Annotated in this window: 54 protein-coding genes and 2 pseudogenes (2 of these 56 running past the window's edge); 22 read left to right on the forward strand and 34 right to left on the reverse strand. The window is 55.5% G+C overall.

Features of this window, described 5'->3' with window-relative positions; all coding sequences use genetic code 11:
• Positions 1-50: the final stretch of a PfkB family carbohydrate kinase gene (locus H7K52_RS05240; RefSeq protein WP_182629787.1), read on the forward strand. It extends 811 nt beyond the left edge of the window; the window shows 50 of its 861 coding nt (coding positions 812-861); its start codon lies off the left edge, out of view; it ends in the stop codon at positions 48-50.
• A gap of 40 nt (positions 51-90) precedes the next feature.
• Here the strand turns inward: H7K52_RS05240 and H7K52_RS05245 are convergent, their stop codons facing one another.
• Positions 91-1122 (reverse strand): NADP-dependent oxidoreductase, encoded by a 1032-nt coding sequence (locus H7K52_RS05245; RefSeq protein WP_003853584.1) that lies wholly within the window; start codon positions 1120-1122, stop codon positions 91-93.
• Positions 1123-1441: 319 nt separating this feature from the next.
• Here H7K52_RS05245 and H7K52_RS05250 point away from each other — a divergent pair, with 319 nt between their 5' ends.
• Together H7K52_RS05250 and H7K52_RS05255 are read left to right on the forward strand one after the other, a co-directional pair.
• Positions 1442-1840 (forward strand): VOC family protein, encoded by a 399-nt coding sequence (locus tag H7K52_RS05250; protein WP_182629788.1) that lies wholly within the window; start codon positions 1442-1444, stop codon positions 1838-1840.
• Positions 1841-1966: 126 nt separating this feature from the next.
• Complete coding sequence (locus H7K52_RS05255) at positions 1967-2485, forward strand: glutamate racemase (RefSeq protein WP_140915613.1); 519 nt, start codon at positions 1967-1969, stop codon at positions 2483-2485.
• Here H7K52_RS05255 and H7K52_RS05260 read toward each other — a convergent pair.
• Complete coding sequence (locus H7K52_RS05260; protein ID WP_182629874.1) at positions 2478-3227, reverse strand: DeoR/GlpR family DNA-binding transcription regulator; 750 nt, start codon at positions 3225-3227, stop codon at positions 2478-2480. The two genes, H7K52_RS05255 and H7K52_RS05260, sit on opposite strands and share 8 nt — an antisense overlap.
• An 83-nt stretch (positions 3228-3310) precedes the next feature.
• Between H7K52_RS05260 and H7K52_RS05265 the strand changes: the two genes are divergently transcribed.
• Positions 3311-3895 carry an NUDIX domain-containing protein gene (locus tag H7K52_RS05265; protein ID WP_182629789.1) on the forward strand — a complete coding sequence of 195 codons (585 nt, stop codon included), beginning with the start codon at positions 3311-3313 and terminating at the stop codon, positions 3893-3895.
• 42 nt (positions 3896-3937) lie between these two features.
• Here the strand turns inward: H7K52_RS05265 and H7K52_RS05270 are convergent, their stop codons facing one another.
• Positions 3938-5038 (reverse strand): NADH:flavin oxidoreductase/NADH oxidase, encoded by a 1101-nt coding sequence (locus H7K52_RS05270; RefSeq protein ID WP_003853594.1) that lies wholly within the window; start codon positions 5036-5038, stop codon positions 3938-3940.
• A 245-nt stretch (positions 5039-5283) separates the two neighbouring features.
• Positions 5284-5568 (reverse strand): annotated as a pseudogene (locus H7K52_RS05275) (SDR family oxidoreductase); the annotation flags it as partial.
• Between H7K52_RS05275 and H7K52_RS05280 the strand changes: the two are divergent.
• A pseudogene (locus H7K52_RS05280) lies at positions 5553-6344 on the forward strand (LysR substrate-binding domain-containing protein); the annotation flags it as partial. The pseudogenes H7K52_RS05275 and H7K52_RS05280 overlap by 16 nt on opposite strands.
• A gap of 16 nt (positions 6345-6360) precedes the next feature.
• Here the strand turns inward: H7K52_RS05280 and uraH are convergent.
• Positions 6361-6783 carry a hydroxyisourate hydrolase gene (gene uraH, locus H7K52_RS05285; protein WP_003853600.1) on the reverse strand — a complete coding sequence of 141 codons (423 nt, stop codon included), beginning with the start codon at positions 6781-6783 and terminating at the stop codon, positions 6361-6363.
• Between the two features lie 490 nt (positions 6784-7273).
• On the opposite strand from uraH, the gene H7K52_RS05290 reads away from it, so the two are divergent.
• On the forward strand, positions 7274-8293 hold the full coding sequence (locus H7K52_RS05290; protein ID WP_078804402.1) for an alpha/beta hydrolase: 1020 nt from the start codon (positions 7274-7276) through the stop codon (positions 8291-8293).
• Positions 8294-8683: 390 nt separating this feature from the next.
• Here H7K52_RS05290 and H7K52_RS05295 read toward each other — a convergent pair whose 3' ends face one another.
• A complete protein-coding gene (locus H7K52_RS05295; protein WP_039660233.1) occupies positions 8684-10009 on the reverse strand; it encodes a type II toxin-antitoxin system HipA family toxin in 1326 nt (441 codons plus the stop codon).
• A 4-nt stretch (positions 10010-10013) separates the two neighbouring features.
• The gene (locus H7K52_RS05300; RefSeq protein WP_003853607.1) at positions 10014-10310 is read right to left on the reverse strand and encodes a helix-turn-helix transcriptional regulator; all 297 of its coding nucleotides are present in this window, start codon (positions 10308-10310) and stop codon (positions 10014-10016) included.
• A 307-nt stretch (positions 10311-10617) separates the two neighbouring features.
• On the opposite strand from H7K52_RS05300, the gene H7K52_RS05305 reads away from it, so the two are divergent.
• Positions 10618-10953, forward strand: coding sequence for a gamma-glutamylcyclotransferase family protein (locus H7K52_RS05305; protein WP_008925196.1), 336 nt, complete (start codon positions 10618-10620; stop codon positions 10951-10953).
• 339 nt (positions 10954-11292) lie between these two features.
• Here the strand turns inward: H7K52_RS05305 and H7K52_RS05310 are convergent, their stop codons facing one another.
• The 5 genes from H7K52_RS05310 to hipB form a co-directional block, all read right to left on the reverse strand.
• Complete coding sequence (locus H7K52_RS05310; RefSeq protein WP_008925197.1) at positions 11293-13338, reverse strand: FUSC family protein; 2046 nt, start codon at positions 13336-13338, stop codon at positions 11293-11295.
• A 114-nt stretch (positions 13339-13452) separates the two neighbouring features.
• A complete protein-coding gene (locus H7K52_RS05315) occupies positions 13453-14835 on the reverse strand; it encodes a M24 family metallopeptidase (RefSeq protein ID WP_182629791.1) in 1383 nt (460 codons plus the stop codon).
• Positions 14836-15137: 302 nt separating this feature from the next.
• Positions 15138-15344: a type II toxin-antitoxin system MqsA family antitoxin gene (locus H7K52_RS05320; protein WP_003853616.1), complete on the reverse strand. Its 207-nt coding sequence runs from the start codon at positions 15342-15344 to the stop codon at positions 15138-15140.
• A 101-nt stretch (positions 15345-15445) separates the two neighbouring features.
• Entirely contained in the window at positions 15446-16756 is a 1311-nt protein-coding gene (locus tag H7K52_RS05325) for a type II toxin-antitoxin system HipA family toxin (protein WP_003853618.1), read from the reverse strand.
• The gene (hipB, locus tag H7K52_RS05330) at positions 16756-17004 is read right to left on the reverse strand and encodes a type II toxin-antitoxin system antitoxin HipB (RefSeq protein WP_008925200.1); all 249 of its coding nucleotides are present in this window, start codon (positions 17002-17004) and stop codon (positions 16756-16758) included. Before hipB ends, H7K52_RS05325 begins: the two co-directional genes overlap by 1 nt.
• Before the next feature lie 176 nt (positions 17005-17180).
• Between hipB and H7K52_RS05335 the strand changes: the two genes are divergently transcribed.
• The gene (locus tag H7K52_RS05335; RefSeq protein ID WP_182629792.1) at positions 17181-17618 is read left to right on the forward strand and encodes a GNAT family N-acetyltransferase; all 438 of its coding nucleotides are present in this window, start codon (positions 17181-17183) and stop codon (positions 17616-17618) included.
• A 29-nt stretch (positions 17619-17647) separates the two neighbouring features.
• On the opposite strand, the gene H7K52_RS05340 is transcribed toward H7K52_RS05335, so the two are convergent.
• The 4 genes from H7K52_RS05340 to H7K52_RS05355 form a co-directional block, all read right to left on the reverse strand.
• On the reverse strand, positions 17648-18442 hold the full coding sequence (locus tag H7K52_RS05340; RefSeq protein ID WP_039660226.1) for an inositol monophosphatase family protein: 795 nt from the start codon (positions 18440-18442) through the stop codon (positions 17648-17650).
• A 23-nt stretch (positions 18443-18465) separates the two neighbouring features.
• Positions 18466-19527 (reverse strand): ABC transporter ATP-binding protein, encoded by a 1062-nt coding sequence (locus H7K52_RS05345; RefSeq protein ID WP_003853623.1) that lies wholly within the window; start codon positions 19525-19527, stop codon positions 18466-18468.
• Entirely contained in the window at positions 19524-21749 is a 2226-nt protein-coding gene (locus tag H7K52_RS05350) for an ABC transporter permease (RefSeq protein WP_182629793.1), read from the reverse strand. Before H7K52_RS05350 ends, H7K52_RS05345 begins: the two co-directional genes overlap by 4 nt.
• A gap of 88 nt (positions 21750-21837) precedes the next feature.
• Positions 21838-22860: an ABC transporter substrate-binding protein gene (locus H7K52_RS05355; RefSeq protein ID WP_008925204.1), complete on the reverse strand. Its 1023-nt coding sequence runs from the start codon at positions 22858-22860 to the stop codon at positions 21838-21840.
• A 223-nt stretch (positions 22861-23083) separates the two neighbouring features.
• Between H7K52_RS05355 and H7K52_RS05360 the strand changes: the two genes are divergently transcribed.
• Complete coding sequence (locus H7K52_RS05360) at positions 23084-24118, forward strand: LacI family DNA-binding transcriptional regulator (RefSeq protein WP_182629794.1); 1035 nt, start codon at positions 23084-23086, stop codon at positions 24116-24118.
• Between the two features lie 263 nt (positions 24119-24381).
• Entirely contained in the window at positions 24382-25275 is an 894-nt protein-coding gene (locus H7K52_RS05365) for an SDR family oxidoreductase (RefSeq protein WP_003853629.1), read from the forward strand.
• 143 nt (positions 25276-25418) lie between these two features.
• On the opposite strand, the gene H7K52_RS05370 is transcribed toward H7K52_RS05365, so the two are convergent.
• The 5 genes from H7K52_RS05370 to H7K52_RS05390 form a co-directional block, all read right to left on the reverse strand.
• Positions 25419-25889 carry an RES family NAD+ phosphorylase gene (locus tag H7K52_RS05370; protein ID WP_008925206.1) on the reverse strand — a complete coding sequence of 157 codons (471 nt, stop codon included), beginning with the start codon at positions 25887-25889 and terminating at the stop codon, positions 25419-25421.
• The gene (gene parS / locus H7K52_RS05375) at positions 25889-26341 is read right to left on the reverse strand and encodes a type II RES/Xre toxin-antitoxin system antitoxin (protein ID WP_003853631.1); all 453 of its coding nucleotides are present in this window, start codon (positions 26339-26341) and stop codon (positions 25889-25891) included. The genes H7K52_RS05370 and parS overlap by 1 nt, the downstream gene beginning before the upstream one ends.
• Before the next feature lie 89 nt (positions 26342-26430).
• Positions 26431-27582 carry a class C beta-lactamase gene (gene ampC / locus H7K52_RS05380; protein ID WP_182629795.1) on the reverse strand — a complete coding sequence of 384 codons (1152 nt, stop codon included), beginning with the start codon at positions 27580-27582 and terminating at the stop codon, positions 26431-26433.
• A 31-nt stretch (positions 27583-27613) separates the two neighbouring features.
• On the reverse strand, positions 27614-27859 hold the full coding sequence (locus H7K52_RS05385; RefSeq protein ID WP_003853633.1) for a hypothetical protein: 246 nt from the start codon (positions 27857-27859) through the stop codon (positions 27614-27616).
• A 91-nt stretch (positions 27860-27950) separates the two neighbouring features.
• On the reverse strand, positions 27951-29108 hold the full coding sequence (locus H7K52_RS05390; RefSeq protein WP_003853636.1) for a glycosyltransferase family 4 protein: 1158 nt from the start codon (positions 29106-29108) through the stop codon (positions 27951-27953).
• Positions 29109-29727: 619 nt separating this feature from the next.
• Here H7K52_RS05390 and hpxO point away from each other — a divergent pair.
• Complete coding sequence (gene hpxO, locus H7K52_RS05395; protein ID WP_008925208.1) at positions 29728-30885, forward strand: FAD-dependent urate hydroxylase HpxO; 1158 nt, start codon at positions 29728-29730, stop codon at positions 30883-30885.
• A 41-nt stretch (positions 30886-30926) separates the two neighbouring features.
• On the opposite strand, the gene dcp is transcribed toward hpxO, so the two are convergent.
• From dcp to guaD, 5 genes are all read right to left on the reverse strand, one after another.
• Positions 30927-32972: a peptidyl-dipeptidase Dcp gene (gene dcp / locus H7K52_RS05400; protein WP_039660219.1), complete on the reverse strand. Its 2046-nt coding sequence runs from the start codon at positions 32970-32972 to the stop codon at positions 30927-30929.
• 62 nt (positions 32973-33034) lie between these two features.
• Entirely contained in the window at positions 33035-33811 is a 777-nt protein-coding gene (xdhC, locus tag H7K52_RS05405) for a xanthine dehydrogenase accessory protein XdhC (RefSeq protein WP_110411395.1), read from the reverse strand.
• Complete coding sequence (gene xdhB, locus H7K52_RS05410) at positions 33798-36164, reverse strand: xanthine dehydrogenase molybdopterin binding subunit (RefSeq protein WP_110411394.1); 2367 nt, start codon at positions 36162-36164, stop codon at positions 33798-33800. The genes xdhC and xdhB overlap by 14 nt, the downstream gene beginning before the upstream one ends.
• Positions 36154-37596, reverse strand: a complete 1443-nt coding sequence (gene xdhA / locus H7K52_RS05415; RefSeq protein ID WP_182629796.1) for a xanthine dehydrogenase small subunit — start codon at positions 37594-37596, stop codon at positions 36154-36156. The genes xdhB and xdhA overlap by 11 nt, the downstream gene beginning before the upstream one ends.
• Positions 37593-38921: a guanine deaminase gene (guaD, locus tag H7K52_RS05420; RefSeq protein ID WP_182629797.1), complete on the reverse strand. Its 1329-nt coding sequence runs from the start codon at positions 38919-38921 to the stop codon at positions 37593-37595. The genes xdhA and guaD overlap by 4 nt, the downstream gene beginning before the upstream one ends.
• A 401-nt stretch (positions 38922-39322) precedes the next feature.
• On the opposite strand from guaD, the gene ydfG reads away from it, so the two are divergent.
• Positions 39323-40069 (forward strand): bifunctional NADP-dependent 3-hydroxy acid dehydrogenase/3-hydroxypropionate dehydrogenase YdfG, encoded by a 747-nt coding sequence (gene ydfG, locus H7K52_RS05425; protein WP_182629798.1) that lies wholly within the window; start codon positions 39323-39325, stop codon positions 40067-40069.
• Between the two features lie 31 nt (positions 40070-40100).
• On the opposite strand, the gene H7K52_RS05430 is transcribed toward ydfG, so the two are convergent.
• Positions 40101-40427, reverse strand: a complete 327-nt coding sequence (locus H7K52_RS05430; RefSeq protein WP_033743086.1) for a YnfA family protein — start codon at positions 40425-40427, stop codon at positions 40101-40103.
• Positions 40428-40700: 273 nt separating this feature from the next.
• On the opposite strand from H7K52_RS05430, the gene H7K52_RS05435 reads away from it, so the two are divergent.
• Positions 40701-41024, forward strand: coding sequence for a DUF1283 family protein (locus tag H7K52_RS05435; protein WP_003853649.1), 324 nt, complete (start codon positions 40701-40703; stop codon positions 41022-41024).
• 45 nt (positions 41025-41069) lie between these two features.
• Positions 41070-41366 (forward strand): DUF1161 domain-containing protein, encoded by a 297-nt coding sequence (locus H7K52_RS05440; RefSeq protein WP_078804413.1) that lies wholly within the window; start codon positions 41070-41072, stop codon positions 41364-41366.
• A gap of 39 nt (positions 41367-41405) precedes the next feature.
• Here H7K52_RS05440 and H7K52_RS05445 read toward each other — a convergent pair whose 3' ends face one another.
• Complete coding sequence (locus H7K52_RS05445; protein ID WP_140915605.1) at positions 41406-42872, reverse strand: MDR family MFS transporter; 1467 nt, start codon at positions 42870-42872, stop codon at positions 41406-41408.
• Between the two features lie 392 nt (positions 42873-43264).
• On the opposite strand from H7K52_RS05445, the gene H7K52_RS05450 reads away from it, so the two are divergent.
• From H7K52_RS05450 to osmV, 4 genes are read left to right on the forward strand one after another with little or no spacing between them, the layout of a single operon-like run.
• Positions 43265-43981, forward strand: coding sequence for an ABC transporter permease (locus H7K52_RS05450; RefSeq protein ID WP_003853657.1), 717 nt, complete (start codon positions 43265-43267; stop codon positions 43979-43981).
• Between the two features lie 17 nt (positions 43982-43998).
• Positions 43999-44910 carry a glycine betaine ABC transporter substrate-binding protein gene (locus H7K52_RS05455; protein WP_078804415.1) on the forward strand — a complete coding sequence of 304 codons (912 nt, stop codon included), beginning with the start codon at positions 43999-44001 and terminating at the stop codon, positions 44908-44910.
• A gap of 9 nt (positions 44911-44919) precedes the next feature.
• Complete coding sequence (gene osmW, locus H7K52_RS05460; RefSeq protein ID WP_003853661.1) at positions 44920-45567, forward strand: osmoprotectant ABC transporter permease OsmW; 648 nt, start codon at positions 44920-44922, stop codon at positions 45565-45567.
• Positions 45567-46703, forward strand: coding sequence for an osmoprotectant ABC transporter ATP-binding protein OsmV (gene osmV / locus H7K52_RS05465; protein WP_003853663.1), 1137 nt, complete (start codon positions 45567-45569; stop codon positions 46701-46703). The genes osmW and osmV overlap by 1 nt, the downstream gene beginning before the upstream one ends.
• Positions 46704-46986: 283 nt before the next feature.
• Here osmV and H7K52_RS05470 read toward each other — a convergent pair whose 3' ends face one another.
• The 4 genes from H7K52_RS05470 to H7K52_RS05485 all read right to left on the reverse strand — a co-directional run bounded on the left by H7K52_RS05470 (position 46987) and on the right by H7K52_RS05485 (position 51597).
• Complete coding sequence (locus H7K52_RS05470) at positions 46987-48363, reverse strand: nucleobase:cation symporter-2 family protein (RefSeq protein ID WP_182629799.1); 1377 nt, start codon at positions 48361-48363, stop codon at positions 46987-46989.
• 180 nt (positions 48364-48543) lie between these two features.
• The gene (bioD, locus tag H7K52_RS05475; RefSeq protein ID WP_008925219.1) at positions 48544-49242 is read right to left on the reverse strand and encodes a dethiobiotin synthase; all 699 of its coding nucleotides are present in this window, start codon (positions 49240-49242) and stop codon (positions 48544-48546) included.
• Positions 49243-49355: 113 nt separating this feature from the next.
• Entirely contained in the window at positions 49356-50573 is a 1218-nt protein-coding gene (mlc, locus tag H7K52_RS05480; RefSeq protein ID WP_003853668.1) for a sugar metabolism global transcriptional regulator Mlc, read from the reverse strand.
• A gap of 130 nt (positions 50574-50703) precedes the next feature.
• Complete coding sequence (locus H7K52_RS05485) at positions 50704-51597, reverse strand: LysR family transcriptional regulator (RefSeq protein WP_182629800.1); 894 nt, start codon at positions 51595-51597, stop codon at positions 50704-50706.
• Positions 51598-51692: 95 nt separating this feature from the next.
• On the opposite strand from H7K52_RS05485, the gene H7K52_RS05490 reads away from it, so the two are divergent.
• The 3 genes from H7K52_RS05490 to H7K52_RS05500 all read left to right on the forward strand — a co-directional run bounded on the left by H7K52_RS05490 (position 51693) and on the right by H7K52_RS05500 (position 54832).
• On the forward strand, positions 51693-52943 hold the full coding sequence (locus H7K52_RS05490) for an MFS transporter (RefSeq protein ID WP_182629801.1): 1251 nt from the start codon (positions 51693-51695) through the stop codon (positions 52941-52943).
• Between the two features lie 157 nt (positions 52944-53100).
• Positions 53101-53361 carry a hypothetical protein gene (locus tag H7K52_RS05495; RefSeq protein WP_182629802.1) on the forward strand — a complete coding sequence of 87 codons (261 nt, stop codon included), beginning with the start codon at positions 53101-53103 and terminating at the stop codon, positions 53359-53361.
• Positions 53362-53647: 286 nt separating this feature from the next.
• Positions 53648-54832: a sugar transporter gene (locus H7K52_RS05500; RefSeq protein WP_003853676.1), complete on the forward strand. Its 1185-nt coding sequence runs from the start codon at positions 53648-53650 to the stop codon at positions 54830-54832.
• A 77-nt stretch (positions 54833-54909) separates the two neighbouring features.
• Here H7K52_RS05500 and bhsA (H7K52_RS05505) read toward each other — a convergent pair whose 3' ends face one another.
• Both bhsA (H7K52_RS05505) and bhsA (H7K52_RS05510) read right to left on the reverse strand, forming a co-directional pair.
• On the reverse strand, positions 54910-55167 hold the full coding sequence (bhsA, locus tag H7K52_RS05505; RefSeq protein ID WP_003853679.1) for a multiple stress resistance protein BhsA: 258 nt from the start codon (positions 55165-55167) through the stop codon (positions 54910-54912).
• Positions 55168-55204: 37 nt separating this feature from the next.
• Complete coding sequence (bhsA, locus tag H7K52_RS05510) at positions 55205-55462, reverse strand: multiple stress resistance protein BhsA (RefSeq protein ID WP_003853680.1); 258 nt, start codon at positions 55460-55462, stop codon at positions 55205-55207.
• Between the two features lie 308 nt (positions 55463-55770).
• Here bhsA (H7K52_RS05510) and H7K52_RS05515 point away from each other — a divergent pair, with 308 nt between their 5' ends.
• A protein-coding gene (locus tag H7K52_RS05515) for a TetR/AcrR family transcriptional regulator (RefSeq protein ID WP_182629803.1) crosses the window boundary here: on the forward strand, positions 55771-56145 show its 5' portion. Its footprint extends 276 nt past the window's final position; 375 of the gene's 651 nt are visible here — the first part of the coding sequence; its start codon is at positions 55771-55773; its stop codon lies beyond the right edge, outside the window.

The following is a 56145-nucleotide window of genomic DNA, read 5'->3' on the forward strand; positions in this document are numbered from 1 at the left end:
GTGACGCTAATCGTGCGGCTGCCGAACACGTTTCACGGCAGCCGCATTGATAAATGCGTGCCACGTCACTGACGTGGCACGCTAACGCGATTACTCGCTGACCTTCACCACGGTTTTACCGAAGTTTTTGCCATTCAGCATGTCGATAAACGCCTGTGGTGCATTCTCTAATCCCTCAATCATATGCTCGCGATAGTGGATTTTTTTGCTCTCCACCAGCGGGCTCATTGCTTTGAGGAACTCAGGATAACGGTCACCGTAATCCTGGAAGATGATAAAGCCCTGCATACGGATACGACGCTTAAGGATACCTGCCATGATCAGCGAGGTTCTGTCCGGACCGTCCGGCAGCTCACGCTGGCTGTACGCGGAGACCAGACCACAGACCGGCACGCGTGCCGCGGTGTTCAGCAGCGGGAATACGGCATCAAACACTTTGCCACCGACGTTTTCGAAGTAAATATCGATGCCATCCGGGCAGGCGTTTTTCAGTTGCTCTTCAAAGTCTGCGCTGTGGTGATCGAGGCAGGCATCAAAACCCAGCGTATCGACCGCATAACGGCATTTTTCTTCGCCACCGGCGACACCGACTACGCGGCACCCTTTCTGTTTGCCCAACTGACCGACCGTTGCGCCCACTGGACCGGTTGCGGCGGCAACCACCAGGGTTTCGCCCGCTTTCGGCTGACCGATATCCATCAGACCCATATAGGCGGTAAAGCCAGGCATACCGAGAATGCCCAGCGCCCATGAAGGATGTGGCATATCGTTGTCCAGCTTCGCAATCTCTTTGCCATCGGAAACGGCATATTCCTGCCAGCCGCTCTGCGCCAGCACCCAGTCACCGGTTTTAAAGTTGCTGTTTTTCGATTCTGCAACCTGACAGACGGTGCCGCCCACCATTGGCTCATCCAGCTCTGCGGGCGCAGCGTAGGATTTACCCTCATCCATCCGGCCACGCATGTAGGGGTCAAGCGAGAGGTAGATGGTTTTCAGCAGCACTTCACCCTCTTTGATTTCCGGAACGGGCTGAGCCACATGGCGGAAATTCTCTTTGGTCGGCTCACCGTGAGGGCGTGATGCCAGTAACCAGGCGTGGTTCTGGGTAGCGTGTTCAGTCATATTGTCTTCCTTTTATAGCCAGGCAATGCACAGGACATTGCCGTATGAATACCGGGAAAGTGTAGATGACCGCAGCCGGAATGCGTTTAGCGCTGTGAGCGGTAAGGTGATTTTCCGGATAACCGGAACAGGGTGCCGACCGCAGCGGCACGCCGACTGCAGAGCGATTTCAGGGTCAGGACTGCGCGGAAGGGTATTCACATCTTTTTGCAAAAAACGGTGGTTTGATGGAAGTGCCGGGGAAGTGGTTACGCATCCAGCGTCACGGGAAGCTCAGAGGATTGTGATAAATATCAGTGAACTCAACAAGGAGAGAAGCATGACTATTCCGCATCTGCGTATTGCCCGTCCAGTGACTGACCTGACGCAAAGCTGCCAAATCTATTGCCTTGGGCTGGGGTTGCAAAAAATCGGTGAGTTTACTGACCATCAGGGGTTCAGTGGTGTGATACTGGGCGCTGACGGGCTGGCCTGGCATCTCGAATTCACGCTCTGTCACACGCATCCCGTCCGGCCATCGCCAACGGATGACGATCTGCTGGTGCTCTACATCCCACAACAGCCTGACTGGCTGGCTCGCTGTAACAGCATGGATGAGGCAGGCTTCCGGCGGGTGCCATCATTTAATCCCTACTGGGATCAACGGGGCGTGACATTTATGGATGGGGATGGTTATCGTGTCGTTATCCAGCAGGCCGCATGGTCGCCCGCACGCTAACTTTATGAAGAACCGGAGCTCACCCTGAACATTCTTTGCTTCCATACCGCCGCCAGTAATATCGCGATTTTTGATGATGCCGCCCGCGCACTGGCTCTTGATATTCTGCCCCTGAATCATCTGGTGATGCCTGCGCTGCTGACTGAGGCGGAGCGCAGCGGCGGGATGACAGTGGAATTACGCCGACGTATTGCACAGCTGATTGAAACACTGCTGCCGCAGTTTGATGCCGTTCTGATCACCTGTTCGACGCTGGGGCCGGTTGCTGATGATTTCAGTACGCATGCTGGGGTAATGCGCACTGACCGGATGTTAGCGGAGACACTGCGGCGTCTTACGGGGCCGACGGTGGCGCTGTGTGCAGCAGAATCGACGCTGGCTGCGACACGGACACTCTTCTGTCATCCAGACAGTCAGATCGAGGTCATGCTGGTGGAAGATGCGTGGGCAGCGTTTAAAGCGGGAGACACAGCACGCTACTTTGCCCTGATTGCGGCAGCAGCAGAGCAGGCTTATCAGCAGGGCGCGGTTGCCGTTGCCCTGGCACAAAGTTCAATGACGCCTGTCGCACAGCAGTTTCCCCCTGCGCAGAGACCGCTGACCGGCCCGTATCTTGCGCTGCAGGCTTGCTGCGATCTCAGATGATCGTCACACCATTCTGGCTGAGCGCCTTTTTCAGCGCCTCGTCCGGCTCTGTTTCCACTACCAGCGTACTCGTAAGTGACAGATCGCCAATGGCAAATGCCGACGCTGAATTGAGCTTTTCGGCGGACGCCAGTACCACGGTTTCTGCTGCGCGTCCTGCCAGCACCCGCTTCACCGTCGCTTCTTCAAAATTCCCGGTTGTCAGGCCCGCCGCCGGATGCACACCGGTAACACCCATAAAAAAGAGATCGGCGTTAATGCGGTTTATCGACTCCAGCATGGCTGCGCCTACCGCCACCACCGAATGCTTATAAAGTTGCCCGCCAATCAATATGATCTCCACGAGTGGGTGATCGGCTAACGCCAGCGCCACGCTGGGACTGTGTGTCACGGCGGTAAAGCTCAGCGTTGTCGGCAACTGTCGTACCAGTTCTGCGCTGGTGGTCCCGCCATCAATCAGCACAATCTGGCCTGGCTGGATCAATGAGGCCGCTTTTCTGGCGATAATCTTTTTAGACGCCGTCTGCACGCTTTTTCGTGTTTCAAAGGTGCCCAGTGCAGCGGATACCGGTAACGCACCGCCATGCACCCGTTGCAGTAATCCTTCCGCCGCCAGTTCACGCAGGTCACGCCGGATAGAGTCTTCGGAGAGACCAAATCGCTGGCTCAGGTCGCGCGACTGAACCTGTTTTTCCTGAGCAAGCAGGGCAAGAATTGTCTGTTTTCGTTGGCTGGATAGCATCATTCCACTCTGCATGTTTTTTCTTGAATTTGCACGATTGTGCATGATAGCGTGTGGGCTGTCCACTTATCCCGGAGAGTATCATGCAGCAGAATCATCCCCGCGTACGCATCATCAACGAGCAGTTGCTGTCAGATAACTGGTATACCCTGAAGAAGTACACCTTCTCGCTACTGCGCAGCGATGGACGCTGGCAGGAGCAGAGCCGTGAAGCCTACGATCGGGGAAACGGCGCGGTGATTCTGCTCTATAACCGTGATAAACGCACAGTCGTGTTGACCCGGCAGTTTCGCTTTCCCATTTTCCTGAACGGGCATGATGGCTTTCTGATTGAAGCGGCAGCTGGTCTGCTGGATAGCGCCTCGCCTGAGACGCGTATTGTTGCCGAAGCGGAAGAGGAGACGGGCTTTCGCGTCAGTCGCGTAGAAAAGGTTTTTGAGGCTTTTATGAGCCCCGGTTCAGTGACGGAAAAACTCTACTTCTTTATTGCTGAGTATGACGATCAACAGCGCAGCGGTGAAGGCGGCGGAATAGTGGAAGAGGGCGAAGATATCGAGGTACTGGAGATCGGTTTCGACAAGGCCTTACAGGCGATTGATCAGGGTGAGATCGTGGATGCCAAGACCATTATGCTGCTCCAGCATCTGCGGCTGAAAGGCATTCTTTAAAATCGCGGGCAGACCACGGTAACGCGGCCTGCCCGTTAACGCTTACTGATCCTGCGTCAGGATGCCTTTGACATCGTGCGGTTCAGAACGCAGATACTGCGGCGGAACCTGCACTTTGCCATCCAGTGCGGCGGCGGCGTGCCACGGCCAGCGGGGATCATAGAGAATGCCGCGCGCCAGCGCCACCAGGTCAGCGTCGCCCTGTTGCAGAACACCTTCTGCCTGCTGAGGTTCAGTAATCAGGCCAACAGCAATCACCGGGATTGACACCTGCTCGCGAATATCGCGGGCGAAAGGCACCTGATAATTGGGTCCGACGCTGATTTCCTGTTTTTCCGACAAACCACCACTGGAAACATGAATATAGGCGCAGTTAAGCGCTTCCAGCTCACGTGAGAGGGCGATCGACTGCTTGATTTCCCAGCCGCCTTCCACCCAGTCCGTCGCGGAAATACGCACACCCACCGGAATGGCAGCGGGAACGGCTTCACGGACGGCTTTGAACACCTCAAGCGGGAAACGCAGTCGGTTTTCCAGCGAGCCGCCATATTCATCACTGCGCTGATTCGAGAGCGGTGACAGAAACTGATGCAGCAGATAGCCGTGCGCGGCATGCACTTCAATCAGTTGAATACCCAGGCGCACTGCACGGCGGGCACTCTCAACAAAAGCCTTTTTTACCCGCTGCAGATCGTCAATGCTCATGGCAACCGGTTTAACTTCATCCGCGCTGTAGCTCAGTGCCGACGGGGCTACGGTTTGCCAGCCGCCTGCATCGGGTGCAATCTGCTTACCGCCTTCCCAGGGAACCGCACACGACGCTTTACGTCCCGCATGGCCCAGCTGCATACCAATCGGGATAGAGGAGTAGCGGCGCACATCATCCAGAACTGTTTTTAGTGCGGCTTCATTATCATCATTCCACAAACCGAGATCGCCGGGAGAGATACGGCCAATGTCCTCAACGGCAGTGGCTTCAATAATCATCAGACCGGCGCCGGAAAAGGAGAGCTGGCCAAGATGGATCCGATGCCAGGCGGTCGCATTGCCTGCTTCAGCGGAGTACTGACACATCGGGGCAATCACAATGCGGTTATCCAGCGTAAGTTCGCCGAGCGAGACAGTGGAAAAAAGTTGGCTCATGTTATCTCCATGGTGTTATGACGGACGTGACAGGCAATAACTATAGCGGGGGATTTACCGGACGGGATGACTGCAACGTGACATTTTATGACTGCGTGCCGGACGACGGAGAGATCGCAGCTTTTCCTTCGGGTTATGAAACAGGGAGTGACTGGCTAGCGGTCAGCCAGCCAGGCTGTGCTGGTCTGGCTGAACCGGGATTTCGGGTTATCACTGTTGTGGCAGCGTTCAGGCTGGCTTAAACCTCAGACCTGTGCCATGCCGCCATCGACAAACAGCTCTGTCGCGTTAATAAAGCTGGCGGCATCAGACGCCAGAAACGCAACGGTACGGGCAACCTCCTGTGGTTCACCCAGACGGCCAAGCGGTATCTGTGCCGCCAGCGCATCAAACAGACCCTGACGCTGCTCTTCACTCACCAGATCACCCAACCCAGGCGTGCGAACCGGGCCAGGACTCACGACATTAACCCGGATGCCGCGATCTTTCAGATCCAGCGCCCACGAACGGGCAACATCTCTCCGTGCGGCTACTGCAACGCACCACCCGGCGCGTGACCGTCACCGCAGAAGGGCAGGAATACTATGAGAAAGCACTGCGTATCCTGCACAATCTCGAGGATATTGATGCCTGTTTTAATGCGCGGCGCAGTAAACCGCGCGGGCAGTTACGCGTTGATATCGGCGGGTCTACCGCACGGGATATTCTTATTCCGCTGCTGCCCGATTTCTTTGCCCGCTATCCGGACATTACGCTGGATCTTGGCGTCTCGGACCGTCCGGCTAATCTGATTAGCGACAACATTGACTGTGTCATTCGTGGCGGTCCTTTGGCCGATTCCTCACTGGTGGCGCGTCTGATAGGGCACGCCACGCTGATCACCTGCGCGACACCCGCCTATCTCAAAGCATTTGGGATTCCTGCTTACCCTGATGAATTGCGCAACGGGCACCGGCTGGTGAGTTATCTTTCGCCGCAAACCGGCAAACCGTTTCCGCTAAAGTTTGAACGTCAGGGTGAGAAAATAGAGATCACCAGCGCGCATCGCATTGGCGTTAATGAAAGTAATGCACACCTGGCGGCGGGTCTGGCCGGGCTGGGGATCATTCAGACGTTCAGTTATTCACTGTCGTCGATTCTGCGGCAGGGCGATATGGTGGAGATATTGCGCGACTGGCGGCCTGCGGGTTATCCGTTTCATCTGGTTTATCCGCAAAACCGGCACGTAACGCAACGGCTGCGGGTGTTTATCGACTGGCTGGTGGCGTGTTTTCCGGCGCGCGTCGCGGGGGAATCCGGCACCTGAGTGCCGGATTAGCAGATTAGTTGCCGCGATAGGTTGAGTAACCAAACGGGCTCAGCAGTAACGGGATATGGTAGTGCTCGCCACTGGCTTCCATGTTGAATTCAACCGGAATCTCCGGGAAGAAGGTTTTCTGGTTGGTTTTTTTGTAGAAGTCACCGGTTTTAAACACCACACGGTAGCTGCCCGCACTGGCCATCTTGTCCTGCGGGAACAGGGCGCTGATACGACCGTTATTGTCGGTAACGCCTGAGGCCAGTTTTACCCAGTTATCCTGCTGCTTTTGATCCAGCTCGACTTCGATGCCCGCGGTAGGCTGACCGGTTTGCAGATTAAGAACGTGTACGCTCAGCGGATTTTTAGCGGCAGCGGGCTGAGCTGCGATAGCGGACGCGCCAGAGGTCATCAGTAATGTTGCGATCAAAGCGTATGATGTTTTCATCAATGTTTCCTTTATTGATTGGTTGAAGTCGTGTAGCAGTGCAGAGAGAGTAAAGGGCCTGAGACCAAAGCGAAAATCAGCCGCGGTAAATGTGAAATTTCTGAGGGAATTAATCTATTTAGTTACATCATACAAAAGTTGTTTTTTTAATTAATAGTCCGGCATTTGTGCGATAAAAGTTGATCAGAGAAAAGTGCCGCCAGGTTGAATTCACCGGGATTGGCAGCCAAAGCAGGGCACCAGGAGTTCAGTGCTGAGCAGAGAGCTGGATCAATTCAGGACTTTTCCGCTTCTGAAATGTCGCGCTCAATGACTGCAATTCGATACAGATAGCTGCAATTTGCCACGTTAACCCCGATGATTTCCAGGAAGACTGGTTCTGCCATTTAAATTGCGCGCTATTTAGTTGTTTACAATGAAGAGGTGCCGTGTCATTGTCCGGTCAACCAGATAGCACACTATTAAATAGCAAGTTAATCGGAGTCCTGTAATGAAAATGAAACTGATCGCCAGTGCATTACTGTTAAGCAGCCAGATAAGTAGCGCGTTTGCTGCGCCAACTGAAAACAGCCCGCAACCGACCGTAGGTGTTGCCGCCTTTCTGAAAGCGCTCAACAGCGGAACGGGTAAACCAATTGAGCAACTCTCTGTCAACGATGCCCGGGCAGTATTGACCGGAGCACAGAAGGGCGCAGAACTGCCGCCGGCACAGATTTCACAGAAGATCATTACTGTACTGGGCAAGCCTCTGACGCTGACCATCGTTAAACCTGAGCACGCCAGCAGCACATTGCCGGTGTTTATGTTCTTCCACGGCGGCGGATGGGTGCTGGGCGATTTTCCAACCCATGAACGTCTGGTTCGTGACATGGTGAATGCATCCGGTGCTGCAGCGGTATTCGTTAACTATCAACCTTCGCCAGAAGCCCATTTCCCGGTGGCAATCACTCAGGCCTATGAAGCCACTAAATGGGTCGCCGACCATGGTGCTGAAATTGGCGTTGACGGAAAACGTCTGGCGCTGGTTGGTAACAGCGTTGGCGGTAACATGGTGGCGGCAGTTGCGTTACAGGCGAAGCAGTTTAAAACGCCAGCTATCCGTTATGATGTGATGCTGTGGCCGGTTACCGATGCGCGTTTCGACACGCCGTCATATGAGCAGTTTGCTGACGGACATTTCCTGACGAAGAACATGATGAAGTGGTTCTGGGATAATTACACGACGTCGGAAAAGGATCGTAATAACATTCTGGCATCGCCGTTGCGCGCCAGCACTGAACAGCTGAAGGGGTTACCGCCAACACTTATTCAGACTGCAGAGCTGGACGTATTACGGGATGAAGGTGAAGCATTCGGTCGTAAGCTGGATGCAGCAGGCGTGCCGGTGACCGTTACACGGTACAATGGCATGATTCATGACTTCGGTTTGCTGAACGCCTTGAGCCAGGAACAGACAGTCAGAACAGCCATTGACCAGGCGGGTGAAGCACTGCGTTCGCATCTGAAATAATCTGATGACAAACCCCGGACTGCATCGTTGTTCGGGGTTTTCAGGCGATCTGTTTGAAGGCATCACTATGAAGGTGCAGGGCAGTGGTAGTAACGTAACTGCAGGTACGGAAGTACAGGAATGAATGACGCAGTATCACAGCGATAAGTGCACTGTTAATCTCTTATTTAACATAATATACATTATGCGCTCTTTGGTCAGGTGTCTGTCTTATCCTGTTTTCCACCTTTCCCAGGGAATCTCTGCGGATGCCTGATGATTCTGTCTGACAATGAATCTCTCCGTCTTTTCATCATTCAGGCTGTAATCGATAAACATCTGCGTTGCCGTGTTGCACCTCTCAGCCTGTTCTCTTCTGACACTGTGTTCAGTGGGAAATTTTAATCGGCGCTAATTTCCGGCCAGACGCCTGCATTGCTGCGTTATGCCATCAAACACGCGTTCTGCCAGTTCTGACGGGAACTGATCTGGCAGTTGAGCGCGAACACGCTCGATGACGTCCGGTGCGTCAGAAATTATTTCATCCATCATCATCTCAACCTGCTTTTTACTCAGGCCGGTCTGCTCACCGTGGTTAATCCAGTGCCGTCTTTGTATTCTGTAGAGTTTGTAATAGTTGCTGCTGCCGCGAGCGGCCATCGCCAGTTTGCATTTTTGCCAGGCTATCTGATTATTGCCATTTCCGATGACCGGCCATGCCGATAAAACATCATAAAGTGGCGTAAGGCAATAATGCCCCTGAGGCCCTATCGCAATACTGAAATTTTTAGCATGGCCATCTGTGGCCGCCAGTACCCAGAAAATTATCTGTGCTTTAAAGAAATGCAATCTGTCCTGTTCTGCGTGATCTGAATGACTCAGAATCTCCATAATTTCAGAGATACCTGGCCCGCCGTCGGCCTGATATTTGCGTAATGGTGACATCCCCGCAGCCTGACACATATCTTCCTGAGGTAAACGAATGATCCAACGCTGATCACCTGACCATTTGCGGTCAAAACGTTCAACCACCAGGACTTTCTGATCTTCGAATTGAGCGATTTCTGTTCTTGCGACCGGGATGCCGAATTGTTCAAGTAGCAGCGAACAGAGCCATTCGTTTTCCACGGATGTACTCATATCAGCTTTCATATTGCCGACCAGGCCAAGCGGTAACTTGAAAATATGCGTCGTTGGCGTATTCCCTTCAGGCCTGCACCACCGATCGTCATGCCATAATAACGCTGTTTTTTCCTGCGCACCGGCAATGGACAGCCGTAAGTCGCCTGTATCACTCTGTCTGCCGGGTAATGACGCCGCCGTGGTATTTCGCAATGTCATTGCGATCTCTGATTCAGAGAGCGGCCGATATTTTACGCAATATAAATCCGTGGGTTCATCGCCCTCTTTCAGTAACTGTATCGCGCCTACGCAATCTTTTCCCAGCTCGGTCAACAGGTCAAAAGGGTCGAGACTTTCTGCCTGATACCGCATAGCCAGACGCCTGCGAATCCCTTCACTGTCTGGTAATAAATTATCAAAATAGTCACGTACCACATTTCCGCGCCAGATTTGATCGCCGGGGGTAAAAGGCAAAGAGAGCGATAACGGTCTTCCTTGCGCGTCGGCACTCCATTCAGGAAGATATTGCAGCGTGTCTTCTCCTTTGCTTTTGTTCCAGAATCCAACCTGAATACCGTTCATCCATATCACTAAACGCTGCTGTCTCCGGCTCATAGCGTCACCATTTCTCCCGTCTCGCAGGTGAATTTTCTAACGTCCCCTTTTCTTCTGTCGGCTTTCCTGCGGATGAGCTTATTCCCGAAGAGAGAGTCATCTCCACGCCCAGCAGTGTGAAGATTTTGAAGAGGCGTTCAATGCTGGCTCTGGCCGGGTTGGCTTCCAGACGCGCATAAGTCTGCTGAGTGACGCCTAATCGTTCAGACAGATCTTTTTGCGTCAGTCCATTTGCTTTGCGAAAACCAATAAGCAAAGGACGCAACTGGCTGAGTGTTTTTATCGGATAGACATTTTTCATCGTGCGCTGACCGCTTTAACAGGTGATACAGCCTGTACGCTGTTTAATCAAAATACACTCTAAAAGCTGTTAAAGCAATATAACAGCTTAAAAGCTGTAATTTGCTAATACAGCCTTCAGGCTGTTAACGACGGCTTTCCTGTTTTAAATGTGTGCTCCAGGACCGGGATGCGGGCACCAACTGTAGAATTTTTGTGCTCCGCAGGCGCTGCTACGTCAATTCTGAATAACTGGCGTGACGTCAGGGCTGCAGAATTTATCACAACGCGTTAAAGTAACCGGCTTTGAGTCTGGAAAACGAGGAAAAATGGAACGCTTATTTGTCTATGGCACGCTCTGTCCGGGCCGCGAGAATGCCCATATTCTTGAAAACATTGGCGGCGAATGGCTGGCCGGCTCGGTAAACGGCACCTTCTATGAGCGTGGCTGGGGTGCAGCGGCTGATTTTCCTGGCATTGTTCTGGATGAACATGGCCCCGCTGTACCAGGATACTTGTTTATCTCTGAGCAGCTGGATGCGCACTGGCCAATGCTGGATGCGTTTGAAGATGGCTATGATCGCGTCGAAGTTCGCGTAACTGCCGGGGATAACCAGTATTACACTGCGTGGATTTATCAGTTACAGCCACAGGTAAACAGCTAATTCTCTCAGCCTGTAATGCGCCAGGCGCACCCTGCTCTTATTGCGAGTTTCAGCCGCTGCGTGATGCGAATTTGACGAATCCTCAAATGACGGCAACAGTGTCAGGCGGGCATGAAAAAGTATGCAACACACTGATTTTAAATGGGTATAATGTCCGCTTTACTCAGCAATCCACCCCAGCGTTTTCCCATTATCCCGGCTCGTTTTACTGTAAGACATGACAAACAGGCACCCTGTCTGACATCTTTTTTAAATTAAGATCTAATGTATGATGTAACTAAAAGGTATTCTCTTTACTACACTTCAATCCCGGTTCGAAACACCACCAGCCAGCCCCTGTTACTCCGGCCAGCGCTGATGGGGAAAAAGTGATACCCGAATATTAAAAAGATGGATTAATGGCGCGACAGCTGCACTCTCCTCGCGGGCAATTTTCTCTATCCGCAACAGTAACAGATCCAGTTCATCCAGCAGATCCTGATGCGGTGATAATTGCAGTGACTTCATTTTGCGTTTCAGATAAAGCGCCAGCTCGTGAAACATCTGACCGCTATCAATCCGATGGCTCTCCAGCACTTCCCTGTATCGTGCGTAAAAGTCATAACAGTTAGCACCCAGCCAGGTTTCGGTAATCAGATACCCACCCACCACGATATCCGGCACAGGATCGAGACGCTTACGCGGCAAAATAATGTTCACCCTGTCGAGCATTCGGGCAATAAATTGTTGCCGTGACAGCAGCGTGGCGGAATTACGTTCCACCATTTTGATAAATCCTAACAGGTCGCGCAGTCCCCGTTGCACCGCTCTTCTGGCAATCCAGGAGGGCCGCTTATTGCGGATCAACGCCGTCAGCACCACAGCAAACATAATCCCCACCATTGAGGAGATGGCCGCGTTCAGCGTGACGATCAGGTTTGGCACATAGTGATGGCTTAAGCCGATAAAGCCGGGGATCTGAATAGCGACACTCAGCCCCACCATATTGGTTGCCGGATTAGCGATCACCAGACTTAGCAGCATCAGGCCAGGCAGCAGACAGATCATCAACGCCTGTAAGGTATTGGCCTGTGGGATCAGGAACGCGATATAAAACAGGCTGACCACCAGTGCAATCACCACCCCTTTCACGAAGAGCTTCATCGGCGTCACCGGGGAATCAACACCCGCGAAAAAAGAGCTGATAATCGCCGCCATCAAAGGCGCATTCGCCCCATCGGCCCAGCCGCTGCCAATCCAGAACAGGCTGGAGAGAAAGGTGGCCAGAAAAGCGGTCAGCGCGGACAACCGCAGCAGGCCTTTATCAATATGACGATGTTCCCGGATATTGCGGATCGCCGCCCCATCCCCGTGGCTGTAGAGATCCCCGGCTCGCGCGCTGACATTTTCATAGGCATCGGCAATACGTACAAAGTTAGCCAGCCGCTCCAGCAGACCAATCAGCAGCAGACTCTCTTCAGTTAGCAGACGCCCTGCCCGCCATTCCTCTTCCAGCGTCGCCTGACTGGAGGCAATCGCCTCACGCAGTCCGGCAATATCGTTAATACGGTCATGATGCAGCCACAACAGAAATTCCTGAAACACGTCGGTGACGCACGGCGGAAAACGAATGTTCAGTTCGGCCAGTACGCCCAGCCGTGACTCAATCGCGGTCAGCGTCGGCAGCAGATAACTCAGATGCTGATACTGCACGCTGACCAGACGGATGACATTACGCGCCGCTTCGCCCTCATAAACACAGTGTGTCAGCAATGTTTCAACATTCAGCGGATAGCCCGCCATCTGAATCAGGATATCTTCCCGCTCCAGCGATTTGTTCTTCGCCATCCCGCTGATCAGTTCATCACAGAGTTTGCGCGCGTTGAGAAACCAGTGATTAACGCTCTGCCCCAGCAGATGGTGCATCGAAACCGGAAATACCAGCCGGTGAACCAGCGTACTGCAGAGGATACCCAGCGTAATCTCCTCAATACGTGAAATGACGGTATTAATAATCGCAGACGGCGTATCCACATCAGGAAAGCCCATTATCGCCGCACTGTAACCCGCCAGCATAAAGACATAACTCTTCGGCGTGCGGTCATGCAGAGAAAGATAAAGGCAAACCGTTACCCACAGTGACACACAAAGACTGAACAATACGGGTGACTGCACGGTTTCAGGATAGATCAGCAGAATGAAGATGCCGCCCAGCAGCGTGCCCATCAGACGAAACAGTGATTTCGAGACGGTCGATGCCGCATAAAGCTGTGACGTGACAAAAACGGTGGTCAGCGCCCAGGCGGGTTTTTCGAAGTTAAGAAAGAGTGCGACAGAGAGTGCGATAAACGCGGCAAGAGAGGTTTTGCAGGCAAACAAAACCGCGTTTTTGGTAAACCATTTCATCGAATGAGAGCAACCAGGAACTTTCTGAGGCGCGTATCCTGACAGATGCGCCTCTGTTTTACTCTCAGTTAAATTTTACAAATTATTACCGGCCTCCTCAGGCCGGGTAATCGTCTACTGACGCACCAGCGCGCGGCGCTTATCCAGTAAAAAAGGGCGTAAATACCCTACCGTATTTGAGAGCAAAATCACCTCCTCCGGCAACCGGATCCTCAGCACCTCCGCCAGGTAGGTTTTGCGCTGCGTCATACGCTGCCAGACATCCGGATAAGCGCGCGCCAGCTCATCACGCAATGCCGCATCTGCCAGCCCGACCGTATCCTCAATACTGCAGCCTCCGTAACCCGGCACCGACGGGATGATATCAATCTGCAGCAGCATACCGCTCTTTAGTGTCACGGCAGAGTCGGGATAGACAGGTGAGCTTAACCACTCCTCGTCAGCCACCAGATGCCCCGGATTCAGATGCCAGCCATACTCTGCTTTGGGCAACACGCTCTCAATAAGTGAATAGAGTTCGCCGCCGGTCATACCGATGTGCAGATCTTCCAGCCAGCTGACCACCGCATGATAATAGGGGATCGCCAGACGGGTTAACCAGTCCGAAACGTTACACTGTAACTCAGAAGCCTCGCTGACTACATAAGCGGAACGACTTGTCAGCCCGCCTTTATAGCCGGTAGTAAGAGAAAGCTTATCGCCAGTGACTAACTGTTTATCCGATGGATAAAGCCGGGCATGCGCAAAACGATCGCCGGTTGCCGCAATCGTCACCACCGTATTAGGCTGACCTTCTGCGTTAAGCTGTGCGCCTAACGCCTTCTCCGTGTTGCCTGGCTCTACGCTATCCAGCGCAGCCAGCATGGCGGTTGACGCAAGATTTGCCCCAGCCTCATAAAACGCCACTTCATCGGCGCAATTCACGCAGCGCGCACCGTTATCCGGCGAAATAAACAGCCCGGTCGCGTTAACCAGCAGCGCATCACTGCCCGCCGCCTGCGCCGCTGCAGCGTAAACGAACTGCGGCAAATCACACATTCCTTGTTGCCTGCCGGTAAACAACTTCCAGCCCACCAGCCCGGTGCGTTCTCCCGCGACAATCCCGGCCTCGTTTAACAGCTGATCCAGTGGCTGCTCACCGCGCATCGGCTGATTAGGCAACGAAAAGAGCGGCGCATGCAGACAGCGCCCCGGATTGCGGGCAAAAGGCACCAGCTTTAGATTCTCATTACCCATGATATAAGTGAGAGCGCCCTGCTGATTCACCACCAGCAGCGCCTCCTCGAAGCGAGGAATGAATCCCGCCAGATACTCAAAATTGCTGCCGTGCTCTTTGTCGGCATAGATAATCAGCTGTGCAATCTTCTGCTCCTGCATGCGCTGAATAATAGCGGCCAGACGACGATGCAGCGTTTCATCAGACAACACAGGACTGGCGATACCGGGAAACACCGGCGGCGAAGCAATGACTTCCAGGGCATAGCGATTGGCATCCATAACGCACTCCAGTGTCCGCATTGACAGAGTCAGGTTCCCGTTCCCGGGGTAAACCTAATGTTTCTCCTGTAGGGTGCAACCATCACACAACTTACTCGTTGCGTGTTATCAAAAGATGGACATTCCCTTATAACGATTTGCCTGCCTTGTGCAGGCTTTTTTATGGGTGATTCGTCGCAGGAGACATTATTCGCTGTGACCGGCGACAAAAATGGTCAGCGACGCAGGACCCAATAAGAGTGAGCCGATCAGAAGAGTACATAAAGCGATAAGCAGAGCCCGCTTTACGCGGGCTCCTGATATTATTTGATGGGAACGCCGGCATTCTCCAGCGCTTCAGCCTTTTCGGGATACTGCTCTGCCGTGCCGGCATTCATGATCACAGCCCCGCAACGGATGCAGTGATCGCCCTTCACATCGTGCACAACATCATCCGGATTACCGGTATTGAGACTGACATCACGCGTGGCGTAAACAAACGCCTCTCCTTCACATCCCGGACACTTCATACCCATACTCCTTTGTTATGCCTGTCAGATAAGCATAGCTGACCCGCTTTTAACGAGACATGGGCAGACTGGCTTTTCAGCATAGTGCCAGCTCCGTGCCCTCACTCTCCATGCCGTAACCGCTCCAGCATAATCAATGCATGGCTGAAAATGGCGTCGGCGATATGCTGAGGAAAGTCGGGCGGCAACGCATCACGCACCAAAACGATTGCCTGGGGAAGCGCTTTAATGAAGAAGTCAAAGATCTGCTGCAGGCTGTCACGATCAAAACTCACCTGCTTCGCCGTGGCGATAAAATGGCGCGGGTAAATTTTGTCGATCTCCGTCCTCTTCTCCTGAGTGGCACCCAGCCCCATCGCCAGTGTCAGCGTTTGCGTGTTCATGCCGGAACCCGACTGCACCGGGTACGCGGAGATCACATCATAAAAAGGGGTCAGACGGTAACTGCCGCCGCGCTCAATAAACAGTGAGAAATTCCTGGCGTGACCGTCGGTGGCACCAATCAGCCACTGAAATACCTGGAACATCATAAAGCGATAGCGATCTTCAATGGCGTGACGTGATCCCATCAGTATCTGCATGATCTCTGCGATGCCCGGCCCGCCATCCGATTCATATTGGGTTGACGAGGTCAGTCCCAGCGCCTGACAGAAATCCTCCTGTGGCAGGCGAATCAGCCGGGTTTTGTCACGTGACCAGCGGCGATCAAAGCGTTCAACGGCGAGGGCGCGCATCTTTCCGGCCCGGATAATGGTCGCCTGCGGCACATTGATACCGAGTGCGCGGGCCAGCGTCAGACAAAGATACTCATTCTCTACGCTTTCACGCATATCCAGCGTAGCGGTCGGCTGTTTAATCTCACCGACTGGCAGCTTAATGATGTGTGAGGCAGACGTGCCACCGGCAGGAATGCTCCAGCCTTCCTGCGTCAGCAGCAGCGCGGTTTTCTCCTGTGCACCCGCAACTGAGAGGCGGAAATCGGGCTCCTCATGCAACATTCCCAGCGGAATATCGTACCTGGCCGACAGTACGCTTTCGAGCCGGGCTTCATCCAGCACCTCATAACGAGCCTGCACGGCAGGCAATGGCCTGTCGGGCGGCAACAACATAATTGCTCCGACGGTGTCACGTCCCACCTCCTGCAGTAAATCAAAGGGCTCACAGGATTGAGTCTGGTAACGCGCTGCGATTCTCTCACGAATCAGTGGGCTGTCCGGCAGCAGGTTATCGAAGAAGTTAATCACAGCGTGTGATGTGATCGCCTTAACCTGCAATGGCATTGAGAGTGACAGCGGCCGGGAGAGCGGATTACTCAGCCAGCCGGTATCATACTGAAACGCATGGGTGCCGTTTCGCTGCCGTGTCAGTACACCCACCCGTTCGCCGTTCATCCACGCAATCAGCCTTTGCATTACCACTCATCCTCATCATGCAAATGAGTCGCCGTGACCCCCTCTTTTTCCTGAACGGCCAGACTCACTTCCAGCGCCTGTAACAGCTTAAACAGCGTGGCCAGTGAGGTGCTGTCAGGCGCATTTTCAAAATGAGAAATGGTAGCCTGTTTCAGGCCGACCTTTTTTGCCAGCTCACTCTGCGTCCAGCCATTGCGCTGGCGGATAAACTTGAGCTGGTTTGCCAGCTGTATCGGGCTGTATATCATGGGGTGACTCCTTAAGGATCACAGGCTGTCAGCATAACGCAGATGCATTATCCTTTACAGGGGATAAAAAGAGATTATACCCGCAAAGGGATAATTTGCCTATTATACCCTACAGAGGATAAACGCTAAAATATCCCTTTAAGGGGATAAAAACACACAGATAGAAGAGACACAGAATGCACACATTTACCCTTACCTATCAGGAAAACGATAATGATCGGGACGCGTTGCTGGCAGGATTAGGCGCTTACAACCGGCAGTTTATCAGCCGCGAGAACTGGGGCCCGCTGTCGGTTTATCATAAAGATGCAGAAGGCGTGTTGCGCGGTGGAGTCATCGCCTCGCGCAAAGGCAACTGGCTCTGCATTGATTTTCTCTGGGTGGACGAAACTGTGCGTGGCAGTGGTCTGGGTCGCGCGCTGATGGAAGCCGCGGAACAGGAGGCGGCTAAGAGGGGATCTCTCTTTGCGCTGGTGGATACCTTCAGCTTTCAGGCTCTGCCGTTTTATCAGAAGCAGGGGTATCAGCAGCAGATGTCCCTGCCCGACTTTCCAGAAACCGGCATGCAGCGTCACTATCTGACGAAAACGCTCAGGGTAATAGACTCATGCTGACCACCATTAAAGCAGTCAGCGTGACAGGGTCACAAACCCGCAATGCGCTTAAGGTCTGCTTCGGCGCCGGGAGCAACGGCCAGAACCTGCGCCCCTTTGATGATGCGGTCGCCTTCGGTATTGAACGGGTGGTACCAGCCGCCCGCCTCTTTCACCAGACAGTAACCCGCCAGGCAATCCCAGGCGTGCATATAGGGTTCGTAATATCCCACAACCCGACCGGCGGCGACCCACGCCAGCATCAGCGCGCCCGAACCAATGCGGATAAAGTTACCGCCCGCCGACAGCAGCGCCGCCACAATCTCGCCAACCTGCTGCGGACTGACATAACTGTTAGCGCCAAAGCCGGTAACATGGTTTTGCAGTGTGCGGGTGGGATCAACCTGCAGACGACGACCGTTCAGCGTCGCGCCCTGCCCCAGTGCCGCCACATAGCACTCCTCATAAGTGGGTGCGAAAATCACACCGATAACCGGCACATCGCCACGCAGCACTGCCACCGAAACGCACCAGCTCGGCATCCCATTGAGAAACGGGCTGGTGCCATCGATCGGATCAACCACCCAGGTGTAGTCAGAGTGTCCCGCCTGCAGCCCCGACTCCTCACCCAGAAAGCCATCATCGGGAAACGCATCCTTTATGCGGCTGGCGATCAACTGCTCTACTTCACGGTCGGCAATTGACACCACATCCTGCAAATCGTACTTGGTCTCTACCACCAGCGTGTCGCGACGGTTAAACCAGCCTAGCGCGGTCGCGCCACCTTCGCGGGCCACAGCCTCCGCTAAAGCCAGTCGCGCCATTATTTCATCATGCGATGCCATGCAAACTCCTCGGGTTAATCAGATTAACGGGCAATCAGGGCAAGGCCCTGCGGCTTAAAGTTGACGCCTACCAGGGTGGCGAGAGGCAGACGCTGTTCCATCTGCGGATCGATAATGAACAACGCGCCCAGCTCGGTCGCGACTTCATATTCAATATGGTCACCCAGCCAGGTGCTGTGGATCACTTCACCCTGCAACGCGCCCTGGCCATCGCCAGACAACGTAATAAACTGGGGTCTCACCGCCAGCTGGGCACTGCCGGTTTTAGCGCCCGCACCCCGCACCCGAAAGCGCTGGTTACCCAGACGAACCAGTGCGTCATCTGCATCCGCCTGCTCCACTTCACAGGGCAGAATATTGGCTTCCCCCATAAAGTCCGCAATAAAGACCGAGTTGGGCGAATGATAAAGCGTCTCCGGCGCGCCCTGCTGGGCAATATCCCCCTCTTTCATGACAATAATCTTATCGGAGACTGCCAGCGCCTCTTCCTGATCATGGGTGACATAGACCGCCGTAAATCCGAGCCGCTGCTGCAAATCACGGATATCGGTGCGCACCCGACGGCGCAGACGCTCATCAAGGTTCGACAACGGCTCATCGAGCAGCAGCACCTGCGGTTCCAGCACCAGCGCACGCGCTACCGCAATACGCTGCTGCTGTCCGCCAGAAAGTTCAGACGGCAACCGCTCTCCCTGACTCTCTAACCCCACCAGCTTCAGCCCCTCACGCGCCCTGTCCTGCGCTTCGCGTTTGTTCATGCCCGAGGAGAGCAGCCCGTAAAGAATGTTGTCGATAGCGTTCATGTGGGGAAACAGCGCGTATGACTGAAACACCATCGCCACATCCCGTTCGTTAGCGGGCAGATGCGTTACCTCTTTGCCGCCAATCAGAATCCTTCCCGAGGTGGGATGCTCCAGCCCGGCCAGTAGCCGCAGCGTGGTAGTCTTGCCGCAGCCGGACGGCCCGAGCAGCGTCACCAGCGTGCCTGGCTCTACGGTGAGCGACAGATCCGGCACGGCGGTAAAACCAGCAAAACGCTTCGCGACATGTTCAAACACCACCGATCCGGCGTTAATGGTCGTCATAGGGCTCTCTCCTGAGTCAGTGTGGAGGCAGAAGGTGCGGTAACCATCACCGCCGGTTGGGTTGTACGGCGCAGGCGACGTTCGCCCACCAGCAGCTGGAACAGGCCTATGATTAGCAGCATCACGACAATCAATACCGACGAGTAGGCAATGGCGACGCCATACTCACCGTTCTCCACCAGCCCGACGATGTAAGAGGTCGCCATGTTGTACTGGGCGCTGACCAGGAAAATCACCGCGCTGATCGAGGTTATCGCCCGCACAAAGGCATAGACCAGCGCGGCGCTGATCGCCGGTTTCAGCAACGGCAGCACGACTTTGCGCAGCGTCCGAAAACTGTTAGCGCCCAGCGTCAGTGAGGCTTCATCCAGGCTTTTATCCAGCTGGCTCATCGCCGCAATCCCGCCACGCACGCCGACCGGCATATTACGGAAGACAAAGCAGGCGATCAGGATCATCGCGGTACCGGTCATCTCCAGCGGCGGCAGGTTATAGGCCATGACATAACTCACGCCGATGACCGTACCGGGAATGGCAAAGCTCAGCATCAGCATGAATTCAAAGGTCTGACGGCCGGCAAACTTCTGCCGCACAATCAGCCAGGCCGTCAGCAGCCCCACAATGGCCGTGAGCGGCGCAGCGATCAGGGCAATCTCCAGCGTGGTCCAGAAGGAGTTCCAGGCGACGCCGCGCCAGACCAGCTGCCCCTGATTGACGCTGACGCTGAAGGCGCGAATGTAGTGATCCAGCGTCAGGTTGTTATTCAGCCCCCACGACTGTACAAAGCCGCCAATCATGATCATGCCGTAGATCACCAGCGTGAAGAGTCCCCACGGGATGACCATGCCATAGACGCTGTAGCGCACCGGACGCGGCAGCATCACGTGACGGCCACCGTCGCCTTTGCCGGTGACGGTGGCAAAGCTTTTTCCGGCGAGCCAGACGCGCTGCACCAGAAATGCAGTCAGCGTAAAGCCCAGCAGGATCATCGCCAGCACCGCCGCGCGGCTCGGGTCGTTCTGTGCGCCGACCACAGAGAAGAAGATTTCGGTGGAGAGCACGCCATGACTGCCACCCAGCACCATCGGGTTACCGAAATCGGCCATGCTTTCGATAAAGCTGATCAGGAAGGCGTTGGCCAGACCGGGCGCCATCAGCGGCAGCGAGATGCGGGAGAAGGTGCGCCAGCGACTGGCGCGCAGCGTCTGAGAGGCCTCTTCCAGTGACGGACTGACACCCTCGACCACGCCAATCAGCACCAGGAAAGCGATAGGGGTAAACGACAGCACCTGCGCAATCCAGATGCCGGTCAGGCCATAGAGCCAGCGGCCCGGTTCGATGCCGAACAGCGTTGCCAGTGATTCTGTTACGACACCGGAGCGGCCAAACAGCAGGATAAGCGCCAGTCCGATAACAAACGGTGGCGTGATAATCGGCAGAATGGTCAGCATCCGCAGCGCTTTCTTGCACGGCAGCGACGTGCGCGTAGCCGCCAGCGCAAACGCCAGCCCCAGCAGCGTCGAACCGCTGGCGGTCATCAGCGCCAGTCCCAGCGTGCGCCAGGCCGTGCCGCAGGTGCCACCGGTGAAACAGGAGAGACTCCAGATCGCAGGGTCCTGCATATTGGCAATCAGCCCATCCGGTTTGAAGCTGCCATTAATATCCTGCACCGAGGCGACAAACAGGCTCAGCACCGGATAGAGCACAAAGGTGGTCACCAGCGCCACCAGCAGTACAATCGACGCCACGACAAAGGCATCACCTTTCAGCACACCCCGCTCCGCCAGGGCAAATGCGAAGATCAGCAAAAACACGGTCAGCAGCAGCAACGCGCCCGCGCCCATTGCTGGCTGGCCCAATGCCTGCGGACCCGCGATATGTTCCAGCCACAGCCAGTTCCAGCCACTGAAACCAATGGCATGCCCTTCCAGCACCAGAAACAGGATGCCCGTGACGCTGAAAAGCAGCAGGAGCGTGCTACGCGTGCGGCCCGGCGGCAGAAAGACGCTGGCCGCAGAGAGCAGCCACAGCGCGACAGCAATACTCAGCCAGCTGCGTAACGCGAGCTGCCCCAGCGCCGGTGCACTGTTCTCATCGGTCCATAAGCTGAACAGCCACTCCCCGCTGAAGAAGCCCTGCTCCAGGCTGTACCAGGGCAGCAGCGTCAGCGCGACGGCGCCCACCAGCAGCGCCGCGGTTAAGCGACGATTGTGCGCATTCATAAATTACCTCGATCAGGAAGCGGGCATCAGGCTTACGCCACCGCGGTCTGGCAACGGCCCGGCTCAGGCGGCCGGGACAACCCCACTGTTATTGCGCGCTGGCACCAATCTCTTTATCCCAGCGGCCCAGCAGCGCTTTACGTTTTGCCGAATCGCCATAGGTTTTGAAGTCATAATCGATCAGTTTGATGTTCTCGAAACGCGGCGCATATTCAGAGATCTCCGCCTGACGGTTGGAAGGGAGCTGGAACGATTTCGCCTCTTTCATGTGTGATTGCGCCTCAGCGCTCAGCGCCCAGTCATACCAGACTTTGGCATTTGCCAGATTTCGTGCTCCTTTGATGATCGACATTGAACCAATCTCATAGCCAGTGCCTTCACAGGGCGCGACGGGCTTAATCGGGAAGCCATCCACTTCCATCGCTACGGCATCGTGCATAAAGACAATCCCGAGGGTGGTTTCACCGCGCGCAGCGGCTTTGACCGGCGCAGAGCCGGACTTGGTGTATTGCGAGATGTTGGCGTTAAGCTTCTTCAGATAATCGAAGGCTTTGTCTTCACCCATAATCTGCACCAGCGTCGCCAGGGTGTTATAGGCCGTGCCGGAGGAGTTGGGATTGGCGATCTGAATCTCACCTTTAAAACCCGGGTCGAGCAGGTCAGCCCAGCAGGCCGGGACCTTCAGCTTTTTCTCCGCCAGCAGCTTCGTGTTATAGCCCCAGCCCAGCGCACCGGCGTAGACGCCCACGGTGCGATAACCGGAGATTTCCGCCACTTTTTGTGACCAGGGTTGTTGCTGATCGAGCAAAGGGGATTTATAGGCCTGGGTTAAGCCCTCTTCGGCAGCCTGCATGTGCGGATCCCCGGTGCCGGCCCACCAGATATCGGTACGGGGATTGCGTGCTTCACTGCGGATACGGGCATAGGCTTCACCGGCAGAGAGCCGCACCATGCTGAGTTTGATATCAGGATGGCTCTGGCTGAACAGCGTGGTCATCTGTTCACACACCACCACATCCGCTGAGCAGATCATGTTAAGGCCGGCCGCCGAGGCAGCAAACGGCATCATAGGGCAGACAATGACAGCAGCGAGCAGAGAGGAATAACGCATGATGTTCTCCTGGGGCTGGATGACGCAGGTGCGCCAGCTATTGCACATGTGTGCAAACGTATGCGCAAAGTAGTACGGCGAGCTGTTGACACTGTCAATTCGGTTGTTACGCAATTGTCAGGCGCTGTCACAAATTTGAAACACTTTACATGCAGCCATGTTTTGCACAGCCTTGCAATTTCAGGCAGACTCAGTGCAGACAACGGTGGGACGGGGAAATAAGATGCAGCAGCTTAAAGCGGTGGTAAGCGCACAGGATGTCGCAGACCGGGCGGGCGTTTCCCGTTCAGCGGTCTCCCGCACCTTTACGCCAGGTGCCAGCGTGTCGGAGGCCACCCGTCAGCGGGTGATGAAAGCGGCAGAAGAGCTGGGCTATCACGTCAACCATCTGGCACGGGGTCTGGTTCGCAACCGCAGCGGCATTGTCTGTTTAATTGCCTCCGAAGTGGATACGCCCTACCGTGCCAGCCTGGTGCGCTGGATGACCCAGTACCTGCAGGAAGCGGGAAAAGTGGCGATGCTGATTAACACCGACCGCTCGGATGCGCGCGTTTCCGCCGCGCTGCAACAGGCGATTAATTTTCGCGCCGACGCCTCCATTATTCTTTCAGGTATGCCTGACAGCGGCATTACCCGCCTCTGCTACAAACATGGCCAGCACCTGGTGCTGATTAATCGCGATGAGTCTTTGCCCGGTACGCTCAATATTAATCTCGACTCCGGCCCGGCAGCGGAAATGGCGGTCAACGCATTTGTGCGGGCGGGCTGCAACTGCATCGCTTTCGTGAATTCGCTGGCGGGAACACCCAGCCTGCTGAAGCGCGAAGCCGATTTTCTGGCCGCGGCGCAGAAAGCGGGCGTCGCGGTTCAGGTCGAGCGGTTCGGCTCCACCTCCTATGAAAGCGGACAGATTCTGGCTCAGCGTCTGCTGACCCGAAAAGTTCGCCCTGACGCGGTTTACTGCGCCACCGACCTGCTCGCCTGTGGCTTTATGGATGAAGCGCGTCACCGCTTTGCGCTGCGTATTCCGGAGGATCTCTGCATCATGGGGCACGACAATATTCCGCAGTCTGGCTGGTCCTCTTACAACCTCACCACCTTCGCGCAGCCGGTGGAGCAGTTCGCCCGCGATGCGATTGCCTGGCTGGTGGAGACGGAAGCGCAACCGGAGACACTGATGCCGAAGAATGAACAGCAGCAGGAGCGCAGAATATACCCGGTGGATGTCGTCTGGCGGGGTTCAGTACGCGGCGGATAACCGCCTTTTTTTATTTTCTGCCGATGCGCTTTATTCGCTGTAATAATAACCAAAACCCGCCACGCTTCGTTTTAAATATCCCCTTCCCGCGCAGAAAAATAATCGGAGGCTCCGGCACAGTTTTCTGATTTCATGACTACGCTTTATCAGCATTATTAATTTCTTCTGGTTTTACCTGCTCAATGAATCAGCAGTCAGATGTGACAAATATCACATTTGTGCCAGGCTTAATGTCTCAGATAACGTTGTTCAAGGAGCATACAATGGCGACACCCACTAACAAGACGCTCGATCTGGATCAATTCCCTAAACCTCCTTTTGAGGATCAGCCACAACAGGCACCAGGCCTGGCCAGCAAAATGATCCCGGTTCCCGATCACGGTGAAACCAGCTATCGCGGCACAGGCAGACTGACTGGCCGTAAGGCGCTTATCACCGGTGGTGACTCCGGCATTGGCCGCGCGGTAGCTATCGCTTATGCCCGCGAAGGCGCAGACGTAGTGATCAATTACCTGCCTGAAGAACAGCCCGACGCTGATGAAGTGGTTAAATTAATCGAAGCGGAAGGCCGTAAAGTTTTCGCTATTCCGGGCGATATTCGTTCTGAAGAATTTTGTCAGCAATTGGTTAAAGACGCAGCCGATAAATTAGGCGGTCTGGATATTCTGGTGAATAACGCCGGTCGTCAGCAATTTAATGAGTCCATCCGTACCCTGAGTACGGAAGATTTTGATGCGACGTTTAAAACTAACGTGTATGCCATGTTCTGGATCACCAAAGCGGCGCTGGAATATCTGCCACGCGGTGCATCCATTATTAATACTTCTTCGGTTCAGGCGTTTAAACCCAGCGATATTCTGCTGGATTATGCGCAGACCAAAGCCTGCATTGTCGCCTTTACGAAATCACTGGCTAAACAGCTGGGTGGCGAGGGTATCCGGGTCAATGCTGTTGCCCCAGGTCCTTACTGGACGCCGCTGCAGTCCAGCGGTGGACAGCCAATGGAGAAAGTGAAACAGTTTGGCGCCGATTCACCGATGGGTCGCCCGGGCCAGCCGGTTGAAATCGCCCCGCTCTATGTCACGCTGGCCTCAACCGAAAGCAGCTACTCTTCCGGTCAGGTCTGGTGCTCTGATGGCGGTACCGGCACGCTGTAACAATATCCCGATGGCCGCGTTATGCGGCCATTTTTTTGTCCCGCTTTCTTTCGTTTCGTTACCCAGCCGCCACGGAGGCAACCGAATGGCATTGGTGTGCCTGTTCAGATTGCGCGAGGTGACCGGGAAAGCCTGTTAGCGCCCTACTGCAGCCGGAAGCGCGGATCGAAGAAAAACGGCTCCACCACCACCTTGCTGACGATGCCGGCCGCCGCCGGATGACGGGGATTGAACAACGCATTCCACTCACCGGTCAGCGTGCTGGGCACCTTGAGCACCAGGCCGTTGTCCGGGCTGGCGAGCCAGTCGTCTCCAATCTGCCGTGTAGAGGCGGGTGCAGGATCGGTCTGCCAGTCGTCGGGCAATGCCGACAGCGAGAGCTCGGTGATCAGAGCCTCTGGCACACTAATCGCCAGCATAGCGTAGTCATGCGCCAGATCCTGAATGGTGAGATGCACTAAGGCCTCCAGCACACACAGCGACCGGCTCGATCCCATATAAACACAAACCGTGCCCACAGAGTTCCAGCGCCCGCCATAAGTACGGGCACCAAACCCATCAAAAGCGGTCATTGCATATTCACGCTTCACCAGACGGTAAAAAGGCACCGCCATCAGGTAATCACGCCATGCTCAAGCTGACCAATCAGGTTAATGACCGCTTCTGCACCCGCTACCGTGGTGGTCATTTCCGCCGGTTTTTTACCTCCCAGCGCTTTAGCCGGCGTTTCCAGCCACTGCACCAGGCGCTGCCTGTCGTCGCGGAACAGTTTACTGGCGGCAGAGAGAACACGAATCAGCATGTAGATGCGTCCGCTCTGGTCGGGCGAAAAGGTCTGATCGGGATCTTTCACTTTGCGGTTATAGGTGGTGCGGTCAATGCCCGCCAGACGGCATAGCCAGCCTTCGTCAAAGGTGGACAATGACGCCGTGCGTTTCAGCACGCCGCTGCTGAACCCCACTGCAATTCGCTGGTGCGCATCGGGCAGCGTATCCGGCAGGTTCAGTGCATGCAGCAACGACGTATCGCGACGATGCTGAGCGGGTGTATAGATGGCGATGGACATAGCAGCCCTCCTGTTCATTTGATTTTTATTTTAGCTCAAATGAACAGGAGGTGCCAGCCTTACCCCGTCGCAGAGTAAGCAGATAGGTATTAAGGCGTGCCCTGATGTAACGCCTGCAGAATCTGCCAGGCGGCCTTTATGCGCAGCGGATTGGGGTAATTTTTGTTGGCGAGCATCACGATGCCGCTGTTCTGCTCAGGGATAAACGCGATATAAGCACCGAATCCATTGGTGGCACCGGTCTTATGCACCCAACTGGCGTTCAGTGAAGGCCCGACCGGATTTAGCAGGGTCGCTGGCCGCGGTTGTAACGCAACACCATTGTCACTGTCGCTGATGATGGTGTCGGCAGTGGCAGGCAAATCATAGATCTCCCAGCCCAGTCCCTGCCAGAAACTGCCGATTTTGAAATAGCGCGACTGTGCGGTGCGGATAGCATTACGCAACACAGTGTTGCCCGAGGAGAGGCGATTAGGATCGACGTTGGCCTGCATAAAGGTCAGCATGTCACGCGCGGTGGATTTAACGCCGTACGCTTCGGCATCCAGCATGCCGGGGGAAACCCGAACCGGCTGACCATTTTTATAGCCCCACGCGTAGTCCAGCATCATTGAGGGCGGCACGGTGATATAAGTGCGCGTCAGCCGCAGCGGCTGAAACACATTGCGCGCCATCGCCTGCTCATAATCCCCCTTCACCATCAGCGAGCCAAACAGACCGATACTGGCGTTAGAGTACTGACGAAGCGTGCCTGGTGATGCTTTTGGCTGCCATTCCTGATAAAAGCGCAGCAGTGAGGCCTGATCGGTAACCTCATCCGGCAGCTGTAAAGGTAAGCCACCGGCGGTATAGGTCGCCAGGTGCAGCATCCTCACCGGACGCCATTGTTCACCGGTCAGCTGCGGCCAGTATTTCTGTACGGGATCATTGAGGCGAATGTCACCGTTGCGGATCAGGATACCTGCCAGCGTACCGGTAAACGTTTTGCTCACCGAACCCAGCTCAAACAGCGTATTTTCCGTCACCTGGCGGCCTGATGCGAGATCGGCCACGCCGAGGTTCACAAACTGCGCCCGGCCCTTGTAAAGCACCGCCACCGACATGCCCGGGATCGCCTGCTGCTCCATCAGCGGTTCGATCGCGGCTTTAACCAGAGAAGTGACCTGCTGTGAAGAGAGATCGGCGGCAACACAGCTGGCAGAAAGAGACAGTAAAGCAAAATAAAACACAGACTTTTTCATTGGCAACTAAAGGCTTCTTCACTGAAATGAATTATTTACACTGGCTGGCACACGCCTGTACGCACATCTGCGCCTCTGAACTGCAGGCACCGTTTTCACGGGTGTTGCAGTGTGACTGTTCGACGTAGCAGTTGGTCTGACAGGCGGAGACATCACAGCGGGCTGCCGCAGGGGTCAGCTGAACCAGAGGCGCGCGGGCCGGAAAAACCGGTGCGGGCTGAGCGAAGGCGCTGCTGCCCAGTAATCCGGACAGCAGCAGAGTGAGGATAATTTTCATAAGAGTTCTCCAGTGGGACGCTGCGCTAAGTATGGCTAGTCTGGCGCGCGCCGTCAGAGAAATCTAATCAAATTGAGACACCAGGAGGATGTTAAGTGGCATTCACTACGCCACGACGGTAAATATCGTTGAGCCGGGCAATGTAGCGCCCGGTATCATGCTGCTCTTTGATGCGCAGAATCGCCGCCTCGCCTTTCTCCTGCAGCATCTCAGGCCGTTCGATGATGGCGAGCAGCGTGGATTTAAGCCCTTCCACCAGGGACTGTCGCAGCTGCGTTTTCTGCTCTGTTGACGTAATGCTGTATTCACGGTCCGCGTTCAGCGGACTCGCCAGCACCCAGCCCGCGCTATCCGGGTTAATTTCTGGCAATGCACGCACGTTGCTGGTGATCACCGGGCAGCCATTAGCCTGCATTTCCAGTACAGAAAACCCGTAGGTTTCCTGCCAGGTCGGTAACAGGCCGGCATCGCTCTGGCGGAACAGCTGCATTAGCGCACTGTTTTCCATCTGGGTATGATGCGTAAAGCAGCGATGGCGTTTGATGCGATTCTCAATGTCGCGGTAAAAAGCCTCGTCATCCTGGAACTGGCGGTGAGCAACGTTGCGGCGCTTAGCGAGATCACCAATCAGCTGCACATCCAGCTGCGACGCATCCAGCCGCTTCTCTTCAATCAGCTCACTGATAGCCAGCACCACTTCGGCTCCGCCTTTGCGGTAGAACTCGTTACCGGCAAAAATCAGCCTGAGCGTACCTGACTGGCGTGGCGCTTTTTGCTGAACAAACAGCGTCTGTGGCGGATGCAGCACCACGGTTTTACGCTGAATCTGCCGGGCGACATCCGCTTTGAACAGCTTCATCTGAATGTTCAGCGTGGCGTCGGAAATGGCAATCAGCCCCAGGCAATTGTCTTTTAACAGATAGGGGATCAGGCGTTGCAGCTCAGGGTTATCCTGCTTGGCTACGCCAGCCACCGGCAGCACGCGCGGCAGCTCAGTCTCAAATGAGGCGACCCACTTCTGTCGGGTAATCGCAACCTCATTAAACAGATGCAGGATGTCAGCCCGCGCTGCCCCTGAAAAAGGCACAGGCTGAAAGACAAAGGTTTTGTTTTTCTTGAGCAATCGGGTTCGTAACGGGTTGATAAAATAGAAAAGATTGCTCTTTTTCAGATTGATGTACTGGTTTTCCGGATTAACTAAAATATTACGTTGCTCCGGATACTGGTTATTCGTGATTCCAACTTTCATGGTCGTTTTCCAGAGTCCTTTATGTCCAGAGTGATCTATATCACGCGATCGTGCCAGATGCGTTTGAGCAATATCCTAAAAGACCGTTTCGCCTCGAAATAATTAACTTTACTAATCATTAAAAGCCATAACCGGAAGGCCTTCGTCGTGCCTGCGCGCCTGTAATGAACAAGGCTTTCTGATAACGTCACAGCGCATTATTGTCCGATAAAGAGGCAAAGCCACGGAAAAGGGTGTGCTGTGTGTCATGAGAATATGACGCTGCCCGGGCGGGCTGATTTCAGGGAAGCGGGTGATTTAGTTTATAATTTTTAAACAAATTAAAACGGGTATAAGGCTAAGCCGCCGACAATGCACGCTGAAGGATAAATGGCTCTGAAACTGACCGACTGCACCTGATGAATGATGAAACAATCGATGCAGAAAAAATGATCACTGCACCCTTTTGATTCGACCTTTTGCCACATTTAAGTGCATGAGGTCAGCAATCAGACGACGCAGCCACCTCAGAGATTATATGTCAACGTACTGATTAACCTGTTTTTTCTACTCACTCTCCCTGTAGGCCTCCCTCTGGTACAAAAGTTGCAGGAAAAGTCTATGCAGACAGGAGAGCATTATGAAAGCAATCGTGATTGGTGGCGGTATTGGCGGAATGAGCAGCGCCATTGCGCTGGAGAAAGCCGGAATTGACGTGGAAGTTTACGAAGCGGTGCAGGAAATGAAGCCTGTCGGCGCGGCGATTTCCATCTGGCCCAACGGCGTTAAATGCCTGAATGCGCTGGGAATGAAAGCCGCGCTGCGTGAGCTGGGCGGTAACATGGCCTTTATGGCTTATCACGACGGCGCGACCGGCGTACCTCTGACCCGCTTCAGCATGGCGCCGTTGGTTCAACAGGTTGGTGAATACCCTTATCCGGTAGCGCGTGCAGAGCTGCAGGCGATGCTGATTGATACCTTTGGCCGTGAACGGGTGCAGTTTGGTAAGCGGGTGATCCAGGTTGAACAGACCGCAGACGGCGTGATCGCCACCTTTTCTGACAACAGTCAGGCCACCGGCGATTTTCTGATTGCTGCCGATGGCACCCATTCGGTGATTCGTGAATATGTGCTGGAAGAGAAGCTGGAGCGCCGTTACGCCGGTTACGTTAACTGGAATGGGCTGGTCACCATTGACGAGCGGATTGCACCCGCCGATCAGTGGACTACCTTTGTCGGTGACGGCAAACGCGTTTCGCTGATGCCGGTCAGCGGTAATCGCTTCTACTTCTTCTTTGATGTGCCGCTGCCGAAAGGTCTGCCGCAGGATCGCAGCACCGTGAAAGCCGATTTAACCGGCTACTTCCAGGGCTGGGCGGAGTCGGTACAGCAGCTGATCGCGGCGATTAATCCCGACACCACCAACCGGGTTGAGATCCACGACATTGAACCCTTTAGTCGCTTTGTGAAAGGACGCGTTGCTCTGCTGGGTGATGCAGCCCACAGCACCACCCCCGATATTGGTCAGGGCGGCTGCGCGGCGATGGAAGATGCTGTGGTGCTGGCGTCGACGCTGGCCTCACATTCGCTGGGCATCGAAGATGCGCTGCTACGCTATCAGGCGCGCCGCGTTGAGCGGGTCAAAGATCTGGTGCTGAAAGCGCGCAAACGCTGTGATGTCACCCATGCTCGCGACCCGGCGGTCACGGCAGAGTGGTATCAGTCACTGAAAAACGAAACCGGTGAGCGGGTGCTGGCCGGAATGTGCGAAACCATTGAAGGTGGCCCGCTGGGCTAGCCCCAATAACAAAAGGGCTGTCATGGTGACAGCCCTTTTCATTATGAATCCGCCAGACCGCGATTTTTCAGCATCGGCTCAAGCTGTGGGGCCGCGCCCCGCCAGCTTTCATACAGCGTTTTAAGATCGCTGCTGTTCCCACGTGACAGAATTTTCTGTCGGAAGATATCGCCGTTCTCACGCGTCAATCCGCCATGCTCCGCAAACCACTGATAGCCATCGTCGGCGAGCATCTGCGTCCAGATATAGGCGTAATACCCTGCGGCATAACCGCCGCCCCAGATGTGCTGGAAATAGCTGGAACGATAGCGCGGCGGCACCGCTGTCAGCGCCATATTGTCGCTCTGCAACGCCTGCTGCTCGAATCCCTCCACGCTTTGCGGCGCGGCATCACGGTTAAGGCTATGCCAGTGCAGATCCAGCAGCGCGGCAGCCAGCAACTCGCTCATCTCATAACCTTTGTTGAACGTTGCGGCCCGGACAATCTTTTCATGCAGCTCAGCGGGCATCAGCTCATGCGTCTGATAGTGGCGAGCGTAGTTGCGGAACACCGCCGGCTCGCTGGCCCAGTGCTCATTGATCTGCGAAGGAAACTCGACAAAATCGCGCGGGGTCTCCGTGCCTGACAGGCTCGGATAGCGCTGGCTGGCAAACAGGCCGTGCAGCGTGTGGCCGAATTCATGAAACATCGTAATGACGTCGTCCCAGCTCAGCAGCGCCGGTTCACCGGCGGGCGGTTTGGTGTAGTTACAGACGTTATAGATCACTGGTTTGGTGTCGAGCAGCGTCGACTGGTTGACGAAGTTGCTCATCCAGGCACCGCCGCCTTTGCTGTCACGCTTAAAGAAGTCGGTATAGAACAACGCCAGCGGCGTCTCGTCCGCATCGAAAATTTCATAGACCTGCACGTCAGGATGATAAACCGGCAGATCCTGTCGCGGGGTAAAACGGATGCCATAGAGCTGTGTCGCCGCCCAGAACACCCCGTTCTGCAGCACCGAGTTAAGCTCAAAGTAGGGCTTAATCTGGCTCTCATCGAGGTCATAGCGTGCGCGCCGCACCTGTTCAGCATAAAAACGCCAGTCCCAGGCCTGCAGGGTAAAGCCGCCCTGCTGCTTATCGATAGTCTGCTGGATAGCCGCGGCTTCGCGTTCGGCACGGGCGCGCGCAGCGGGCACGATGTTGTGCATAAAGGCCAGCGCTGCTTTGGGGGTTTTGGCCATCTGATCCTGCAGTTTCCACTCCGCATAGCTGGCAAATCCCAGCAGCCGGGCCTGCTCCGCCCTGACCTGCGCCAGCCTTAACACCAGCTCGCGGGTGTCGTTTTCATCCCCTTTTTCCGTGCGCGTCACGCCCGCCTTAAACAGCGCTTCACGGGTTGCGCGATCGGCGAGACTCTGCAGCGCCGGTTGCTGCGTGGTGTTCTGCAGCACCAGCAACCCGCTTTTTTCCAGCCCGCGCGCCTGCGCTTCCGCCTGTGCTACGGCCAGATCGGCCGGCGACAGACCCGCCAGCTGCTGCAAATCATTGACGACAAGTCCACCCGCTTTGGTGGCAGCCAGCAGTCTGTTGGTGAAGCGCGTACCGAGGCGTGCGGCCTCCTGATTCAGCGCTTTAAGCTGCTGTTTTTGCGCCTCAGGCAGATTGGCCCCCGCCAGCTGGAAGCGCTGCCAGATCACTTCAACCAGACGTTTTGATTCAGCATCCAGTTTAGCGCGCTGCAGATAGACCGCGTCGAGCCGTGAAAACAGCGGCCGGTTCAGCATGATGTCATCGTTGAGCGCGGTAAGCTGGGGCGCTATCTCCTCATCCACCTGCTGCAGATACGGGCTGGTATGGGCCGAGGTCATGGCACCAAAGACCAGATTGACCCGGTTAAGCAGCTGTCCGCTCTTCTCCAGTGCTTCAAAGGTGTTAAGAAAGGTGGGCGCTTCGCTATTCAGGGCGATCGCCTCGATCTCCTGACGCTTCTCTTCGATGCCCGCCTGCAGCGCAGGCAGGAAATCCTGCTCCTCTATCTGGTCAAAAGGCGGAGCATGATAAGGCAGTGTGCTGACGCTAAAGAAGGGATTCTGACGGGCGTTCATGGTTCGCTCCTGATGGGGCATCGCAAAGTCTTATCCTGACAGGTTGCCGCGCAGGCCACAACTCAGGTGATATGTTGCTGATAAACGCAGATAATTTCACCGGCAATCGCCACCGCAATCTCGGCGGGTAGCTTGCCTTTAACATCCGGCAGACCAATCGGGCAGCGCAGGCGCGCCAGTGATTCGCTCTGAACGCCCTTGCCTGCCAGCCGGTAGCGAAAACGCTGGTTTTTCGTCGCCGAACCGATTAATCCGGCATAGCGGAAATCCCCGCGTTTCAGCACCGCTTCACACAGTTCAAAGTCCAGCGGATGATGGTGGGTCATGATAATAAAGTAGCTGCCCGCAGGCGCCTGCGCCACGCAATCGAGCGGATCATCGGGCTGCCAGGTCACTACGCCCGCAGGGACGCTGGAAAATTGCGCCGGACGGCTGTCAATCCAGTTTATGTGACAGGGTAACGTCGCCAGCAGGTTAACCAGTGCCTGTCCGACATGACCTGCACCAAACAGAAATATCTCCGGCTGCGCCTGCAGCAGCGGCTCAAACAAAATCTTCGTTTTGCCACCACAGCATTGTCCAAGCCGCGCGCCGAGGCTGAAATCATCGGTATGGGGCGCGGTCGCCCCATCCTGCAGCATCGCCCTGGCCTGGGCGATACACGCAAATTCCAGATGACCGCCACCGATGGTGAGAAAGCTCTCCTGCTGTGTGACGACCATTTTGCTGCCGCTGTCACGGGGCACCGAACCGTGCTCGCTAAGCACGGTAATCAGCACGCAGCTTTGCCGTTTTTCACGCAACTGGTGAAGCACGCCTATCCAGTCATGATAGATCATCAATGGCTCCCGACAGACGCTGCACGCCCCAGAAGATGCGCTCCGGTGTAGCGGGCGCATCCAGCAACGGATGCTGGCGGTAATCCGCCACGCTGGCGACCGCATCCTGCAGCGCACACCAGGCGGCTATCCCTAACATAAACGGCGGTTCGCCAACGGCCTTGGAGTGAAAGACCGTGTCTTTCGGGTTTTTGCGATTCTCCACCAGTGTGACCCGCAGATCCGCCGGCACGTCACTGACGGCGGGAATTTTATAGCTCGCGGGACCGTCGGTCAGCAGCTGACCTTTGTCATTCCACACCAGCTCTTCGCAGGTGAGCCAGCCGACACCCTGGACAAAGCCTCCTTCGACCTGACCGATGTCGATGGCCGGGTTTAGCGAGGCACCAACGTCATGCAGGATGTCGGCGCGCAGCAGGCGGGATTCGCCGGTTAAGGTGTCGATGACGACCTCGCAGCAGGCCGCGCCATAGGCGTAGTAATAGAATGGCGTGCCGCGCCCGGCAACGCGGTCGTAATGAATGCCTGGTACGCGATAGTAGCCGGTGGCAGAGAGCGGCACCTGATTCAGCCACGCCAGTTTCGCCACCTCAGCGAAGGTGTAATGTTTTTCTCCCGCACGTACCACGCCATTGCGGAAGCTCACCGCCGCAGCGTCGCACTGATGCAGTTCGCAGAGCATGGCGGTCATGCGATCGCGCAGGATTTCAGCCGCATTCTGCGCCGCCTTACCGTTGAGGTCAGCACCGCTGGAGGCCGCTGTTGGCGAGGTATTGGGCACTTTACCGGTGTCGGTGGGGGTAATCTGGATTTTATCGGTCTCTATCTGCAGTACTTCGGCGACAATCTGGATCACCTTGGTGTTCAGGCCCTGGCCCATCTCGGTGCCGCCATGATTCAGCTGCACCGTGCCATCGGTGTAAATCAGGATCAGCGCGCCCGCCTGATTAAGGAAGCTGGAGGTAAATGAGATGCCAAATTTTACCGGCGTCAGCGCCAGACCGCGTTTCAGCAGCGAACTGCGGGCGTTAAACGCCGTGATTTCCGCGCGACGCGCCTGATAGTCGCTGCTCTGCTCCAGCTGTTCAGTAATCTCATCCAGCAGATTGTCCTCGACCTGCTGGTGGTAATGGGTGATGTTGCGATCCTGCTTGCCATAATAGTTACGCTTGCGCAGCGCCAGCGGATCCAGCCCACGGTGGCGGGCGATGTGATCCATGATCTGTTCAATCGCCACCATACCCTGCGGTCCGCCAAAGCCGCGATAAGCGGTGTTGGAGGCGGTATTCGTGCGGCAGCGATAGCCCGTGACCAACGCATCGCCGAGGTAATACGCATTATCGGCGTGGAACATGGCGCGATCGACAATGGATCCGCTCAGATCCAGCGAATAACCGCAGTTACCGGCCAGATCGATTTTGATGCCACACAGCCGGCCATCCTCCTCAACGCCTGCCTCGTAACGCACAAAGAAAGGATGGCGCTTGCCGGTCACGCGCATGTCGTCGCGGCGTGAGAGTCGCATCTTTGCCGCCCGCCCCGTCTGACGGGCTACGATGGCGCAGAGACAGGCGACACCGGCGGCCTGCGTCTCTTTGCCACCAAAGCCGCCGCCCATACGGCGCATATCTATCGTCACCTTATTCAGGCTGATGCCAATGACTTCCGCCACCAGCTTCTGCACTTCCGTGGGGTTTTGAGTGGAAGAAAAGACCTGCAGCTGCTGATCTTCACCAGGGATGACCATTGCCGTCTGGGTTTCCAGATAGAAATGCTCCTGGCCGCCAATATGAAACGACCCGCTGACCCGATGCGGCGCACGCGCCAGCGCCGCGTCCACATCACCGCGCTGGTGGATGTGCGGTTCCTGTACAAAGCTGCCCTGCGCCAGAGCCTGCTCCACATCCAGCAGCGGTTCCAGCACCTCATATTCGATCACCGCTGCGGCCGCGCCAAGACGTGCAGCGTCAGGGGAGTCCGCCGCGACGGCAATCACGATCTGCCCCAGGTACTCGACTTTGTCATGCGCCAGCAGCGGATCGCCCGGCTCCAGCGGCCCGACATCATTGATGCCCGGCACATCCTGCCAGGTTAATACGCTGACGACACCCGGCACGGCATAACAGGGCTGCACATCAATATTCACGATGCGCGCATGCGCGTGTTCACTCAGACGCGGGCAGAGATGCAGTAAACCCGGCAACTCCGGTTTATCGTCGATAAAATGCGCCTCGCCAGAGACATGTTTCTCCGCGCTTTCATGGCGGTTACTCCGGCCTACGCCGCTCTGTAAATCGGCGGCATACTGGGCCTTGATGACCTCTTCGTTGAGTTCCGGGCGGTTATGAGACATAGCGAGAGACCTCAAGGCAGGTGATTTCGCCGTTATGGCGATGCCAGTAGCGGCGAAGCAGGTTACGGGCGACCTGCAGACGGTAGTCACTGCTGGCGCGAAAATCGGAAAGCGGCTGGAAATCAGACGCAAGCGCGGCAGCGGCACGTGACACCGTCACGGCATTCAGTGGCTGACCCATCAGCGCCTGTTCACAGTGGTGGGCGCGTTTGGGCGTCGCCGCCATACCGCCAAAGGCGATGCGGGCACCACTCACCACGCCCTGTTCGATTTGCAGGTTAAAGGCAGCGAAGACGGCGGAGATATCATCATCCAGCCGTTTGGAGACTTTCCAGGCGACAAAATCAGGTGACACCGTCACCTTATCAATGCGAATTGCGCGGATAAACTCCCCTTTTTCCAGCTGTGTCTGCCGATAGCCGGTAAAGAACTGGTCCAGCGGCAGGCTGCGTTGTTCTTCACCGCGCTGCAGCAGCAAACTTGCATTGAGGGCCAGCAGCACCGGCGACGCATCGCCTATCGGGGACGCATTAGCGATATTACCGCCCAGTGTGCCCTGCAGACGAATTTGCAGTGAGGCAAACCGCTGCAGCATCTCGCTGACACCAGGAATGCGGGTGGCAAGAAACTCACTGACCTGCTGCAGTGAGGCACCTGCACCCAGCAGGTAATGATCGTCAAATTCACTGCAGACCTTAAGCGCGGCCACCTGCTCCAGCGCAATCAGCAGCGGTATTCTCTTATGCTGCTGGGTAATCTGCAGGCTGAGGTCGGTACCACCGGCAATCAGTTTCGCATCGGGATGCGCCAGGTAGATCTCTGCCAGCTGAGCCGGCGTTTTGGGCAGGAAACAACGGCGGCCTTCACCGTCTATCTCCTGCATTTCCGGGGTAGCCAGCGCCTCCAGCCGCTGCACGGTGGCGGCGGCACTGTGATCGAACTGGTCAGTAACCGGCTGGGAGCAGAGCTGTTCTGCGGCAGCCATAATGGGCCGGTAGCCGGTGCAGCGGCAAAGATTACCGGCCAGCGCCGTTTCCGCCTGATGGCGATCCCAGCCCGCTGCGTTTTTTTGCAGGCTGAACAGCGACATGACAAAACCCGGCGTGCAGAATCCGCATTGTGAGCCGTGGCAGTCGACCATCGCCTGCTGCGCCGGGTGCAGTGCACGACCGTGACGCAGATCCTCTACGGTGATCAGCTGTTTACCCTGTAATGACGAGACCAGCGTCAGACAGCTATTGACCGTTTCATACTGCATCTCACCCCTGACGGCTTTTCCCAGGGTGACACTGCAGGCACCACAGTCACCAGAGGCGCAGCCCTCTTTGGTACCAGGACGATGCTGACGGGTGCGCAGATAGTTGAGCACCGTAAGATTGGGGTCGAGAGCCTCTTCCCTGACCAGCTGGTTGTTTAACAAAAACTCAATCATGCGGCTTGCTCCTGTGCGTCGCGCTGCCAGACCGGACGACCATTTACCCAGGTCTGGGCAATATTGCGATCGTCGCCTAGCGTCATTAATACAAACAGCTTTTCCCAGATATCTTTGCTATTGCCAATACGCAGCTGCTGCAGCGCAGAGACTGCCGGATCGAGCACGACAAAATCGGCTTCTTTGCCGATGTTAAAATTTCCGATGGCGTGGTCGAGATCCAGTGCACGCGCTCCGCCCAGCGTGGCGTGATAAAAGGCTTCAGCGGCACTGAGCCGGTAGTGCTGCAACTGGCCTACTTTGTAAGCCTCGCCCAGCGTCTGCAGGATATTAAAGGTGGTGCCCGCGCCGACATCCGTGCCGATTCCCACTTTCACGCCCTGCTGCCAACTGCGTTTAATGTTAAACAGGCCGCTGCCGAGGAAGAGGTTTGAGGTTGGGCAAAAAGCAATAGAAGAATCGGTATCGTGCAGACACTGCCACTCTTTATCCTCCAGATGCAGACAGTGCGCGAAGACGCTGCGACGCCCGGTTAGCTGGTGATGATGATAAACATCCAGATAGCCCTCACGCTCCGGGAACAGCGCTTTTACCCAGGCCACCTCCTGTGGATTTTCGCTGAGATGGGTATGCAGCCAGGTATCCGGAAATGCCTGGCGCAACTGCTGCACTTTTTCCAGCAGTTGCGGGGAGGAGGTCGGCGCAAAACGCGGCGTCAGGGCGTAGCTCAGCCGTCCACGATTATGCCAGCGCTCAATCAGCGCCCGTGTCTGCTGGTAGCTCTGCTCCGGGGTTTCGGTAAGATTGTCGGGCGCATTGCGATCCATCATCACCTTCCCGGCAATCAGTCGCATGTTCAGGGCTTCTGCGGCACTGAACAGCGCCTCCACCGATTGCGGATGGACAGTACCAAACACCAGTGCGCTGGTAGTGCCATTTGAGAGCAGCTGATGCAGGAAAAAGGCGGACATTTTGGCCGCATGGTCAGGACAGTGATACTGCGCTTCAACCGGAAAAGTGTAGTGATTCAGCCACTCCAGCAGCTGTTCACCAAACGCACCAATCATCTCTGTCTGTGGATAGTGAATATGCGTATCGACAAAGCCAGGTACGATCAGTTTGCCGCGCAGATCGGTAATCGGATGGCCTGCCAGCATCGCCTCGCTGTTCTCCCAGCTATCCAGCCCTGCTACGCGTCCGTCACGCAGCAACAGCACCGCATCGTCCAGATAGCGCGCCTTACCGGCCAGGTCGTCGGGCTGATCCACGACACCAGTAAAGTCAAAGAAGCTGGCGCGAATCGCCGTGTCGGTTGCTGATAGCATGGGTTGTCCTTTCTGAAAGCGCGATAGAATAGTTGCAGGGAAATCTCCTGTTATAGCCTTGCAACCTGCGTGCCAGAACTGGTGAGCCGTAAAATCCTTATAAATCAATCAAATAAATCATTTACCGCCTGTTGCGCAACATAAATCACCACAGATGGCTTAGCAACCGTTTGCGGAACGGAGGCAAACGGTTGCGACTCAATTTTATGTAAACTGATCATTCTGAGTATGGCCTGCCGGAGGGAAACGTGCCCTTTTTAGGTGCAGCCTGCCCTGAAAAGGCGCAGTCAGTTAACCGATAAAATCCATTTACAGGCTTGGCGATTTTTCAACGCGCAGAAGCGGAAATGAAATGCTATGGTGAAGTCATCGACTCTGAAAATGGCATAAGGAACAGTGAGATGATTATTTTTGTCACCGGCGCGACCGCCGGTTTTGGTGAAAGCATCACCCGCCGCTTTATTGAGAATGGTCACAAAGTCATTGCCAGCGGACGCCGCGCCGACCGTTTAAAAGCGCTGAAGGAGGAGCTGGGCGAGAATCTTTATACGGTGCAGCTGGATGTGCGTAACCGTGCCGCCATTGAAGAGATGGTCACGCACTTACCGGCAGAGTGGCGCAATATTGATGTACTGGTTAACAACGCCGGTCTGGCGCTGGGGATTGAACCTGCGCACAAAGCGAATGTTGAAGACTGGGAAAACATGATCGACACCAACACCAAAGGCCTGGTTTACATGACCCGCGCCCTGCTGCCCCACATGGTAGAGCGCGATATCGGCCACATCATCAACATTGGCTCGATTGCCGGTAGCTGGCCTTATGCCGGCGGCAACGTGTATGGTGCAACCAAAGCGTTTGTCCGTCAGTTCAGCCTTAACCTGCGAACCGATCTGCACGGTACGGCACTGCGCGTCACCGATATAGAACCCGGCCTTGTCGGCGGCACGGAGTTTTCCAATGTGCGCTTTAAGGGCGATGATGACAAAGCGGGCCAGGTTTATGAAGGCGCAAAGGCTTTAACACCCGAAGATGTCACAGAAGCGGTCTGGTGGGTTGCCACGCTGCCTAAGCATGTCAACATCAACAGTCTTGAAATGATGCCGGTCAGCCAGACGCTGGCAGGCCTGAAAGTCCATAAGCCTTAAGCCTCTGCAGCGCCAGTCCGTCCGGCTGGCGCTACCCGCGCCCCCAGCCCATCACGATGATCAGCATGCCGCTGAAGGCGATCACTGCCCCGCTCCAGTCCCACGCGCTTAACTTCACGCCATCCACTACCCGCAACCAAAGCAGCGCAGTCAGCACATAGACGCCACCGTAAGCGGCATAGACCCGTCCACTGGCGGCAGGATGCAGGGTCAGCAGCCAGACAAACAGCGCAAGACTCGCCGCTGCAGGCAGTAACAGCCAGGCTGAGCCGCCTTTTTTTAGCCATAACCAGGGCAAAAAACAGCCGATGATCTCCGCCAGCGCGGTAATAAAAAACAGCAAGGCGGTTTTAATCAGCACCCTAACCTCTCCTGAACGTAAACAAATGGCTCACCACTGGTGAGCGAAGAAACGGCGATGATATAATAAGAATCTCTGTCATCGGGCTATTTTATTTTTAGCCTGAACCCGGGCAGTGCTCACCATCACCACGCGTATATGCCGGATTGCTTCGCGCTTTCCCTGTCCGGACTTACAGCAACAATGACGGCTGGTGGGCCAGGCTTAAAGCATACCCGCTGCAACAGACGTCCCGGAAGGCGATGTTTGCGTTAACTTAAGGATATTGTGATGAAAAAAATGATCCCTGCCGTGCTGTTGGTTCTGATCTCCTCTGCGGCATTCACTGCCAGTGCGAATACGAATCGTCTGATCATTGAAGATGGCAGCACCGCGCTGGGCAATGAAGCGGCGCGCCAGGATAAAGAGCAATGGAATGACACGCGCATGCTGCGTAACAAAGTGAACACCCGCGTCGAAAAAGAGTTTGATAAGGCCGATCGCGCCTATGACACCCGCGACAAATGCGAGCAGAGCCTTAATCTCAACGCTTACTGGGAACCCAACACCCTGCGTTGCCTGGACCGCCGTTCAGGTCGCCCGGTTGCGCCTTAATTTTGAGCTATAGTAATGACGGACGACTAACATAAGGAAGACGTGATGAAGATACAGAGGGTTTTGTTAAGCGCGGCGTTTTTAGCTCTGCCGTTGATGGCACAGGCATCCTGTGAGTCGGTGAAAGCCGATATCAGCCAGAAAATTATTCAGAACGGTGTGCCTGAGTCAGGTTTTAGTCTCGACATCGTCGCCAACGATCAGGTTGATCAGGCGGGCGGTCAGGTCGTCGGACATTGTGAAAACGACACACAAAAGATTGTTTATAAGCGTACAGGCCGTGACGACGAAGCCAGTGTCCCCGCCAGTGCAGGCAGTTCACAGGACTCGCCTGCTCAGTAGTCAGCGTCAAATCAGGGCGACATCCTGTCGCCCTGCCTGCTAGTCCGCCTGTTCCGGCCGCTGACGTGGCATCATCCAGGCCACACCCACCGCAAACAGCGCAATCACCAGTGCCACCACAAATACCCAGTGCAATGACGTCGCGATGGACGCAACCATCTGTTGCAGCGTTTCCGGCTGCAAATGCTGACGACTGGATTCTGACATAATCTGCTGCACCGGATCCTGTACCTGTGGCAGTCGCCATTGCAGATTCAGATTCAGCACTGCGCCCATAATCGCCGTTCCCACCGCGGAGCCGATCATCCGGCTGAACATGATTGAAGCGGTGCAGATGCCACGAATCTGATAGTCCGCCTGATTCTGCACAGAAACCAGGAACGTGGTGCTGGTCATCCCCATGCCAGTCCCGATCAGAAACGCCGTAAAGCCCGCCTGATAGAGAGAGCTTGCGGGCTGTAAGAACAGTAGCAGGGCGCTGCCCGTCACCAGCAAGAGCGCGCCAAGCTGGGCGGTAAAGCGGTAGGAGGTGTGCAGCATCAGTCTGCCGCTGAGGGTACTGGCCAGCGGCCAGCCAATCGACATCATCGCCAGCACACTGCCCGCCTGCAACGGTGAGCCGCCGCGGATCCCCTGAATCCAGGTGGGTAAAAACGCGCTGATGCCCATCATGGCCGCCCCGATAATCAGATTGCCCGCATTACCCGCCACGATAAGCCGGCTGCGCCAGATGATCAGCGGAAACAGCGGTGCTGCTGAACGTTGCTCATGGCGTTTAAGCTGCCAGCCCGCAAACAGCGAGAACATCAGAAACGGCACCAGCCAGATGCCCAGCTGTTCTGCCTGCAATAGCGCCACCAGCAGGGCCGTCACGCAGAGCATCAGCCAGCCGCTTCCTGCCAGGTTCAGCGGCTGTGATTTCTCCTCCTTCTGGTGCGACGGTAGCCAGCGCGCCAGCATCAGCATGCTCATCAGGCCAATCGGCAAGTTAACCCAGAAAATCACCGACCAGCTAAAGTGCTGCACCAGCCAGGCCCCGGTCAGTGGCCCGACGATGGCCGCCACACCCCAGACGCTGGAGAGCCAGCCCTGCACGCTGGCCCGTTCGCGCGGTGAATAGATATCCGCCACGATGGTCGAGCTGAGCGGCATAATCGCGCCCGCGCCCAGGCCCTGAAATGCCCGGAACAGGATCAGCCAGGTCATCGTATGGGCAAACCCACACAGCACCGATCCCATCAGGAAGATGGCGGTCCCGACAAAAAACATCGTTTTGCGCCCCACCATATCCGCCAGCCGCCCATAGAGGGGTACGCTGACCGCCTGAGTCAGCAGATAGATGGAGAAGACCCAGCCAAACTGCGAAAAACCGCCAAGGTCAGCAATGATAGTGGGCATTGCGGTAGCCACAATCGTCACTTCAATGGCCGCCATAAACATCGCCAGCATGCAGGCAATTAAGATCCAGTGGCGATGTCCGGTCTGGAGTTGTGCGCTTTCAGTCATAGGGTTCCTTTTTTTATCTGCAAGGCTAGCTCAAAAACAGCCAGTGCAGTTTCCCGCGCGTGCGCACCTTTTGCGTCATCTGTGACGTTGTCACCAAATGTCGATGAATTTTTTTTATTGTCGCATTAACCCAGCGGCTATGCGGCTTTAACACCATTTTAACCTGTTTCTATCTGCCTGATATATGGCTTAAAAGCTGGCTTGTGCAAAAAAGGCCTGCTATAGCATTACCCCATCTTATTCGGTATTCGCTGAAAAAGAGTGGGTAAACAGTCATTTTATCTACATTTTATCGCAGTTTCGGTTTTGGGTGCGGCGGCAGTTTTTGTCGCGCCTGTCGGACTGTTTATGGTTGTTATAACAAATGAGATCGTCATCAGGGAGATTCTCCTATGCAAAATGCTTCACTGGCCCAACGCGCCGGTCTGGCAGTGCTTGCAGTGGTCGCGGTGATCGCAGCATTGATCTGGGGCTTAGGCTGGGATCAACTGGTCGCACGTAAAGTCGATCTGCTCTATCTCGGGCAGCAGCACCTCTTCTTAGTTTTCTGGTCAATGTTGTTCGCTCTGCTGGTCGGTATTCCCAGCGGCATCCTGCTCAGTCGCCCGTTTGCGCGTCGCTGGGCCGAATATGTGATGCAGATTTTCAATGTGGGAAACACACTGCCACCGCTCGCGGTGCTGGCGCTGGCGATGGTAATCATCGGCATTGGCGATCGTCCGGCGCTGATTGCGCTGTTTCTGGCATCATTGCTGCCCATCGTTCGAAACACCTTCTCTGGCCTGAGCGCGGTTCCTCCGTCGCTGATTGAGGCCGCCAACGGCATCGGCATGACCAAATGGCAACGTCTGCGTCAGGTTGAGCTGCCCAACGCCCTGCCGGTCATTCTCGCAGGCGTGCGCATCGCCACCGCCATCAACGTCGGTACTGCTCCACTGGCCTTCCTGATTGGTGCCAGCAGCTTTGGTGAGCTGATCTTCCCGGGCATCTATCTGAATGACTTCCCGACACTGATTCTGGGCGCCGTTGCCACCGCACTGGTGGCACTGGTTCTGGATATGCTGCTGGCCGCACTGGGCCGCTTTCTGAGTCCGCATGCTGCGGCCTGACCACAAGGAGCTTTGTAATGCTAACGAAGTGGATTAAGAAAAGCGTTGTCGCGCTGACTGCGACGCTGCTGCTAAGCCAGACGGCGCAGGCTGCCACCCCGCTGGTGATGGCAACCAAAAGTTTTACCGAGCAGCATATCCTGTCCGCGATGACGGTGCTGTGGCTGCAGAAGAAAGGTTTTGAGGTGGTCCCTAAACGTAATATCGCCACTACCATTGGTCGTAATGCACTGCTGAACAAGCAGATTGATATGACCTGGGAATATACCGGCACCTCACTGATTATCTTCAACCATATCAACAAGCCGATGTCTTCGCAGCAGGCCTATGAAACGGTCAAAAAGCTGGATGCAAAGCTGGGACTGGTGTGGCTTAATCCGGCACCGATGAACAATACCTATGCCTTTGCCATGACCCGTGAGCGGGCCGAAAAAGAAGGCATCACCACCCTCTCGCAGCTGGTTGCGAAAATTGAGCAGGTGCGGAAATCTGACCCGGACCATAACTGGCGTCTGGGGCTGGATCTGGAGTTCGCCGGTCGTTCTGACGGCCTGAAACCCCTGCAGAAAACCTATAACCTGGCGCTCGATCGGCCGCAGATCCGCCAGATGGACCCGGGTCTGGTTTACAACGCAATTCGCGATGGATTCGTCGATGCCGGTCTGATCTACACCACCGATGGACGGGTTAAGGGCTTCAACCTGAAAGTGCTGGAGGATGATAAACACTTCTTCCCGAGCTACAACGTGACGCCGGTCGTGCGTAAGGATGTGCTGGCGAGCCATCCGGGGCTGGATACCGCGCTTAATCAGCTTTCTGCTCAGATCACTGATGAGGCGATCACAGAGCTGAACAAGCGGGTCGATATCGATCATGAGTCACCGGAAAACGTGGCGCGTGATTTCCTTCAATCCAAAAACATGCTGTAAGGAGGCACTGTGGATACCCTTCACTACATCATGGATAACTGGAGCACCCTGCTCACCCTGAGCTGGCAGCACAGCTGGCTGGTGCTGGTGGCGGTCGGCCTGGCCATTGTGATTGGCGTGCCGCTGGGCATTCTGATCGTGCGTGTCAGATGGCTGGCAACGCCGATACTCGGTATCGCTACCGTGGTGCTGACCATTCCTACCATTGCGCTGTTTGGTCTGATGATTCCGGTCTTTTCGCTGATCGGTCAGGGCATCGGCGCGCTGCCAGCGATCACCGCGGTGTTCCTCTACTCACTGCTGCCGATTGTGCGCAACACTCACACCGCACTGGAGAATCTGCCGGATGGACTGCGTGAAGCGGGCCGTGGCATCGGCATGACCTTCTGGCAGCGTCTGCGCTGGGTTGAAATCCCGATGGCGCTGCCGGTGATTTTTGGCGGCATCCGTACCGCCGTGGTGATGAACGTTGGCGTGATGGCGATTGCTGCCGTCATTGGCGCGGGCGGTCTGGGCCAGTTGCTGCTCGATGGGATCAGCGGCAGTGATATTCGTATGTTGATTGCCGGGGCACTGATGATTTGTCTGCTGGCTATTTTTCTTGACTGGCTGCTGCACCGTTTGCAGCAGGCGCTGACTCCAAAGGGGATTCGATAATGATTACGCTGGAAAACCTGACGAAAACCTTTACCCAGAAAAACGGCACCACTAACAAAGCCGTCGATAACGTCAGCCTTCACGTACCTGCCGGTGAGATGTGTGTGCTGCTGGGGCCATCGGGCTGCGGTAAGACCACCACGCTGAAGATGATTAACCGTCTGATCCCCGCCACCAGTGGCCGCATCCTGATCAACGGTGAAGATACCAGTACCCAGGACACCACCACTTTGCGTCGCAACATTGGCTATGTCATCCAGCAGATAGGCCTGTTCCCCAACATGACCATTGAGGAGAACATTACTGTAGTGCCACGCATGCTGGGCTGGGACAAAAAGCAGTGTCGTGAACGTGCCACTGAGCTGATGAGCATGGTCGCGCTGGACCCGACTAAATTCCTGCATCGCTATCCGCGTGAGATGTCCGGCGGTCAGCAGCAACGTATCGGCGTGATTCGCGCCCTGGCCGCGGATCCACCGGTGCTGCTGATGGATGAGCCGTTTGGTGCCGTTGACCCGATTAACCGCGAAGTGATCCAGAACGAGTTCCTCGACATGCAGCGCCAGTTGAAGAAAACCGTGATGCTGGTGAGCCACGACATTGATGAGGCACTCAAGCTCGGCGACCGCATCGCCGTCTTTGGTCAGGGTAAAATCGTGCAGTGCGCCAGCCCGGATGAGTTGCTGGCGACTCCGGCCAATGATTTCGTTGGCTCGTTTGTGGGCCAGGACCGCACGCTTAAGCGTCTGTTACTGGTGCAGGCGGGAGACGTGACCGATCAGCAGCCGACCATCACCGTGCGCCGCTCAACGCCACTGGATGAAGCCTTTGGCACCATGGATGAGAACGATATGCGGTCGATTACCGTGGTCGATGAGGATGGCAAGCCGCTGGGCTTCGTGAAGCGTCGCGAGGCGCGTAACGTGAGCGGCCGTTGTGAAGAGAAGCTGCACACCTTTAAGGTCACCGGTAAAGCGGAAGAGAACCTGCGCGTGGTGCTGTCGAAACTCTATGAGCACAACACGGTCTGGATGCCAATTGTCGATGAAGAGGGTCGCTACAGTGGGGAGATTTCGCAGGATTACATCGCGGATTACCTCAGCTCGGGGCGAACCCGTCGTCGTCTGAATCCATAATGTCGTTATAGTTTTATAAGTCAGAAAAAGGGCCGCTCTGGCCCTATTCCCCTCGCCGACTCCATCTTAAAGCCAGTTAAGTCACGGCGTATTATGACTGTTAATTTATTACCAGCTCAGGGAGCATACGCCCTCCGCAAAGACGCAAACCACGCCATCCCTGGCGGGCTCAGCGCGGACCATCCCTGGTCCGCGATGCTTTGCTACTGGCGTATGCTCCCATCGCTTTGAATTTCTGAGCCGTCTGTCAGAGCAACTTCAGCGGTAGTGCGTTATTCAGCTTTTAACTTTCAGTCAGTGTTTCCGCCTCAACCTCTTCCACGGCAGATGCCTCGTCTGGCAGTACCAGATTGAGCATAATCGCCAGCATACCGCCGGTCGTTACCGCATGACCAAACAGACTGTTAATCAGCGGCGGGAACTGCTTCAGTACCTCCGGCACCGCTTCCACGCCAAGACCAATCCCGAATGAAATTGCGACAATCAGCATCTCACGGCGGCCCAGCGGCGTCTGTGTCATCACCCGGATACCCGCAGCGACGACGCTGCCAAACATCACAATAGTGGCTCCGCCAAGGACTGGCGGCGGGATCTGCTGCAGCAGCGAGCCAACAAAAGGAAAAAGCCCCAGTAGCGCCAGCATAATGCCTAAGAGCATGCCTACGTAACGGCTGGCAACGCCCGTCATCTGGATAACCCCATTATTTTGCGCAAACGTGGTGTTAGGAAAGGCGGAGAAAACCGCCGCCAGCACACAGCTCAGGCCATCAGCGACAATACCGCCCTGCAGCCGCTGCTGAAAAGGCTTGCCAGCGATGGGCTGCTGTGAAATCAGGCAGTTGGCCGTGAGATCCCCAACGGCTTCAATTACGGCGATGACCGACACGAGTGCAATCGGCAGAAAGATAGTCCAGTCAAAGGCGAAACCAAACCGGAAGAAGGCTGGCAGTACCATCCAGCTGCTCTCCGGCGCGACGTGCAGTTGTAAATGTCCGGTTAAGACTGCCGCCACGCATCCCACCGCGATGCCGGCCACCACTGCCACCAGCCTTGCCCAGCGGTTGCGCGAACGGTTAAGCGCCACAATCACCAGCAGCGTCAGCGCTCCCAGCGCCAGATTCCTCGGCGAACCAAAATCTGTGGCGTTGTGACCGCCAGCCCAGTCGGTGATGCTCACCTTGATCAGGCTGATGCCGATGAGAGTAATCACTGTGCCGGTCACAACCGGCGTCAGGACTTTGCGCAGTGAGCCCACACAGCGGCTAATCAGAATCGGAATCAGCGCTGCCACCAGGTTGCAGCCAAACAACATCGCCATAATCTCTTCTGGCGATCCGCCGCGCCCTTTCACCATTAGCCCACCGGAGAGAATCACACCGAGAAACGCGAAACTGGTGCCCTGCAGGCAGATCATGCCCGCGCCAATGCCATAAAAGCGTCTGGCCTGCATAAAAGTGCCTAACCCTGAAACAAACAGCGACATGCTTATCAGATAAGGAATGTAGGCCTGTAACCCCAGAACTGAACCAATAATCAGCGGTGGCGTGATAATTCCCACCACGCTGGCGAGCAGATGTTGCAATGCGGCCAGAAACGCCGGGGCGGGACCAATGCGGGCCTCAAGCCCATATAACAAACCTTTCTCGTGCGAATGCGACATGATGATACTCCGGCTCACTGTGATAAGCGGAGTTAATGCATTTTTTGCGCCATGACGTTGTTGTTTCGCGTTAACTGCGTCAGGCCATTCAAATATAAACAGAAATTTTTGCAGAGAGTCGAAAACGAGCCTGAAACTTTAGGCTCACTCCCGACTCAGATGACTCGTTTTGTTTCATAATCAGGCGATCTTTGCACTCACAGCGTGCAAACTGTCCGGCTCCAGCAGGGAAATATCGATATAAGGTGTGAGATCGCGTTGTTCGGCACGCGGTAAATAAGGCAGTTCGCCCAGCAGCGGTGCGCCGATTTTTTCGCGCAGAATCCCGATAATGTCGCTGTAGTGCGCCAGTCCTGGGTTAATACGATTGCCTACCCAGCCCAGCAGCGGGAGACCATCCTGCGCAATTGCTTCTGCCGTCAACAAGGCGTGACTGATGCAGCCCGACTGGATTCCGACCACCAGCACCACCGGCAGTTGCTGCTCAACGACCCAGCAGGAGAGCGGACGTCCATCGTTCATCAGGCTGCGCCAGCCGCCTGTGCCCTCAACGACCACGCGACTGGCCTGCTGCATCAGGCGGGTTAAGCCCTGAGTCAGCAACCCATAGTCGATGATCTGCGCGGGATGGGTGCAGATCTCCTCTTCCTGGAAAACCAGCGGATTGATTGCCTGATAAGGCAAGTCGATGGAGGACGCGCTTTGCAGAACCTGTGCATCTTTGTTACGCAGGCCATCCGGGGTTTTAACCGCACATCGCGCGATAGGCTTATAGCCGACTGCACTGTGTCCGGTCTGTATAAAACTTTGCAACAGGGCGCGTGACACCACCGTTTTGCCCACTGCGGTATCGGTGCCGGTAACAAATAGTCTGTTCACTCAACTTCTCCTCTAAAACCGTTGCGATTAATCAGGGATTAACCTTGCTGCGAAACGGCATTTTAAGGAATGAAGGAGGGGAACAGATTGCGTTAGCGCAAGTTCAGGTCTGCTTAACCTTGCAACAACTTCACTAACAGATGTCCGTTATAGAGGGCGTCTTTGATTAGCGCGGCACCGCCCAGTGTCCCTGGCTCGCTAAATTCAGTGGGTGCCAGCTCAATACTCGCGCTGTAAGCGGGCAGTGACTGCTGCAGAATCGTATTGCTGACCGCCGGAAACAGCACATCAGCGGCGGCATTGAGCGGAGAACCTATAAGAATATGTTGTGGATTGAAGATGTTGACCATCATCGCCAGGATCCGGCCAACGTGGTGCCCGACGCTGGCAATGGTGTCGCGCGCCAGACGGTCGCCCGATTGCGCGGCCGCGCACAGTGACTGAAGCGTCAACGGCTGGTTGTTGAGCAGGCTGTCAGGCTGGGCTGGCAGACGCTGCGCTGCCAGCGCGAGCAGACTGCCGGTACTGGCTACTGTCTCCAGACAGCCATGATTACCGCAGTAGCACTGCTGACCATAAGGGTCTATCTGGGTATGGCCGATTTCGACCAGTGCCCTGCCACTTTTGTGCAGCAGCTGACCGCCACTGATCACGCCAGCACCGACGGTTTCATCAATCACAATCTGAATAACGTCCTGCGCACCGCGTGAGGCGCCAAACAGCGATTCCGCCAGCGTCCAGGCTGAAATGTCGTGCTGCACAAACACCGCTAAGCCGGTTCGCGCTGCCAGCGCATCGCCCAGCGGCATATCGCGTACCGCATAACCTGGCAAACGATGCACCACGCCGGAGGCGGCGTTAATCAGTCCTGGCAGGGTGATAGCGATAGCCGTCAGGCGTTCCAGCTTCTTTTGATGACGAATGAAAAAAGCATCGACCTGTTCTATTAGCGCGGAGAGTAATGGCTGAGCAGATTCATCAGGCAGCGGCAGGCTGTCTTCTGCCAGCGCCCGGCTGCTGAGATCGCGCAGCGTGAAGGTCATTGCGCCGCGATGCAACCGAATCGCCAGATAGTGCCAGGCATCGGTGTCCAGTATCAGGCCAATCGCCGGACGGCCACGACTGCCGGGGTCCTGGTACTCGGTCTCCTGCACCAGATGCGCATCCAGCATTTCACGCACAATTTTGGTGATGCTGGCCGGCGCGAGCTGGGCACGGCGGGAAAGTTCGATACGCGAAATGGGACCGTAGCGATCAATTAATCGATATACGACACCTGCATTGGTCTGCTTAATCTGGTCAATGTGGCCAGGTTGACTGTCCGGATTCACAACCCTGCTCCCGGTTATTTTCGCGCTTCTAAATAAACATGCGCCATGGTGAGGCAGATCAGGCAACAGCGTCAAATATTTGATTAGAAATGTGATTTATCGCACAAATTGATGTGGTGACAGGCAGGGTTCAGCGCTGCTTCTCCTGCAGCAACGCCATCATGTGCTGCATCTGGGCATTTAATTCACGTCCTGCAGACCAGACCAGCCACAGCTCTGAAATGGCATCCTCTTCCGTTAACGGCAGCCAGACCAGATCGGCCAGCCGCGCCCGCCGGAATGAGGCGGGCAGAATGGATACGCCCAGACCGGTTGCGACCAGCCCCAGGATGGTCATCGCTTCACCCACTTCCTGCGTGATATAGGGCTTGATGTGATAGCGGTGCAGCAGCGCCAGAATATCGCTGTAAAGCGCGGTGCCGCCCTGAGGATCGAAGAAGACAAAGGGTTCAGCCGCCAGCGCAGTCACCGAAATTTTTTCGGTGCCCGCCAGCGGATGTGCCTTATGCACCACGGCATAGAGCGGCTCACTCAGCAGCAACTGATGCCGCAAATCGGCCGGCAGCGGCGTATTGCGCATCACACCAAGATCAAGCAGTCCTTCGTGCAACGGGACCAGTTGCTGACGGGTGTTGATCTCCTGCATCTTTATATGCACCTGTGGCCAGCGCTGACGAAACCGGAACAGTGCATCTGAGACCACCGCGGTAAACGGCGCCGAAGAGGTAAAACCAATTCTTAACTCTCCCTCTTCGCCACGATGCAGCCGGGCTGCGCGGTCAGACGCCTGCTCAACCTGTAAAAGAATCGCACGGGCATCACTCAGGAATTGCTCTCCAGCTGCGGTAAGTTGCACGCTGCGGTTGGTGCGATTAAATAGCCTGGCACCCGTTTCCGTTTCGAGCTGCATTATCTGCTGGCTGAGCGGCGGCTGAGAGATATTCAGACGCAGGGCTGCCCGCCCGAAATGTAACTCTTCGGCGACCGCAATAAAGTAGCGCAGGTGACGCAGCTCGATATTCATATTTTAAACGTCTTATTTGAGATTATTAATATATTAGACATCATAATTTCACTTTCCTATGCTGACCACTGGTTTTCTGACTGAAAGGATGATGTGTGAGTCGCTCAATACAGGCTGCCGTGGATGAGAGTGCGGTGTCTGCACCGCCAGAATCTGCGGCAGCTTCAGGATACATTCGCCGCGGAACGCCCGCATTTATGCGCGTGACGCTGGCACTCTTCTCGGCCGGACTGGCCACCTTTGCCCTGCTCTATTGTGTGCAGCCCATTCTGCCAGTCATGTCACAGCAGTTTGGGGTTTCTCCGGCGACCAGCAGCCTGTCGCTCTCCATCTCTACCGGTCTGATGGCGCTGGGCCTCCTCGTCACCGGCCCACTCTCTGATGCCATCGGGCGTAAATCGGTGATGGTGACCGCCCTGATGCTCGCCGCCATCTGTACGCTGATCTCGGCCACGATGACCAGCTGGCACGGCATTCTGATCATGCGTGGGCTGATGGGCCTGTCGCTTAGCGGCGTTGCGGCGGTGGGCATGACCTATCTCAGTGAAGAGATAGATGCACGGGTCGTTGCCTTTTCCATGGGGTTGTATATCAGCGGTAATTCCATAGGCGGAATGAGCGGGCGTCTGCTGAGTGGTGTCCTGACCGACCTCTTCTCATGGCGGATCGCCGTGGCGGTAATCGGCTGTTTTTCACTGGCCTCCGCGCTGATGTTCTGGAAGATCCTGCCCGCATCGCGTCATTTCAGACCCATCACGCTGCGCCCGCGTAATCTGTTAATTAACTTCCGGCTGCACTGGCGCGATCCAGGCCTGCCGTGGTTGTTTGCCGAAGGCTTCCTGCTGATGGGCGCCTTCGTCACCCTGTTCAACTACATTGGCTATCGTTTACTGGACGCGCCCTGGCATCTCAGTCAGGCCGTGGTCGGGTTGTTATCCGTGGTCTACCTGACTGGCTCATGGAGTTCGCCTAAAGCGGGTGCGCTGACCAGCCGCATTGGGCGCGGGCCGGTAATGCTGGGCGCGACAGCCATCATGTTACTGGGCCTGCTGGTAACGGCCTTTAACTCCCTCTGGCTGATCCTGCCTGGGATGATGCTGTTCACTGCCGGTTTTTTTGCTGCTCATGCCGTTGCCAGCGGCTGGATCGGTCCCCGGGCGCGTCGGGCGCGGGGACAGGCTTCCTCGCTTTATCTTTTCAGCTATTACGTGGGTTCCAGCGTGGCGGGTACGCTGGGCGGTCTGTTCTGGCATAACTTCGGCTGGGGCGGTATTACGCTATTTATCAGCGTCCTGCTGATACTGGCGTTAGCGGTTGCCTGGCACCTGCACAGTAGAAAACTCTGACAGCCTGCACGTTTGCCAGGCCCCGCCGGGTCTGGCAAACCGCCTCCAGAACGTTTGATTCAGATCCACAACAAACAAAGTGTGCGTTTCCCGCTATAATCATTTTATTGTCATAATTTATCTGTTTTGCCTTTCAGCACGGCAACAAGGAACGCCTGTGGCTCTCTACTATTACGTTAATAAACAATCAGGATATAACGATAATCATGTCGTCCACGCTGCGGGTTGCCCTCATCTTCCCGACATGGATAACAGACTGTTTCTGGGCAGTTTTTACCACGTGAACGCCGCTATTCTTCAGGCGAAAAAATATTATGTGGGTGCAATAGGTTGTGAAAATTGCTGTCCGCTCAATCATACGACGCCTCCGGCAGCTCAGCTCAGTGTGGCCCTGAAGCACACGCCAACGTCGCGTTAAGCGCTGGGCTTTTAACGGTGATGGTGTTCTCTCCGGCGTGCTGCTCCGTCACATTTTGCTTATAGATTATGCTGCTGCACAGGATCTCCTTGCGTTGTCGCGGGTAATAACCTCTGGCTATCGCCCGGTGCCAGGGCGATAAAAAAAATTCAGTATTAAAAGCGCGTTATCAGGTTTCTCTTCCCGGTTTATTGACTACAATAGCGGTTAATTTTGTGACGCAGGTCACTTTCACTGGGTGTGTCTGCCACATCCACATTCGCTATTCTGACTGGCTTGACTCCTCATGCAATCAACAACTGTTTCACGTAAGACTGCCTGGCTACGCGTGGTATTGCTGGCTATTGCTGCGTTTGTCTTCAATACCACCGAATTTGTCCCGGTTGGCCTGCTGTCCGACATTGCCGCTGACTTTTCAATGCCGACGGCTGATGTCGGGATCATGCTGACTATCTATGCCTGGGTCGTCGCGCTGCTATCACTGCCGCTGATGCTGCTAACCCGTAATATCGAGCGACGCCTGCTGCTGGGCGTGCTATTCCTGATATTCATCGTCAGCCATATACTTTCAACCGTCGCCTGGGATTTCCGCTCGCTGATGGTGTCACGTGTGGGTATCGCCCTGTCTCACGCGGTGTTCTGGTCGATTACAGCCTCACTGGCGATTCGCGTTGCACCCGCCGGCAAGAAAACACAGGCTCTGAGTATGCTGGCGACCGGTACTGCGCTGGCAATGGTCCTGGGCGTGCCGATTGGGCGTGTGGTCGGTCAGTATCTTGGCTGGCGTACCACCTTCGGCGCGATTGGCCTCTCGGCGCTGGTGCTGATGATTATGCTGGTGCGGATCCTGCCGCGCCTGCCGAGTGAGCATACCGGCTCGCTGAGCAGTGTGCCGATGCTGTTTCGCCGTCCCGCGCTGGTCAGCATGTATCTGCTCGTGACGCTGGTGGTGACCGCGCATTACACCGCTTACAGCTATATCGAGCCGTTTATGCAGAATGTGGCGCATTCCAGCGGCAATTTTACGACCCTGCTGCTGCTGCTGTTTGGCTCAGCGGGCATTGTGGGCAGCGTGCTGTTCAGTACCCTCGGCAATAAATTCCCTTCCGGACTGCTTATTGCCGCCATCGCACTGATAACCCTTTGTATGGGGCTGCTGATTTTTGCTGCCGTCCGACCTGCCGCTATTTCAACACTGTGCGTTGTCTGGGGCATGGCAATGATGATGATTGGACTGGGTATGCAGGTGCGGGTGCTGTCACTGGCACCCGATGCCACGGATGTGGCAATGTCGCTCATGTCAGGGATTTATAATATCGGGATTGGCGCAGGTGCGCTGCTGGGGAATCAGGTCAGTCTGCATCTGAGCATGGCGGAAGTCGGGAACGTCGGCGGGATGATCGGGCTGGTGGCGTTACTCTGGTGTATTTACATCTTCCGTCGTTATCCCCAGTTGCGGAGCAACGGATAAGGCTGTGACTTAAGAATAAAAAAGGCTTCAGATAAGTGGGTTTATCTGAAGCCTGTTTATGAATATTTATCGTGCTTTTACTTATAAAGAATGGCTGTGCCATGCAGGTTGTTGTTGCCAGAGGTCGAAGTGATGCGGAAAGACTTTGCCCCGACATCGCTGGCCTTTTCTGACAGTTGCTGCTCCAGCGAGGTCAGATTAGTACTGCCCGTCGCGCTGATGACACCGATTTTTTGCGCATCAGGCGGTGTACTGCTGACCTGCTGAGCCGCGACACTGGCAAATGAGATGCTGCTTAGCAAAGCCGCTGTCACCATCAAGCTAATACGTTTCATAACAAATCCCCTCTCACTGATTCTGTCGACACCCGATTTACTGATAAATCACTGCCGTGCCGTGCAGTTTGTTCTGGCCGCTGGTTGAGGTGATACGGAACGATTTCGCACCCGCTTCATCCGCTTTAGCACTCAACTGTGATTCAAGGGAGGTCAGGTTAGTGCCGCCCTGTACAGAGATGGTGCCGACTGGCTGCTGATTAGACGGTTCGCTGGTGACGAGGTCAGCGGCATATGCGCCAAAAGTCAGAGTGGTAAGTGCCAGTGCTGCCAGGGTGGTTTTAATGGTTTTCATCATCTTCTCTCTATTCGGTAGTTGAATTTGGTTGGTCTGAATTAGGTTGCCGCTATTTAATTAACGACCGTTAAACAAATGATAGACCCCGCCGGGGCTCGCCGTCAATATTTATTTAATGAGCGTTATTTTAATCGCGAAGTGGCGTGATTATGGGCTTCAGCCCCTTTTCTGACTTAACCATAGGGGCGATAACACTGCGCTGGCGCACAAAATGGCAACCCTGGCCGAGGGCATGCATAGCGGACCTTGCACATTTTTATAATGATCGGTAATTTAATAGGATGTTTTACTGTCAGTGAGGATGTATGAGCCTGCTTCAGGATTGTGATGTAAAGAAATGCCGTGGCCGACCTAAAGTGTTTGATCGTGACGCTGCGCTTGATAAAGCACTCACCCTGTTCTGGACACACGGTTATGAGGGAACGTCCCTGTCCGATCTTGTCGCCGCAACCGGTGCAAAAGCACCGACCCTTTACGCAGAGTTTGTGAATAAAGAAGGGTTGTTCCGTGCGGCGATGGATCGCTATATAGAGAAGTTCAGTGCCTGGCGAGAAGCGGTGTTAGGCGACGATACGTTACCCGTAGATCGCGCAATTGAAGCCTATTTCCGTGCCACCGCCGCCTGCTTTACTGAGCGTGACTCTCCCGGCGGCTGCTTCTTTATCTGCACCTCAACCGCC

It is taken from the genome of Pantoea hericii, from assembly GCF_014155795.1.
GTDB classification, from domain to species: Bacteria; Pseudomonadota; Gammaproteobacteria; order Enterobacterales; family Enterobacteriaceae; genus Pantoea; species Pantoea eucalypti.

Coding starts and splice junctions, on each gene's coding strand:
- H7K52_RS05370 (WP_008925206.1), bottom strand. CDS start 25,889: ATGGCGGTGCCTTTTTACCGTCTGGTGAAGCGTGAATATGCAATGACC.
- H7K52_RS05295 (WP_039660233.1), bottom strand. CDS start 10,009: ATGAGCCGGAGACAGCAGCGTTTAGTGATATGGATGAACGGTATTCAG.
- H7K52_RS05455 (WP_078804415.1), top strand. CDS start 43,999: ATGCTAACGAAGTGGATTAAGAAAAGCGTTGTCGCGCTGACTGCGACG.
- H7K52_RS05500 (WP_003853676.1), top strand. CDS start 53,648: ATGCAATCAACAACTGTTTCACGTAAGACTGCCTGGCTACGCGTGGTA.
- H7K52_RS05245 (WP_003853584.1), bottom strand. CDS start 1,122: ATGACTGAACACGCTACCCAGAACCACGCCTGGTTACTGGCATCACGC.
- H7K52_RS05385 (WP_003853633.1), bottom strand. CDS start 27,859: ATGAAAATTATCCTCACTCTGCTGCTGTCCGGATTACTGGGCAGCAGC.
- bhsA (WP_003853680.1), bottom strand. CDS start 55,462: ATGAAAACCATTAAAACCACCCTGGCAGCACTGGCACTTACCACTCTG.
- H7K52_RS05310 (WP_008925197.1), bottom strand. CDS start 13,338: ATGAAATGGTTTACCAAAAACGCGGTTTTGTTTGCCTGCAAAACCTCT.
- H7K52_RS05340 (WP_039660226.1), bottom strand. CDS start 18,442: ATGGCATCGCATGATGAAATAATGGCGCGACTGGCTTTAGCGGAGGCT.
- osmV (WP_003853663.1), top strand. CDS start 45,567: ATGATTACGCTGGAAAACCTGACGAAAACCTTTACCCAGAAAAACGGC.
- bhsA (WP_003853679.1), bottom strand. CDS start 55,167: ATGAAACGTATTAGCTTGATGGTGACAGCGGCTTTGCTAAGCAGCATC.
- ydfG (WP_182629798.1), top strand. CDS start 39,323: ATGATTATTTTTGTCACCGGCGCGACCGCCGGTTTTGGTGAAAGCATC.
- H7K52_RS05470 (WP_182629799.1), bottom strand. CDS start 48,363: ATGTCGCATTCGCACGAGAAAGGTTTGTTATATGGGCTTGAGGCCCGC.
- ampC (WP_182629795.1), bottom strand. CDS start 27,582: ATGAAAAAGTCTGTGTTTTATTTTGCTTTACTGTCTCTTTCTGCCAGC.
- H7K52_RS05365 (WP_003853629.1), top strand. CDS start 24,382: ATGGCGACACCCACTAACAAGACGCTCGATCTGGATCAATTCCCTAAA.
- dcp (WP_039660219.1), bottom strand. CDS start 32,972: ATGAACGCCCGTCAGAATCCCTTCTTTAGCGTCAGCACACTGCCTTAT.
- H7K52_RS05440 (WP_078804413.1), top strand. CDS start 41,070: ATGAAGATACAGAGGGTTTTGTTAAGCGCGGCGTTTTTAGCTCTGCCG.
- H7K52_RS05290 (WP_078804402.1), top strand. CDS start 7,274: ATGAAAATGAAACTGATCGCCAGTGCATTACTGTTAAGCAGCCAGATA.
- H7K52_RS05315 (WP_182629791.1), bottom strand. CDS start 14,835: ATGGATGCCAATCGCTATGCCCTGGAAGTCATTGCTTCGCCGCCGGTG.
- H7K52_RS05485 (WP_182629800.1), bottom strand. CDS start 51,597: ATGAATATCGAGCTGCGTCACCTGCGCTACTTTATTGCGGTCGCCGAA.
- H7K52_RS05325 (WP_003853618.1), bottom strand. CDS start 16,756: ATGCAAAGGCTGATTGCGTGGATGAACGGCGAACGGGTGGGTGTACTG.
- H7K52_RS05435 (WP_003853649.1), top strand. CDS start 40,701: ATGAAAAAAATGATCCCTGCCGTGCTGTTGGTTCTGATCTCCTCTGCG.
- H7K52_RS05445 (WP_140915605.1), bottom strand. CDS start 42,872: ATGACTGAAAGCGCACAACTCCAGACCGGACATCGCCACTGGATCTTA.
- H7K52_RS05270 (WP_003853594.1), bottom strand. CDS start 5,038: ATGAGCCAACTTTTTTCCACTGTCTCGCTCGGCGAACTTACGCTGGAT.
- H7K52_RS05390 (WP_003853636.1), bottom strand. CDS start 29,108: ATGAAAGTTGGAATCACGAATAACCAGTATCCGGAGCAACGTAATATT.
- hpxO (WP_008925208.1), top strand. CDS start 29,728: ATGAAAGCAATCGTGATTGGTGGCGGTATTGGCGGAATGAGCAGCGCC.
- xdhB (WP_110411394.1), bottom strand. CDS start 36,164: ATGTCTCATAACCGCCCGGAACTCAACGAAGAGGTCATCAAGGCCCAG.
- xdhC (WP_110411395.1), bottom strand. CDS start 33,811: ATGATCTATCATGACTGGATAGGCGTGCTTCACCAGTTGCGTGAAAAA.
- H7K52_RS05360 (WP_182629794.1), top strand. CDS start 23,084: ATGCAGCAGCTTAAAGCGGTGGTAAGCGCACAGGATGTCGCAGACCGG.
- H7K52_RS05450 (WP_003853657.1), top strand. CDS start 43,265: ATGCAAAATGCTTCACTGGCCCAACGCGCCGGTCTGGCAGTGCTTGCA.
- H7K52_RS05355 (WP_008925204.1), bottom strand. CDS start 22,860: ATGCGTTATTCCTCTCTGCTCGCTGCTGTCATTGTCTGCCCTATGATG.
- H7K52_RS05350 (WP_182629793.1), bottom strand. CDS start 21,749: ATGAATGCGCACAATCGTCGCTTAACCGCGGCGCTGCTGGTGGGCGCC.
- H7K52_RS05320 (WP_003853616.1), bottom strand. CDS start 15,344: ATGAAGTGTCCGGGATGTGAAGGAGAGGCGTTTGTTTACGCCACGCGT.
- H7K52_RS05265 (WP_182629789.1), top strand. CDS start 3,311: ATGCAGCAGAATCATCCCCGCGTACGCATCATCAACGAGCAGTTGCTG.
- H7K52_RS05250 (WP_182629788.1), top strand. CDS start 1,442: ATGACTATTCCGCATCTGCGTATTGCCCGTCCAGTGACTGACCTGACG.
- H7K52_RS05255 (WP_140915613.1), top strand. CDS start 1,967: ATGCCTGCGCTGCTGACTGAGGCGGAGCGCAGCGGCGGGATGACAGTG.
- xdhA (WP_182629796.1), bottom strand. CDS start 37,596: ATGATTGAGTTTTTGTTAAACAACCAGCTGGTCAGGGAAGAGGCTCTC.
- H7K52_RS05305 (WP_008925196.1), top strand. CDS start 10,618: ATGGAACGCTTATTTGTCTATGGCACGCTCTGTCCGGGCCGCGAGAAT.
- uraH (WP_003853600.1), bottom strand. CDS start 6,783: ATGAAAACATCATACGCTTTGATCGCAACATTACTGATGACCTCTGGC.
- H7K52_RS05260 (WP_182629874.1), bottom strand. CDS start 3,227: ATGCTATCCAGCCAACGAAAACAGACAATTCTTGCCCTGCTTGCTCAG.
- H7K52_RS05345 (WP_003853623.1), bottom strand. CDS start 19,527: ATGACGACCATTAACGCCGGATCGGTGGTGTTTGAACATGTCGCGAAG.
- parS (WP_003853631.1), bottom strand. CDS start 26,341: ATGTCCATCGCCATCTATACACCCGCTCAGCATCGTCGCGATACGTCG.
- guaD (WP_182629797.1), bottom strand. CDS start 38,921: ATGCTATCAGCAACCGACACGGCGATTCGCGCCAGCTTCTTTGACTTT.
- H7K52_RS05335 (WP_182629792.1), top strand. CDS start 17,181: ATGCACACATTTACCCTTACCTATCAGGAAAACGATAATGATCGGGAC.
- hipB (WP_008925200.1), bottom strand. CDS start 17,004: ATGATATACAGCCCGATACAGCTGGCAAACCAGCTCAAGTTTATCCGC.
- H7K52_RS05300 (WP_003853607.1), bottom strand. CDS start 10,310: ATGAAAAATGTCTATCCGATAAAAACACTCAGCCAGTTGCGTCCTTTG.